The organism is Burkholderia metallica (assembly GCF_902832845.1).
Taxonomy (GTDB): Bacteria; Pseudomonadota; Gammaproteobacteria; order Burkholderiales; family Burkholderiaceae; genus Burkholderia; species Burkholderia metallica.
This window is the reverse complement of record NZ_CADFDB010000004.1, coordinates 1-56,754: the sequence shown is the minus strand read 5'-3', so window position 1 is coordinate 56,754 and position 56,754 is coordinate 1. Positions and strand designations below refer to the sequence as shown.

Genomic DNA, 56,754 nt, shown 5'->3' with positions numbered 1-56,754 from the left:
CTCCTTGTTTTGATTGAATTTTATCAAACCTCGAGCGGGCGGCCAAACGGGCCGGAAGGCCGTCCGGCGAGGCTCGGCGGGAAATCCGTGCTACTTGTCAACAAAGTTATCCACATGCGCTGTGGATAGTCAAAAAAACCTCGCAAAATCCGGCGACTAGCGTCGAAAGCTGCGAATGAACTTTCAGTTGTCACAGTGTGTCGGCGGCCGATGTCGGCCGCCGTCAGTCGAGTTTGAACGACCCGAAAAACTGGTCGAGCTGCTCCTGCGCGAGCGGCCCGTCGGCGATCACGACGGCCTGGTACGCATGCCGGCCGCGCGCGGCGAGGCGAGCGACGATCGTCTTGTGCGCGTGGTCGCCGCCGGCGGCCGCGCCCGCGATGCGCAGTTCGAGCCCGTTCACCGCGCCGCCGGCGGCGAGCGGCACGGGCACCGAAGCCGTCTGCGGCGCGCCTTCGAGGTTGCGGGACAGCCCCGCGCGCAGGAATTCGAGCGCCGCGCGGCGCGTGTCGTCGCGGTCGTCGGGCAGCGTCAGCGTGCCGACCGCGAACACCGCGCCGTCGACGTGCGCGGCCTGCATCCGCATCGGCATCGGCGCGCCGCCGATCGCCACCGGCTGCTCCTCGACGGTCGGCTTCGCCGGCAGGTCGATGGTGTAGCCGGCGTCGTTGTGCAGCGTGCGCCAGTCGTACGACGGCGAGCACGCGGCCAGCGCGACGCTCGCGCACGCAAGCGCGGCGAAGTGTCGCAGTGGACGAAAAAGGGGGCGCAACGAAACGGTGACTTCCTTCGGCATGGCGTGGATCGGGCAGGCAAAACGCGCATTATCCGCCGAACGTGAAACCGGGGATGGGTGACCGCCGTCGGTGCGTAACCCGCATTCGCGCTAAAATGAGCGCCGAATTTCGATGTCCTTCGCTTTGATCCGCGTCATCGACCGACTCCGAGAGCACCAGATGAACACCACGCCTCCCGCCCGCCGCAGCGCCGGCCCCGTCCGCTACATCGTCGCCGCCGTCGTCGTCGCGGCGATCGCCGTCGCCGGCCTCTTCGCGTTCAACGGCAAGTCCAGCGTGCCGGACGCGACGTTCACGCTGCTGTCGGGCCAGAAAGTCTCGACCGCCGGCGACCTGAAAGGCAAAGTCTATCTCGTCAACTTCTGGGCGACGAGCTGCGCGACCTGCATGCAGGAAATGCCGCAGATGGTCGAGACCTACAACCGCTTCAAGGGCCAGGGGCTGGAATTCGTCGCGGTCGCGATGAACTACGATCCGCCGATGTACGTCGCGAACTACGCGCAAACGCGCCAGCTGCCGTTCAAGGTCGCGCTCGACGACGGCAGCGCCGCGAAGCAGTTCGGCAACGTGCAGCTCACGCCGACGACCTTCGTCGTCGACAAGGACGGCAAGATCCTGAAGCGCTACGTCGGCGCGCCGCAGTTCGCGGAACTCGACGCGCTGCTCAAGAAGGCGCTCGGCAACGCGGCCTGAGCGCCGCGGCATCCGGATCGAAGGGCCGCATCCGGCGCCCTTCCCGCCACGACGGACCGCACGACCGGGCAACCCGGTTCCGCGGTCCGTCTGCTTTTCAGCGCTCGGATTCGCCTTTCGCCGACAGCCCGTAGCGCTTCATCTTCTCGTACAGCGTCGCCTTGCCGACATGCAGCCGGTCGGCCGTCGCGGCGACCGCACCGCCCGTCTGGTTCAGCGCCTCGGCGATCACCGCGCGCTCGAACTGCTCGATGCGCTCCTTCAGCGTCTGCTCGTTGTCGGCCGCGTCGCCGCTTGCGCCCGTCTCCTGCGGCATGTCGGCCACGCCGAGCACGAAGCGGTCGGCCGCGTTGCGCAGCTCGCGCACGTTGCCGGGCCAGTCGCGCTGCATCAGGCTCGCGCGCTGCCGGTCGGTCAGCACCGGCGCGGGCCGCGCGTAACGCACGGCCGCATCGAGCATGAAGTGCTCGAACAGCGGCACGATGTCCTCGCGGCGCTCGGCGAGCGGCGGCAGCGCGATCGTCACGACGTTGAGCCGGTACAGCAGGTCGCGCCGGAACGTGCCGGCGGCGACGAGCTCGCTCATGTCGCCCTTCGCGGCCGCGACCACGCGACAGTTCACGCGGATCGGCTGGTTCGAGCCGAGCCGCTCCAGCACGCCGTCCTGCAGCACGCGCAGCAGCTTCACCTGCAACGCAAGCGGCATACTTTCGATTTCGTCGAGAAACAGCGTGCCGCCGGACGCGTATTCGAGCTTGCCGACGCGGCGCTTCGCGGCGCCGGTGAATGCGCCTGGCTCGTAGCCGAACATCTCGGATTCGAACATCGGCTCGGGCAGCGCGCCGCAATTCACCGCGATGAACGGCTTGTCGCGGCGCGGCGACAGCTCGTGCAGGCTGCGCGCGATCAGTTCCTTGCCGGCGCCGGTGTCGCCGTTGATCAGCACCGACGCGTCGGTCGGCGCGACGTTCGCGATCAGCTTGCGCACCTGCTCGATCGCCGGGCTGCGGCCGATGATGCGCGGCGCGACGACGTTCTGCCCGGCCAGCTCGCGCCGCAGCGCGTGATTCTCGAGCACGAGCTCGCGGCGCTCGAGCGCGCGGCGCACCGTCTCGATCAGGCGCTCGGCCGCGAACGGTTTTTCGATGAAGTCGTACGCGCCGTCGCGCATCGCCTGCACGGCCATCGAGATGTCGCCGTGCCCGGTGACGAGGATCACCGGGACGTCGGGCACACGCTCGCGGCACTGCGCGAGCACGTCGAGCCCGCTCGCGCCGGGCAGCCGGATGTCGCTGACGATCACGCCGGCGGTATCGGCGACGATCGCCTTCTCGGCCGCTTCGGCCGACTCGAAGCCGGCGACGTCGAAGCCCGCCAGCTGAAGGCTCTGCACGCTCGCCCGGCGAACGAGCGCGTCGTCTTCGATATAGATCACTTGCAGCCGGTTGGCCATCGTACTCACTTGCTCCTGACGGGCCGCGCGGCGGCAGCGCGCGCGGCGTCGTTGATACCGATCGTGCGCCGATCGGGCGGGCGGCGTGGCGCGCCTAGCGCGAGCCCGCCGGCTCGGACACGGAGTCCGGATGATGCGTGCGGGCGCGGCGCAGCGTCAAGACGAACAGCGCGCCGCCCGACGGCGCGTTGCGCGCGGTCAGTGCGCCGCCCGCGTCGCTCGCGATCGACGACGAGATCGCGAGGCCGAGCCCGAGCCCGCGCCCCATTTCCTTGGTCGTGAAGAACGGCTCGAACAGGCGCGGCAGCAGGTCGGGCGCGATGCCGCAGCCGTTGTCGCGCACCTCGACCGCGAGCGTCGCGGCCGACACCGCGATCGTCACCTCGATCGCGGGCGCCGCCACGCCGGCGACCGCGTCGAGCGCGTTGCCGAGCAGGTTGATCAGCACCTGTTCGAGGCGCAGATCCTCGCAGCGCGCGACGAGTTCCGGATAGTCGCGCGCCAGGTCGAGCGGCGCGTCGTGCGCGGGCGACACGGTCGCGTCCTGCAGCGTCAGCGTGAGCGCGACGCCGCGCAGCCGCTCGGCGAGCAGCGACAGCACGCTGCGCAGCGCGCGCACGACGAGCGCCTGCTCGTTGCGCGGCTTCGCGCGGCCGACGAACAGTTTCAGCTGGTTCGTGATCTTGCCCATTCGCTCGGTGAGCGCGGCGATCGCCTCGAGGTTCTCGCGCGCGGCCGCCTGCTCGCCGCGGTCGAGCAGCACGCGCGTGTTGTCCGAGAAGCTGCGCAGCGCCGCGAGCGGCTGGTTCAGTTCGTGCGTGATGCCGGCCGCCATCTGGCCGAGCGCGGCAAGCTTGCTCGCCTGGATCAGCTCGTCGTGCGCGGCGCGCAGCTCCTGCTCCGCGCGGATCCGGTCGCCGACTTCCTTCTGCAGTTGCACGTTCGCTTCCGACAGGTCGGCCGTGCGCTCCTCGACGCGCCGGTTCAGCTCCGCGTACGCCTGCTGCAGCAGCGCGCGGCCGCGGATCATTTCACGCACGCGCGCGCGACGCATGCGCCAGTAGAACGCGAGCAACGCGACCGACACGAAGCCGAAACCCGTGACGATCGTCGCGTTGCGCGCATCGGCGTCGACGGGCGCGATCGGCGCGAGCGTGACGAGCAGCCAGTCGGGCTCGCCGATCCGGCGCTTGCTGGCGAGAAAGCGCGGCGCGCGCAGGCCCGGGCCCAGGCGCACGATTTCCGCATCGGCGCCGAGCACCTGCTCGATGCGCAGCGGCAGCGGCGTGACGGGCTGCTGCGCGTACTGGCGCGTCTCATAGATCGACGCGGCGACGGGGCCCGTGAGCGGGCGCAGCGTGTGGTACTTCCACACGGGCACCGACGACAGGAACACGACACCGTGGTCGTCGACGACGACGAGCGGCTCGGACGCATCGGCCCCCTGGAACCATTCGAGGTTGAGCTTGACGACGACGACGCCCGCGATTTTGCCGTCGCGCCACACCGGTTGCGAAATGTAGTAGCCGGGATCGCGCGAAATCGTACCGATCCCGAAGAAGCGGCCGACCCGGCCGTTCATCGCGTCGAGGAAATACGGGCGGAAACGGTATTCGATCCCGACGAAGCTGTCGGGCGCGCGCCAGTTGCTGGCGGCGACGCACAGGCCGTCCGCACCGATCACGTAGGTGACGGTCGCGTGCGCATGTTCGTTGAGATCTTCGAGATAGCGGTTGACGCGCGCGGTGTAGTCGGCGCGTTTCGGCTCGGCGAGCAGGTCCTGCACGTACGGGTGGCTGCCGAGCAGATAGGGCAGCGATTCGTAGCGGTCGAGCGTGCTCTTGAGCGCGTTGGTGGTGCGATCGACCCGCACCGCCGCGTTGCGCTGCAGCTCGGCGATGCCGCGCCGCCAGGTGATCGTCCACGTCAGCGTGCACGCCGCGGCGAGCGCGGCGGCAAGCACGACGAGAATGAGCAGACGGCGCGTCACGGTCGAGGCTTCCTGGCGATGCGGATCGCCTATTGTGTCATAGGCCTCAACCGCCCTGCCCCGAACCCCGCGGCCCGCGCCGCCGGCGGGCGGTACCGCCGCCTGCTCCTTCATCGCGTCAGACGCCGGCCGTCTCGGTCGGCGTGACTGCGTCGCGGCCGCTCAGCGCCTGGCGCAGCTTGTTGCGGTCGAGCTCCTTCTCCCACGCCGACACGACGACGGTCGCGACGCCGTTGCCGACGATGTTGGTCAGCGCGCGGCATTCGCTCATGAAGCGGTCGATGCCGAGGATCAGCACCATGCCCGACAGCGGGATCGTCGGCACGACGGCCAGCGTCGCCGCGAGCGTGATGAAGCCCGCGCCGGTCACGCCGCTCGCGCCCTTCGACGTCAGCATCGCGACGGCCAGCAGCGTGAGCTGCTGCATCCACGTCAGTTCGATGTTGGTCGCCTGCGCGATGAACAGCACGGCCATCGTCATGTAGATGTTGGTGCCGTCGAGGTTGAACGAGTAGCCGGTCGGCACGACGAGGCCGACGACCGAACGCGAGCAGCCGGCCTTCTCGAGCTTTTCCATCAGTTGCGGCAGCGCGGCTTCCGACGAGCTCGTGCCGAGCACGATCAGCAGTTCTTCCTTGATGTAGGACACGAAGCGGATGATCGAGAAGCCCGTGAAGCGCGCGATCGTCCCGAGCACAACCAGCACGAACACGACCGACGTCAGGTAGAACGTGCCGATCAGCTTGAGCAGCGGCACCAGCGAGCCGACGCCGTACTTGCCGATCGTGAACGCCATCGCGCCGAACGCGCCGATCGGCGCCAGCTTCGTGACGATGTGCACGATGCCGAACAGCACGCGTGTGAGGCCGTCGATGAAGTCGGTGACGACCTTGCCGCGCTCGCCGAGGTGCGCGAGCACGCTGCCGAACAGCAGCGCGATCAGCAGGATCTGCAGGATCTCGCCCTGCGCGAACGCGTCGACCATCGTGTTCGGGATGATGTGCAGCAGGAAATCGACCGTCGACTGCCCGTGCGCCTTCGCCGCGTACGACGCGACGGCCTTGCCGTCGAGCGTCGCCGGATCGATGTTGAAGCCGACGCCCGGACGCAGGATGTGCGTGGCCGCGAGGCCGAGCACCAGCGCGAAGGTCGACACGATCTCGAAGTACAGCAGCGCCTTGCCGCCGACGCGGCCCACCTTCTTCATGTCCTCCATGCCGGCGATGCCGGTGACGACCGTACAGAAGATGATCGGCCCGATCACCATCTTGATCAGCTTGATGAACCCGTCGCCGAGCGGCTTCATGTCGGTGGCGAGCGCCGGGTAGTAGTGGCCGAGGATCACGCCGACGATGATGGCGAAGATCACCTGCACATAGAGCACTTTGTAGAAGGGTTTCTTCTTCACGATGGTTCCTGCTGAAGTAGATGAGCCGGTGGAAACGGCGTCACGCGCGCAGGCGAATGCCAGGGGAGTCATTCGCCCGCGCGGCTGCCGTGCCGCAACAAGCGATGCCTCACGACATCCGGAGGGGGAGGAAGGCAGTGGTCATCGATTGTCTCCTGTGGACTCCGGTCGGCGCTTCGGCGCTTGTCGGGTCTCATGCAACGCTTGGTTTAATAGTCCGGCCGGGGGATGGCCGTGCGATTTATAACGCAAGGTCGATGCCAGGTTGCCGAAACCATTCAAGCCATTGTTTTCATTGTATTTCCCATAATGCGGCAGGCAAGGAAATCCGGAATTCCGGATTTCCGGACGCCATCCGTCCGGCGATCCGGACGGATAGGCGCGTTGATCGGACGAATCAGTGTCGCACGGCCTCGCCGGCCAGCAGGCCCGTCTGCGCGTAGAACTCCTGCCGCGCGAACGCGTCCCGCTCGCGCCGAGCCCGCTCGCCGCGATCCGCGAGCGAGCCTGCAACGATCCCGACGAACGCGAGCGGCACCGACACGAGCGCCGGGTTGTCGAGGAACACCGGCGCGTGCGCGTGGTGCAGCACGTCGACCCACACCGACTTCGACAGCACCGTGAGCGCGACCGCCGACCCGAGACCGAGGCCGCCGCCGAGCACCGCGCCGCGCGTCGTCATCCCGCGCCAGAAGATCGACATCGCGAGCACCGGGAAATTGGCGCTCGCGGCCACCGCCGCGACGAGCCCGACCATGAACGCGACGTTCACGTGCTCGAACAGGATCGACAGTCCGATCGCGACGGCCGACAGCGCGATCGTCGCCGCGCGCGAGATGCGCATCTCGACGCGCTCGTCGGGCTTGCCGCGCGCCCACATCTGCGCATACAGGTCGTGCGAGATCGTCGTCGCGCCGGCGAGCGTCAGGCCGGCGACCACCGCGAGGATCGTCGCGAACGTGACGGCCGCGATGAACCCGTAGAACCAGTTCCCGCCGACCGCCTGCGCGAGCTTCACCGCGACCATGTTCGAGCCGCCCAGCAGGTCGTGCGTGAGGTTGAACGTGCCGTTCGCGCCGAGCCTGAAGAACTCGGGATGCTGCGCGAGCAGCACGATCGCCGAGAAGCCGATCACGAAGGTCAGCAGGTAGAAGTAGCCGATGAAGCCGGTCGCGTAGAGCACCGACTTGCGCGCCTCCTTCGCGTTCGGCACCGTGAAGAAGCGCATCAGGATGTGCGGGAAGCCGGCCGTGCCGAACATCAGCGCGATGCCGAGCGACAGCGCGTTGGCCGGATCGCGGATCAGCTTGCCGGGCCCCATGATCGACAGCGCGCCCGGATGCACGGCCACCGCGCGGCGGAACATCTCGTCGACGCTGAAGCCGAATTCGGCGAGCGCGAGCACGACGAGCAGCGTCGCGCCGCACAGCAGCAGCACGGCCTTGATCACCTGCACCCAGGTGGTCGCGGTCATCCCGCCGAAGAACACGTACACCACCATCAGCACGCCGACGATCAGCTCGGCGGTGCCGTACGACAGGCCGAACAGCAGCTGGATCAGCTTGCCCGCGCCGACCATCTGCACGACGAGATACAGCACGACGATAGTCAGCGAATTCGCGGACGTCAGCAGCCGGATCGGCCGCTGCGCGAAGCGGTACGCGACGACGTCGACGAACGTGAACTTGCCGAGGTTGCGCAGCGGCTCGGCGATCAGGAACATCACGAACGGCCAGCCGACCAGGAAGCCGATCGAGTAGATGAGCCCGTCGAAGCCGAACATGAACACCATGCCGGACAGCCCGAGGAACGACGCGGCCGACATGTAGTCGCCGGCGATCGCGAGCCCGTTCTGCAGCCCGGTGATGCCGCCGCCGGCCGTGTAGAAGTCGCGTGTCGAGCGCGTGCGGCGCGCGGCCCAGCGCGTGAGCGCGAGCGTCGCCAGCACGAACGCGAAGAACATCCCGATCGCGACCGGGTTCAGTTCGACCTTGTCGGGCATCGGCCCCGCGACGGATACCGCACGGGCGGCGGAGGAAGCGAGCATGACGGGAACGGCCAGCGCGCGGGGCGCAATTGGGATACGTCGCATGTCGGTCTCCGTCACGGACGCTGCAGGAGCGCGTCGACGCGGCGGTCGAACGCACGGTTCGCGCGCAGCACGTAGCACGCGGTCAGGGCGATCGCGACCAGGATGATCGCGACGCCCGCGGCGATCCCGACCGTCGTCGTCGCGCCTCGGTACAGCGGTGCCGCGAGCACGTGCGGCGCGAGCGCAACGAGCAGGATGAAGCCGTAGTACGTGGCGATCATCAGCGCCGTCAGCGTGAAGCTGAAGCGGCGCCGTGCGCGCACGAGCTGCTGGTAGTCACGGCGCGCCGTGACCGATTCGATGACGGAAAGCTCCATGGTGTCTCCTATATCGTCTCGTCGTCGCGAGAGTCGTGTCGTGGATGGCCGGCGCGTCTACCGATCCGCCCGCGCCGCGGCGGTGCAATGCGATTTGCTGCCCGTGCGTGGGCGTACGCTCAGACCACGCGATCCGCACGCAGCCGCGCGAGCTCGCCGGCCGACAACCCGAGCCAACCGCCGAGCACCGCATCCGTATCGGCGCCGAGCACCGGCGGCGCACCGCGCACCGGCAGCCGCGCACCGTCGAAGCGATAAGGCGGCGCGAGCACGTCGACGCCGCCCGCGACCGGATGCGGCTGGCGCGTGACGAGCCCGGCTTGTGTCGCACGTTCCGACGTCAACGCTTCGTGCAGGCCGAGCACTTCGCCGCACGGAATCCCCGCGTCGGCGAGCGCGGCAAGCAACGTCGCGCGCGACCGGCGCGCGAGTTCGCCGCGAATCTCGGGCAACAGGTCGGCGCGGTTTTCCGAGCGGCCGAGGTTGGTCTTGTAACGCGCATCGGCCGCGAGGTCCGGCCGCTCGATCGCGTCGCAAAAGCGCGCGAACTGCGTGTTGTTGCCGACCGTGATCACGAGCGGGCCGTCGGCCGCGTCGAACACGCCGTACGGCACGATCGACGGATGCGCGTTGCCGTAGCGCGGCGGGTCTTCGCCCATCAGCAGCGCGTCGAGCCCGTAGTACGCGGTGATCATCAGCCCGCAGTCGAACAGCGCCATCTCGATGCGCCGCCCGCGCCCGGTCGCATGGCGTTCGTACAGCGCGGCGAGGATCGCCTGCGCCGAATACATGCCGGTGAACAGGTCGACCGCCGCGACGCCGAACTTCAGCGGCGGCTGGCCGGCCTCGCCGTTCAGCGCCATCAGCCCGGCCTCGCCCTGCACGACGAGGTCGTAGCCGGGCCGCGCGGCCTCGGCACCCGAACGGTCGTAGCCGGAGATCGCGCAATGCACGATGCGCGGATTCAGCTCGGCCAGTTCGTCGTAGCCGAGCCCGAGCTTTTCGGCGCCGCCGAACTTGAAGTTGTGCAGCACCACGTCGGCCTGCGCGGCCAGCTCGCGTGCGATCCGCCGCCCTTCGCCGGTCTGCAGGTCGACGCAGATCGACCGCTTGCTGCGGTTCACGCTGTTGAAGTAGGTCGTCTCGGTGTCGCCGATCCTCAAACCCCAGTCGCGCGTGTCGTCGCCGCGCGCCGGATGCTCGACCTTGATCACTTCCGCACCGAAATCGGCGAGCACCATCGCGCACCACGGGCCGGCGAGCACGCGCGAGAAATCCAGCACCTTCACGCCGGCCAGCGGCAACGCGCGCGGTTCGTTCGTCATCCTTGTCTCCTCCGTTCGCGCTTTGCGCCTTTACTGTTTCGACAGCGCGATGTAGCGCGCGAGATGGTGATCCTCGTCGCCGAGCTGGTGATCGATCATCACGAGGCGCTTCGCGTAGTGCGACAGCGGCAGCTCCCACGTCATCCCGATTCCGCCGTGCAGCTGGATGCTCTCTTCGGCGACGAGCGTGCCGATCCGGCCGATGCTGTACTTCGCAGCGGCGAGCGCGCGTTCGCGCACCACGCGCGGCGCATCGAGCTGCGCGGCCGCGTTGATCACGGCCGAGCGCGCCTGCTCGATTTCGAGCAGCAGATCGGCCATCCGGTGCTGCAACGCCTGGAAGCTGCCGATCGGCAAGCCGAACTGCTTGCGCGTGCGCAGGTAGTCGAGCGTGTACGCCTTCGCGACGTCCATCGCGCCCAGCGCCTCGGCCGACAACGCGAGCAGCCCGTAGCCGAGCACGCGTTCGAGCAGCTCGGCGCCCGCTTCGCCGTCGTGCGCGCCGAGCGCGGCATCGGCCGGCAGCGCGACGCGCTCGAAGCGCACTTCGGCCGCACGGCCGCCGTCGATCTTCCGGTAGTCGCGCAGCGTTACGCCCGGCGCGTCGGCCGGCACGACGAACAGGCCGATGCCGGCCGCATCGTCGTCGTTCCCCGACACGCGCGCGCTGACGACGAAGAACGCCGCTTGCGCGGCCTGGTCGACGACGCCCTTCGCGCCCGTCAGCACCCAGCCGTCGCCCGAGCGTTCGGCGCGCGTGCGCACGGTCGTCAGTTCGTAGTGCGAGCCCGGTTCGTCGTGCGCGAACGCGGCGCTCGCGCTGCCGTCGATCAGCGCGGCGAGCCGGTCGCGATGCGCGTCGCCGCCGGCGAGCGCCAGCGCGCGGCCTGCGAGCAGCGCGCCCAGGAACGGCTCGACGACGAGCCCGCGCCCGAGGCATTCGAACACCACTGCGATATCGAAGCCCGCGCCGCCGAAGCCGCCGTCGGCCTCGGCAAACAGCGCGCCGACCGCGCCGAGTTCGGCAAAGCGCTGCCACATCGCGCGATCGAAGCCGTCGGCCGACTGCGCGATGCGGTCGCGCACCGGGAACGGGTACTGTTCCGCGATGAAGCGGTTCAACGTATCCGCCAGCATCCGGCGGTCTTCTGTGTGCTGGAAATCCATCGTCGCGTTCCTCGTTACAGCCCGAGCATCATCTTCGCGATGATGTTCTTCTGGATCTCGTTCGAGCCGCCGAAGATCGACAGCTTCCGGTTGTTGAAGTACTGCTGCGCGGCGCTTGCGGCGTCGTCCGGGCCGACCGGCTCGCCGTCGTAGTCGGCCTCGAGTGCTGCCTCGACGAACGGCTGCGCATACGGCCCCATCGCACGCCGCATCAGCGCGGTGATCTCCTGGCGGATCTGCGTGCCGCGGATCTTCAGCATCGAGCTTTCCGCACCCGGCGCGCCGCCGCCCGCGACCGCGGCCAGCACGCGCAGGTTGGTCGTGCGCATGTTCTCGAGCTCGATCTCGACCCGCGCGATGCGCGCCGCGAAGAACGGATCGTCCGCGAGCGGCCGGCCGTTCTTCGTGACCTTCGCGGCGACCGCGCGCAACCGGTCGAGCGCGGCCGTCGAGAAGCCGATCCCCGCGATGTTGGTGCGCTCGTACGTGAGCAGGTATTTCGCGTAGGTCCAGCCGCGGTTCTCTTCACCGACGAGGTTGGCCGCCGGCACGCGCACGTCGGTGAAGAACACCTCGTTCACTTCGTGCTCGCCGTCGAGCGTGACGATCGGGCGAACCTCGACGCCCGGCGTGTTCATGTCGATCAGCAGGAAGCTGATGCCTTCCTGCTTGCGCACGTCGGTCGCGGTGCGCACGAGGCAGAAGATCATGTTCGCGTAGTGGCCGAGCGTGGTCCACGTCTTCTGGCCGTTCACGATGTAGTGCTCGCCCTGCGCGTCGATGCCGCGCACCGCGCTCGTCTTCACCGCCGCGAGATCGGAGCCGGCACCCGGCTCCGAGTAGCCCTGGCACCACCAGTCGGTGCCGTCGAGGATGCGCGGCAGCCAGTGGCGCTGCTGCGCTTCGCTGCCGTACTTGATCAGCACGGGGCCGAGCATGTTCACGCCGAACGGCACGATGCGCGGCGCACCCGCGAGCGCGCATTCGTTGTCGAACAGGAACTTCTGCGCGACGCTCCAGCCGGGGCCACCGAACTCGCGCGGCCAGTGGCTCGCGAGCCAGCCGCGTGCGTTGAGGATCGCGTGCCATTCGCGCATGTCGTCGCGCGTGAGATGCAGGCCGCCCTTCACCTTGCGCGCGATGCGTTCGGGCAGTTCGGCTTGCAGGAAGCGCTGCACTTGCGTGCGGAAGGCTTCCTCTTCGGGAGTGAAATTGAGGTCCATCTTCGGTCCGTGGCGAATGCGGTGGGCAGTCAGTCGATGCGGTTCAGGCTCGCGAAATCCGCGCCGCGCGCGACGAGGTCGACGAGCAGCGGCGACGGCTTCCAGAACAGCGGGTCTTCCTTCGCGAAGGCGCGGATGTCGGCGAGTACGTTCGCGAGGCCGACCGTATCCGCGTAATGCATCGGGCCGCCGCGATAGCGCGGGAAGCCGTAGCCGTACAGGAACACCGCATCGACGTCGAGCGGGCGCAGCGCGATCTTCTCGTGCACGACGTTCGCGCCTTCGTTGATCATCGCGGCGAGGTAGCGGCGCAGGATCTCGTCGTCGCTGAAGGTGCGCGGCGTGATGCCCTTCTTCGCGCGCTCTTCCGCGACGATCGCTTCGACTTCCGGGTCCGGCGTGCCGACGCGCGCGCCGTCCGGATACAAGTAGTAGCCGCGCGCCGTCTTCTGGCCAAACCAGCCGCGCTCGCACAGCCGGTCGGAAATCTCCACGTAGCGCGCACGCGGGTCGCGCGTCGCCGCGCGGCGCTTGCGGGTCGCCCAGCCGATGTCGCCGCCCGCGAGGTCGACGACCTGGAACGGCCCCATCGGGAAGCCGAATTCGCGCACCGCGCGATCGATCTGGTACGGCGACGCGCCGTCTTCCATCAGGTAGTCGGCCGCGGTGCGGTAGACCGCGAGGATCCGGTTGCCGATGAAGCCGTCGCACACGCCGGCGCGCACCGGCGTCTTCTTCAACTGCTTCGCGAGCGCGAACGCGGTTGCGACGACGTCGGCGTCGACGCGCGCCGGCACGACGATCTCGAGCAGCTTCATCACGTTGGCCGGCGAGAAGAAATGCAGGCCGATCACGTCGGCCGGCCGGTCGATGCTCGCGGCGAGTGCGTCGATGTCGAGATACGACGTATTGGTCGCGAGCACCGCGCCCGGTTTGCACACGCGTGCCAGTTCGGCGAACACGGCCTGCTTCACCGCCATGTCCTCGAACACCGCCTCGATCACGACGTCGGCCTGCGCGAGCGCATCGTACGACGTGCTGCCCTTGAAGCGCGCGAGCCGCGCCGCGTGCGCGGCCGGCGTCATCCGCCCTTTCGCGACGAGGCCGTCGTACACCTTTTCGACATGTGCGCGGCCGCGCGCGAGCGATGCTTCGTCGCGTTCGATCATCGTCACCGGCAGCCCGGCATCGAGCGCCGCGACCGCGATGCCGGCGCCCATCGTGCCGCCGCCGACCACGCCGATCCGCTCGACCGGACGTGCGCTCGCGCGCCGCGCCTCGGGCGCCTTCGCCGCTTCGCGCTCGGCGAAGAACGCATGCACGAGGCCCGCGCGCTGCGGGCTGTCGATGCACTGCAGGAACAGGCTGCGTTCGAGCTTCATTCCCGCGTCGAACGACTGCGTGAGCGCGGCCTCGACCGCGTCGACGATCTTCGCGGGCGAGAACAGCCCGCGCGATTTCTTCGGCAGCTCCACGCGCGCCGCATCGATCGCGGCCTGCGCGGCCGCGCGGTCGGCGAGCCCCTGCGCATCGCGCGTGCGGCGCACCGGCGCGCCGAGCGACACCAGTTCCTGCGCGTAGGCGAGGCCTTCGGCGAGCGTATCGTCGCTGTGCGCGATGCGGTCGACGAGGCCGAGCGCGAGCGCTTCCTCGGCGCTCGCGTGGCGGCCCGTCAGCATCAGGTCGAGCGCGGCCTTCGCACCGATCAGGCGCGGCGCGCGCTGCGTGCCGCCCGCGCCGGGCAGCAGGCCCAGCGTCACTTCGGGCAGCCCGAGCTTCGCGCCGGGCACCGCGAGCCGATAATGCGCGGCCAGTGCGACTTCGAGGCCGCCGCCGAGCGTCGCGCCGTGCAGCGCGACCACGACCGGCTTCGCGCTCGACTCGATGTGCTCGCACACGTCGGGCAGCGACGGCGGCACGATCGGCTTGCCGAATTCGCGAATGTCCGCGCCCGCGATGAAGTTGCGGCCGGCGCCGACGATCAGCACCGCGCGGATCGCGTCGTCGGCCCGCGCGGCGTCGAGCGCGTCGGCGAGGCCGCGCCGGACGTCGGCGGACAGCGCGTTGACGGGCGGATGGTCGATCGTGACGACGAGCACCTTGTCGCGCCGCTCGCGCGTGACGGTGCCGGTGGAGCTGGCGGGGGAAGCGGGTGAGTTCATCGTGTCTCCTTGACGCGGCGGCCGGTGCGTCGACGCCGCTGCGTGGCTCGCTGCCACGGGCGCGGCGCCGGGGCACCGGCCCCGGTCCCGCGGATGCGGGACAAGATCCGGCCGTACGCCGGGCATGTGCTGATTCTCGATTGATCGAGATTCATTGACAATTCCCTCCCGCTTTTACAAGCTGTCAAGTCCGACTTGACACTGAAGGTGTCCGACCGCCATCGAGATTCATGAGCGGGACGGATCAGGAGACGCAACGCATGGACCTGAACGCGCTGACGCTGCTCGTCGAAATCCTCGATGCCGGCAATCTCAGCAAGGCCGCACAGCGGCTCAAGATGAGCCGCGCGAACGTGAGTTACAGGCTGAACCAGCTCGAGCGCTCGATCGGCCAGCAGCTCGTGCGCCGCACGACGCGGCGCATCGAGCCGACCGAGATTGGGCTGAAGCTGTACGAGCACGGCCGGCGCATCCGCAACGAACTGCTCGCCGCGCAGGAATCGGTGACGACGCTCGGCCAGGACCTGCAGGGCCGCGTGCGGCTGTCGGTGCCGAGCGGCTACGGGCAGATGGTGATGTCCGACTGGCTGCTCGCGTTCAAGCGGCTGCATCCGGGCATCGTGCTCGACGTCGTGTTCGAGAACCGCGTGGAAGACCTGATGCGCGACGAGATCGACATCGCCGTGCGCGTGATGCCGGAGCCCCCGCAGAACCTCGTCGCGCGCGACATGGGCGCGGTGCGCTACGTCGCGTGCGCGTCGGCCGCGTTCGCGGCCGAGCACGGGATGCCGGCGAGCCTCGACGCGTTGTCGGCGTCCCCGGTCGTCACCGCGACGGTGGTGGGCCGGCAGCTCAGGATCGCCGCGTATCTCGGCGACGAGCGCCACGAGGTGCTGCTCGAGCCCACGCTGATTTCGGAGAACTTCCTGTTCCTGCGGCAAGCGATCCTCGGCGGGATCGGCGTCGGCATCGTGCCCGACTACGTGATGCAGGACGACATCCGGCGCGGCACGGTCGTCACGTCGCTCGACGCATACCGGCTCAGCATCTTCGGCACGCACATGTACATGCTCTACATGCCGAACCGGCACCACACGCGCGCGACGTCCACGTTCATAGAGTTCATCCTCGAACAAGCCGGAAAGACCGGCCGGGGCGGGCCCGGCGCGCTGCGTCAGGGTTTCCTGTCGGGTGACAAGCCGCCGGCTGCGCGGTGACAATAGCGCGCCGGGGCGGGCAGCCGCGTTGCACCGGCACCGTCGCCTCCTTCGAATTCACTGCTGCCGAGGGTTCAATGTTCGACCGGATTCGTCCGCATTCGCGCTCCTGGACGCTGCTCGCCGCCGTCGCGCTCGTCGCGTTCAACGCCGGCTGCACGTCCCCGTCCACGCCGCCGTCGGGCGCGGTGGTGCCCGTCGCCGCCGCATCGGGCGCCGCCGTGCCGCTGCCCGGCTTCCACGCGCCCGAGCTGTCGTCCGGCTGGACCGACAAGCCGGGCTGGACCGCGCAGCACTTCATGATCGCGGCCGCGAACCCGCTTGCGACGCAGGCCGGCTACGAGATGCTGAAGGCCGGCGGCACCGCGATCGACGCGGCGATCGCCACGCAGATGGTGCTCGCGCTCGTCGAGCCGCAATCGTCGGGAATCGGCGGCGGCGCATTCATGCTGTATTTCGACGGCAAGACCACGCAGGCGTACGACGGCCGCGAAACCGCGCCGGCCGCCGCGACCGACCGGCTGTTCTACGGCCCGACCGGCCAGCCGATGAGCTTCTACGAAGGTGTCGTCGGCGGGCGCTCGGTCGGCACGCCGGGCGTGCTGCGCATGCTCGACGCCGCGCACCGCGCGCACGGCAAGCTGCCGTGGCGGCGGCTGTTCCAGCCGGCGATCCGGCTCGCCGAGCACGGCTTCACGATCAGCCCGCGGCTCGCGACGCTGATCGCGAACGACCGATACCTGAAGAACGACCCGGCCGCGCGTGCGTACTTCTACAACGCGGACGGCACGCCGAAAGCGGCCGGCACCGTGCTGAAGAACCCCGCGCTCGCGACCGTGCTGCGCCAGGTCGCCGACCGCGGCGCGAACGCGTTCTACAGCGGCGCGATCGCGCGCGACATCGTCACGAAGGTGCGCAAGCACCCGACCAACCCGGGCCTGCTGTCGCTGCAGGATCTCGCGCGCTACAAGGCGAAGGTGCGTGCGCCGCTGTGCGCCGATTACCGGCGCTCGGTCGTGTGTGGGATGCCGCCGCCGTCGTCGGGCGGCCTCGCGATCGCGCAGATGCTCGGCATCCTCGAGGCGATGCCCGACTGGCAGCAGATCGGCGCGCAGAAGCCGGTGCGCAACGGCGTCGGCTACGAGCCGACGCCGTTCGCCGCGCATCTGTTCAGCGAAGCCGGACGCCTCGCGTATGCGGACCGCGCGCGCTACGTTGCCGATCCCGATTTCGTGCCGCTGCCGGGTGGGAACTGGGCGAGCCTCACCGACAAGACCTATCTCGCGCAGCGCGCGCACCTGATCGGCGACAACAGCATGGGCGTCGCGCAGGCCGGCACGCCGCAGGGCGCGACGCTCGCACTGGCCGACGACCGCAGCCCCGGGTTGCCGTCGACGTCCGACATCGCGATCGTCGACCGCTACGGGCAGGCGCTGTCGATGACGACCAGCATCGAGGACGCGTTCGGCTCGCGGCTGATGGTGCGCGGCTTCATGCTGAACAACCAGCTCACCGATTTCTCGTTCGTGTCGAACGACAACGGCCGGCCGGTCGCGAACCGCGTGCAGCCGGGCAAGCGGCCGCGCTCGGCGATGTCGCCGGAACTCGTGTTCGACAAGAAGACGAAGCAGGTGACGATGATCGTCGGCTCGGCCGGCGGCCCCGCGATCATCAATCACGTCGCGAAGACGCTGGTCGGCGTGCTCGACTGGGGGATGACGATGCAGCAGGCGATCGCGCTGCCGAACTTCGGGTCGATGAACGGGCCGACGCAGCTGGAGCGCGGCCGCGTGTCGGACGCGCTCGCCGACGGGCTGAAGGGCCGCGGGCATGACGTGCAGGTCGTCGAGATGAACTCGGGGCTGCAGGGCATCCAGCGGCTGAACGTGCAGGGCCAGACGGTGTGGTTCGGCGGGGCGGACCCGCGGCGGGAAGGAGTGGCGATGGGGGAATGACGGTGGCAGGCCGGGGCGGCGCGTAGACGTCGCCCCGGCCTGCGTTCCGTCACCCCCGCCCCTTCCACGGCACCACCCGCCGTTCGACCCACCGCATCGCGAGATCGAACAGCCACGCGATCGCGCCGATGATCAGGATTCCCATCACGACGATGTCGGTGCGCAGGAAGCTCGATGCGTTGAGCACCATCTGCCCGAGCCCGGCCGTCGCGGCGACCATCTCGGCCGCCACCAGCGTCGTCCAGCCGAAGCCGATCGCGATCCGCAGCCCGGTGAGGATCTCCGGCAGCGCGGCCGGCAGCACGACGTGCCGCACGATCTGCGCGAAGCTGCCGCCGAGCGAATACGCGGCGTTGATCTGCTCGACCGTCGCCGCGCGCACCCCGGCGCGGGCGGCCATCGCGATCGGCGCGAAGCACGCGAGAAAGATCACGACGAGCTTCGCCGTTTCGTCGATGCCGAACCAGATCACGACGAGCGGCAGATACGCGAGCGGCGGCAACGGCCGGTAGAACTCCAGCAGCGGATCGAGCACGCCGCGCGCGACGCGGCTCACGCCCATCAGGATGCCGGCCGGCACGCCGATCGCCGTCGCGAGCGCGAACGCGCCGAACACGCGCGCCGCACTCCACAGCAGGTGCTCGGACAGCGGCAGCCCGCCCTGGATGCGGCCGTGCCACGCATCGACGAATGCCGTCCACACCGCTTCCGGTGCGGGCAGGAACAGCGGCGGCAGCCACTGGCGATGGGTGGCGACCCACCACAGCACGGCCAGCGCCGCGACCGTCGCCGTGCTCAAGGCCGCCGTCTTCCCCTCCCCCGGCAACCGGTAGCGATGCGACGGGCGCGCCGCATGCGCCGCGTGGCGCCGCTGCGTCGCGCGATCGTCCTGCCCGAACCCCGCAGCCGCGCGATCGGCTGCCCACGAATCCTGCGTGCTCATGTCGTCCTGCCTGTGCAAAGAACTGATCCGGCCATGCCCGACGGACACGCCCTGCCGCACCCATTCGCGCGTCACGCGGGCACCTCGGCCGCCTCGTCGCGATGCAGGTACGCAATCAACCGCTCGCGCCACGCGATGAAATCCGGCGACGACTTCACCGCGCGCGCATCGCGCGATTCGACGTAGCGGCGCGCGAACGGCAGTTCGAAGGTTTCCGCGATCCGGCCGGGGCCGGGCGTCATCACGACCAGACGCGTCGCGAGGAACAGCGCCTCCTCGACATCGTGCGTGATGAAGAACACCGTCTTGCCGGTGCGCGCCCACACGTCGAGCACGAGCGCCTGCATCGTGCCGCGCGTCAGCGCGTCGAGCGCGCCCATCGGCTCGTCCATCAGCAGCACGCGCGGATCGCTCGCGAGCGCGCGCGCGATGCCGACACGCTGCTGCATCCCGCCCGACAGGGCGTACACGCGCGCATGCGCATGACCTTCGAGCCCGACCAGCGCGAGCATCTCCCGCGCCCGTGCTTCGCGCTCGGCCTTCGACACGCGCGCGAAGCGCAGCCCGAGCGCGACGTTGTCGAGCACGTCGAGCCACGGCAGCAGCGCGTACTTCTGGAACACGACGCCGCGGTCGGCGCCCGGGCCCGTGACCGGCACGCCGTCGACGCGCACGTCGCCGGTGGTCGGCGCGACGAAGCCGGCCATGCAGTTCAGCAGCGTCGTCTTCCCGCACCCGGACGCGCCGAGCGCGACGACGAATTCGCCGGCATCGATGCGCAGGTCGACGCGCGCGAGCGCCTGCGTGGTCGGCCTGCCGCGCTCGCCCGGATAGGCAACCGAAACCTGACGGACTTCCAGCGTACTCATGCTCAGGACTCCGCGATGCTCGCCGCGCTCAGCGCGCGGCCTTCTGCACGAACTGCGGATCGACGCCGGCCGAGTAGTCGGCGAGCACCGTCTGGATCGTGCCTTGCGATTTGAGGAACGTGGCGGTCGCCGCGAGCGATTTCGCGGCGCCCGATTGCGCACCGCCACCGAGCCACGTCGGCGACGCCTGCTCGGCCGCCGTCGGGAACGCGTAGAGCGCGAGGCTCGCGGGCACGTCCTGCGCGTTCGCGCCCGACACCTTCGCGACCGCCGCGACCTGCGGCGAGCCGACCTTCCACGCCGCCGCATGCGCGCGGTAGTCGGCATCGGCGGCTGCGAGCACCCTCACGAAACGCGTGACGAACTCGGGGTTCTCGCGCGCGAACTTGCGGCTCACGACGAAACCGTCGAAGGTCGCCTTGCCGCTCGCTTTCGCGACCTGGCCGGACGTCGTCAGCACGGTGCCCGACTGCTTGACCTTCGCGAGCACCGGGTCCCAGATATAGGTCGCATCGATGTCGCCGCGCGCCCAGGCGGCCGCGACTTCGGGCGGGCGCAGGTTGACGATCTTCACGTCGTTCGGATTGACGCCCGCCGCCTGCAGCGCGACCAGCGTATGGAAATGCGACGTCGACACGAACGGCACGCCGATCTTCCTGCCCTTCAGCGCCGCGACGCTCGTGACGCCCGAGCCGTTGCGCGCGACGAGCGCCTCGGCGTCGTTGATGTTGTCGAGCACCCAGAACAGCGAGATGTCGAGCCCCTGCGACAGCCCGGCCGCGATCGGGCTCGAACCGGCTTCGCCGAGCTGGACGGAACCCGACGCGAGCGCGCGGATCACGTCGGCGCCGCTGTCGAGCTTGCGGAACGTGACCTTGTAGCCGGTCGCCTTTTCGACTTCACCGCTCGCCTGCGCGTAGCGCCACGGCACGACCATGTCCTGGTACGCGATCACGACTTCGCGCGATTCGGCGTGTGCCGCGCCGAGCGCGGCCAAGGCGGTCAGCGCGACGACGGCGCGGCGGACGAAGCTGAAACGGGACATGCGGCTCTCCTTCGGAATGCGGGCATTGCTGCGGGAGAGCCGACTATAGGAGCTTTGCGCGCGGCGGGAGCGAACTTATCGTGCGAAGCTATCGATGCCGTTTCAGCTTTGCTTTTCACGTTCGACCGGATCGCGCGTCCGGTCGGATGGCGATTGTCGTGCGGCGGCGTGGATGGCCGCCGCACCAACGAAAAAGCCCGCATCGCCGCGGGCTTTTTCGGGTTCGTCCGACGACGAACGAAGCAACGGCGCTCAGACCACGCCGGCCCCGTGCGCCTGCAGATCGGCGTGATAGCTCGAACGCACCATCGCGCCGACGGCCGCGTGCGTGAAGCCCATCTTGTACGCCTCTTCCTCGTACATCTTGAACGTATCCGGATGCACGTACGCACGCACCGGCAGGTGGTGCTCGGATGGCTGCAGGTACTGGCCGATCGTCAGCATGTCGACGTCGTGCGCGCGCAGGTCGCGCATCACCTGCAGGATTTCCTCTTCGGTCTCGCCGAGGCCGACCATCAGGCCCGACTTCGTCGCGACGTCCGGATGCAGCGCCTTGAAGTCCTTCAGGAGCTTCAGCGAGTGCGCGTAGTCCGAACCCGGGCGCGCTTCCTTGTACAGACGCGGCACCGTTTCGAGGTTGTGGTTCATCACGTCCGGCGGCGCGGCGTTCAGGATCGAGATCGCGCGGTCGAGACGGCCGCGGAAGTCCGGCGTCAGGATCTCGATGCGCGTGTCCGGCGACTGCTCGCGCACTTCGCGGATGCACTCGACGAAATGGGCGGCACCGCCGTCGCGCAGGTCGTCGCGGTCGACGCTCGTGATCACCACGTACTTGAGCTTCAGCGCGGCGATCGTGCGTGCGAGGTTCTTCGGTTCATCCGCATCGAGCGGATCGGGACGGCCGTGGCCGACGTCGCAGAACGGGCAGCGGCGCGTGCACTTGTCGCCCATGATCATGAACGTCGCGGTGCCCTTGCCGAAGCATTCGCCGATGTTCGGGCAACTCGCTTCCTCGCACACCGTATGCAGGTTGTGCTCGCGCAGGATCGTCTTGATCTCGTTGAAGCGCGAGCTGCCGGTGGCCGCCTTCACGCGGATCCACTCGGGCTTCTTCAGCTTCTCGATCGGAATGACCTTGATCGGGATGCGCGCCGTCTTCGCCTGCGCCTTCTGCTTGGCGGTCGGATCGTAGGCAGCGGTGGCGGCCGAATCGGCCGGTGCGGGGGAAGCGGTAACGTCAGTCATTCGAATGTTGTTCCAGTGCGTGCGGCTTGTCGGCGGCTGCGGACGCGCCGTCGAGGTTGGCGATCAGACGGCGCACCAGCGTGCGGGCGACGTCGTTCCAGTCGGCGGCAACCTCGAGGCTCGCCATGTCGACGGTTTCCAGTCCGGCATAGCCGCACGGGTTGATCGCAAGAAACGGGCGCAGATCCATCTTCACGTTCAGGCTCAGCCCGTGATAGCTGCAGCCGTTGCGGATCTTCAGGCCGAGGGCCGCGATTTTCGCGCCCTCGTGCACGCCGGATGCCACGTAGATGCCGGGCGCGCCCGCCTTGCGGACCGAAGCGAGATTATACGCCGCGAGGGTTTCGATCACGGCCTCCTCGATCTTCGTCACGAGCGTGCGCACCATCAGCTTGCGCCGGCGCAGGTCCAGCAGCAGGTACGCGACGATCTGGCCGGGGCCGTGGTAAGTGATTTGCCCGCCGCGGTCGACCTTCACGAGCGGCACGCCGCTGTCGGCCACCAGCAGGTGGGCCGGGTCGCCGGCCTGGCCGAGCGTGTAGACGGGCGGGTGCTCGACCAGCCAGATCTCGTCGCCGGTGTCGGCCGTGCGCGTGTCGGTGAACGCGCGCATTGCGTCGAAACTCGCCTCGTAGGTCTCGACGCCCCGCCACCGCACGGTGACCGGCGGGGCCGGCTGATCCGGAGACCCGGCGGGCGATGCGGAGACGGCGACAGGCGTGGACACGATGGAAACCGGCGAAACGGACATGGGCGGTAGTTTACCGAAAACCCGTGGGTCTCGCCGGCCTGGGGACGGGGACGGATCGCCGGTATCCGTCGGACGAAATGACGGTCAGACGGTGCGCCATCCGTCATGGAGCAGCGCGGACAGCCGTTCGCGCAGCCGTGCCAGCCCGCCGAGCGCGACTTCCCGCGGCGGCCGCGACACCGAGAATGCCACGCACGTGCCCTCACGGCCTTCCGCGCTGAGCCACAGCCGCTCGCCGCGGCGCAGCTTCAGCGTTTCACCGTCGACCAGGAAGTAATCGTTGACGTCGTTGCTGCGCGTCGCCCACACCGGCCCGCGCTGCACCACCAGCCGCGTGCTGCGTTGCACCTTCATCGGCACGGTTTCGCCCGCGGGGATTTCGAACGTGATGCTTGAAGAAATTTCTTGCATGATCGACTCCGCCAATAAATGCTTCGATGGCTACAATCGTAGTCATTTCAAGGCGTCCGACAAAACGACCAATTTTCACGTCGATGTGAGGAAAATTAGCAAATGGACCTCCGCCAGCTCCCTGCGCTGAACGCGATTCGCGCGTTCGAAGCCGCCGCCCGTCACGAGAATTTCTCGCGCGCCGCCGACGAGCTGTACGTCACGCACGGCGCGGTCAGCCACCAGGTGCGCGCGCTCGAGGAGGAGCTCGGCGTGCAGCTGTTCACGCGCAACGGCAAGCGGCTGTGCCTGACCGATGCCGGCATGCGCTACGCGCAGCAGATCCGCACCGCGCTGATGGTGATCGCCGACGCGACCCGCGACGTGCGCGCGAGCGATCGCGACCGGCGGCTGGTGGTGTCGATGCTGTCGTCGTTCGCCGCGCGCTTCATCACGCCGCGCATCGGCACGTTCATCGAGCGGCATCCGGAAATCGACGTCGAGCTGCAGTCGACCAACACGCTCACCGATTTCGCGCGCGACGACGTCGATCTCGCGATCCGCTTCGGCCAGGGCAACTATCCGGGGCTGCATGTCGAGCCGCTGTTCGACGAGGTGTTCTTTCCGGCGTGCGCACCGACGCTGAACGGCGGCAAGCTGCCGCAAACGCCCGCCGATCTCGTGCACTACACCCTACTGCGCTCGGACGACGAGCTGTGGCGCCCGTGGTTCGACGCGGCCGGGCTCAAGACGCTGACCGAGCCGAAGCGGGGGATTCTGTACCAGGATTCGTCGAACCTGCTGCTGGCCGCGATCGACGGCCAGGGCATCGCGCTGGTCCGCCGCTCGCTCGCGGTGCACGACCTGCTCGACGGACGCATCGTGCGCCTGTTCGACATCGACGGGCCGAGCCCGTGGCACTATTTTTTCGTGTGTCCGCCGCCGCTCCTGAACGCTCCGCGCGTGCAGGCGTTCAGGGCCTGGCTGCTTCAGGAAGTGGCCGAATACAAACGGCTGTGCGACGAGCTGGACGCGCGGCGCGCGGCGGGGAAGACCCCCGCCGAGTGCGCGCAGGAAGGAGGATGGCGGGCGCTCAGAGCACGACCTTGACCATCGGATGGCCGGTCAGTGCGCGGTAGATGTCGTCGAGCTGTTGCTGGCTCGTCGCCCGCACGGTGATCGTGAGGCCCGTGTAATTGCCGCCGCTCGATGCACGTTCCTCGATCTTCTCGACGTCGATCTCGTTGTCGTGAACGGCGACGACCTTGAAGATCGTGTCCTTGAACTCGGGGTGCGCCTTGCCCATGATCTTGATCGGGAAATCGCACGGAAACTCCAGCAGCGACTCCTTCCGGGTATCGATCGCGCCGGTCACCTCGATGGTTTTGGTCGGTTCGCTCATCATTTTCTCCGGGTTAGGTCAAACTGTTCAAACTCGCGCGCCTTCGCGCGCTGGTACGCGTCGTACAACGCCGCGAATACGGGGCCCGGCTTGCCGCCCTGCACGGGCAGGTCGTCGAGCGACGTGACGGGCAGAATTTCCTTCGTGGCCGACGTGATCATGATTTCGTCCGCCGAACGCAACTCGACTTCGCTGATCTCGCGCGCGACGAACCGGATGCCGCACGCCTCGGCCAGCTCCTCGACGAGGGCGTAGCGGATCCCCTCGAGGATCTTGTTGCTGCGCGGCGGCGCGAGCAGCTCGCCGTTCTTCGCGATCCACACGTTCGACGACGAGCCTTCCGTCAGGTTGCCGTCGCGCAACTGCAGCGTCTCGAACGCATCGCGTTCGGCCGCATGCTGCGCCATCAGCACGTTGCCGAGCAGCGAAATCGACTTGATGTCGCAATGCAGCCAGCGGCGATCTTCCGCCGTCACGCAACGCACGCCCTTCGCGCGCTCGTCGGCGGACGGCAGGCGCAACGGGCTCGTCATCGCGAACACCGTCGGCACCGCGTGCGCCGGGAACGCGTGGCCGCGCTTCGCGACGCCGCGCGTCACCTGCAGGTAGACGAGCGCATTGCCGTCGCCGAGCCCTTCGGCGTTCGCCGCGACGACGCGCTCGATCAGCGCGCGCCAGCCGGCCGCGTCGTGCGGGTTGTCGATGCCGATCTTCTTCAGGCTGCGCGCGAGCCGCTCCAGGTGCTGCTCGATCCGGAACGGCACGTGCGCGCCGTCGTGCGCATAAACGGGCACGACTTCATACACGCCGTCGCCGAAGATGAACCCACGGTCGAGCACCGGCACCCGGGCTTCCGACAGCGGCACCAGTTCCTCCTGCGACGACACGCTGAGGTAGACGATCGGTTCGAATTCGGCTTGGCTCATGGTTATGACAGATGGGGATGAAGTCGTGAAAAGAAAGGCCCGTCGTGCTTACTTCTTCTTGCTGAACATCAGCAGGATCGAGTCCCAGATACGCCCGAAGATACCCGCTTCCGGCACAGCCTGCAGCGCGACGACCGGGAATTCGGACAGCGTCTTGCCGTCGGCGACGATCTTCACGGTACCGACCTGCTGGCCTTCCGCGAGCGGCGCGATCAGCGGCGCGTTGACGTCGACCTCGGTCTTGACCTTGTCGCCGAGGCCGCGCGGCACGGTCGCCCACTGGTCGCTCTTCACGCCGACCTGCACGGTGTTGTCCTTGCCCTTGTAGATGCGCGGCGTCGAGATCGCCTGGCCGCCCTTGAACAGGCGCACCGAATCGAACGCGCTGTAGCCGTAGTTCAGCATCTTCATGCTGTCCTGCGTACGCTCGCTTTCCTTCTGCTCGCCCATCATCACCGACACGAGGCGGCGCTGGCCGTCCACGCCCGGAATCGCGCGCTTCGCCGATGCGATCAGGCAGTAGCCGGCAGCCTGCGTATGGCCGGTCTTCAGGCCGTCGACCGTCGGGTCGAGCCACAGCAGACGGTTGCGGTTGCCCTGGCGGATGTTGTTGTACTTGAATTCCTTCTCCGAGAAGATGCTGTAGTACTGCGGAAAATCGCGGATCAGGTGCGCGGACAGCTTCGCGAGGTCGCCGGCCGTCGTGTAGTGGTTCGGGTCGGGCATGCCGTTCACGTCGGCGAAGTGCGTGCCCTTCATGCCGAGGCGCTGCGCCTCGTCGTTCATCATCGTGACGAACTGCCCTTCGCTGCCGCCGACGAGTTCGGCCAGCGCGATCGCGGCGTCGTTGCCCGACTGGATGATCATCCCGTACACGAGGTCGTGCACCGACACCGGCTTGTTCGCCTCGATGAACATGCGCGACTCGTCGCGGCCGACGCGGCGCACCGCGTCGCTCGGCGTGACGATCTGCTCCATCGAGATCTTCTTCTTGTCGAGCGCCTCGAACACGAGGTACGCGGTCATCAGCTTCGTCAGCGATGCGGGCTCGACGCGTTCATCGGCATTGCCCGACGCGAGCACCGTGTTGCTGGTCGCATCGACGAGCACCCACGAGCGCGCATTCACGCCCGGCGGCGGCACCGCGCCCGGCATGTAGGTCGCGGGCGCGCCGGTGAACTGTTCGGCGGCGGCCGGCGCTGCATGCGCGGCCTTTGCCTTGGCGGCCGGCTTCGCCTCGGCGACGACGATCGTCGATGCGAGCGCGACGGGCAGCATCACGCCGAGCGCGACGTTGCGCGCGGCGGTGCCGAAGGCGATGGAGGAAGCGAGGGACTTGAGGCCTTGGGAAGACAGACGCATGATCGATTCAGGCTGATGGCAGAAAGTGCGGTGCGAAACGCGCAGGGTTGAACGGCAAGGCGGCGGGCGTTTCGGGCACTCGCCCGACTTCGTCGGGCGACGCGAAACGCGCCGGTTGGACTCGTGCGGGCGCGTTCGGTTCGCGGCCGTCGCGAGCGGGCGGACAGGCGGCGAACCGAGCGCCGCATGGGCCCAGCCGGGCCGCGGGCGACGCGGATTGCGGCCATTATACGTGGCTGCGCCGGGCGTTTTCGCGAACCTCGCGCCGGAGAGCCGCACATCGGCATCGCGCGCAGGGAACCGGCAAGCCGCACGTCATCGCACGCGAAGGTGCGCGAAAGGCGTGTGCAGCCGAGGTGGAAGTCGCGGTGCGCCGCACGCTGCGGCGCGATGTCGCGCGGGCGACGTGTGCTTTCGGCGCATGCCGGAGGGGCGGCGTGCCGGCGACGCAACGCGCGGGCCGCGGGCGCCCTGCCGGCACCCGCGCGCCGGCTAGCGCCACGCGTCGACGATGATGCGCTTGAGCACGTGCAGCTTGCGATGCAGGAAATGCTCGGCGCCGGGGATCACGACAACCGGCAGCTCCTGCGGCCGCGCCCAGTCGTACACGGAAGCGATCGGCACCGTGTCGTCGGTTTCGCCATGGATCACGAGCGTGTTCTCGGGCACGTCGGCCACTTGCCAGCGGCTCGCGGCCGTGCCGACGAACACCATACGCTCGATCGTCTCGCCCGCGTCGCGCAACCGCTTCGCGACGTGCGACAGCACGAACGTGCCGAACGAGAAGCCCGCGAGCACGAGCGGCAGGTCCGCATACGCGGGCTGCGCGCGCATGTGCGCGAGCACCGCGAGCAGGTCGTCGGCCTCGCCGGTGCCGTTGTCGTGCACGCCCTCGGTCGCGCCGACACCGCGGAAGTTCGACCGGAACACGACGTAGTTCAGTTGCACGAGCGTGCGCGCCAGCGTCTGCGCGACCTTGTTGTCCATCGTGCCGCCGAACAGCGGATGCGGATGCGCGACGAGCGCGATGCCGCGCGGCGCCGCGCCGCCTTCGCGCACGGCGTCGGGCAGGTCGACCGCGATTTCGATCTGCCCGACCGGGCCCGCGATCAGCGATTTCTGCGTGTGAACGTTCATTCGGCCGGCCCGCTCAGATCTTCAGGCGGTCGACGACCTTGCCGTCGCGCAGATGCGATTCGACGATCTCGTCGATGTCGGCCTGGTCGACGTACGTGTACCACGTGCCTTCCGGATACACGACCATTACCGGCCCTTCCTCGCAGCGATCGAGGCAGCCGGCCTTGTTGATGCGAACCTTGCCCGGCCCCGCGAGGCCGAGCTCCTTCACGCGCTTTTTCGCGTATTCCTGCATGGTCTGCGCGTCGCATTGCGCGCAGCTTGGGCGTTCGGCGCCCGGGTCGCGCTGGTTCAGGCAGAAGAAGACGTGGTGCTGGTAGTAGGAATCCATGATGACGAGCGGCCCGGCGCGAGACCGTGCGGAAAGAGGGGCGATGGATTGCCGTTGCGCTGGGCGGCAACGGAGGATGCGGACGATTATAGCGAGCGGCGCACGCGGCTGCCCGCGATACGGCCGCCGCCGCGGCGCCCAAGCTGCCGTGTCAGCGCCGCCGAGCGACCGGCAGCCACGCGTGCTCGACGCGCTGGCCGAGCCAGATCAGCGCCGCGTAGGGCCAGATCCACGCGAGCCAGCGCGCGAGGCTGTTGAAATGCACGTAGCGGCCCTGCCGCCAGCCCGACAGCGTGAAGTCGAAGAACGGATTGACGGGCAGCAGGTTCACGAGCGCCACGCCGGCCAGCAGCGCGAGCGCCGCGAGCATCGCGCGCCAGGTCGCCGGCACGCGCAGCGCGACGAGCGCGGCCGCGAAGCCGAGCTCGATGCCGAGCCGCGCGCCGGGCGTCGCCCACACGACCACGAGGCCGGTGGCCGACTGCATGAACGTCGCCCCCGCCTTCAGCACGAGCGTCGCGACGACGAGCGCGATCAGGAGCCGGACCCGCGGCGCGCGCGGCCGCATCGCGAGCGACGCGATCGTCAGCGCGGCGAACAGCATCAGCCCGCCGAGGGCGGCCTCCCACCCGGAATCGGACAGCCAGCCGTCGACGCGCTCGGGCCATTCGCCCGCCTGCCACGCAGCCGGCAGCCACGCGAGCAGCGCTTCCTGCATCGACGCGTCGGCGCGCTCCCACAACGCGGCCGGCCAGTCGCCGATGCCGAACAGGAACGGCGACGGAAACAGGATCGCGAACGGCCACAGCCCGGCGAGCAGCAGCGCGGTGGCGCCGTCGTCCTCGAACCACGCGAAGCGCAGCCGGCGCAGCGCCCCGCGATCGAGCAGCGCACCGGTGGCCGGCGCGGCGAGCGCCGCGCCCAGCAGTGCGCCGAGCGCATTGGCGCCGAGATCGAGATTCGACGCGACACGCGTCGGCAGGTACGTCTGCAGCGCTTCCATCGTGCCCGACAGCAGCACGCCGAGCCCGGCCGCGATCAGCGTCGCGGCCACGCCGCGCCGGCGCGGGTGCAGCGCGAGCACGGCGAGCGCGCCGAACGGCAGATAGCCGAGCACGTTCGTGACCACGTCGAACGCGGTCACGTAGCGCTGCATCGGCGCGAACAGGTAGTCGAACGGCCCGATGCCGAGCGACATCCAGCCGTGGAACGGATACAGCGACGCGTAGACGATGAGCGCCGCGTAAGCGGCACAGGCCTGCCGCGCGAGCGGCGATGCGCGAGGCGTGCCGGTCGCGCTCATCGCGGCTGCGCGGCACGCGTCACGGCGTGCCCGCGTATGCCTGCATGCCGGCCCACGCGGCGATCTGCGACACCAGCTCGTCGCTCGCCGCCGCGAGGGCACGGGCGCCGCCCGCCGCGTCGGGCGTGCTCGACGGCGCCCGCGCGACGAACGTGCGCTGGCCGAGCACCTTGCCGTCCTGCGTCAGCGTCGCGCGCGCGGTGACGGCGCCGTGGCTCTGCGACTCGCCGTCGAACACCTGTTCGAATTCGCTCAGGTCGACCTTGAGCGTCGGCGCGCGCACGCCGTCGGAGCCGTCGAGCACCGCGCCGCGCGACGACAGCGCGCCGCGCAGCCGCTGCGTGAGCAGTTGCGCGGGCGGCGCGGTCCAGCGGCTGTCGCGATAGACGGCCACGTGCTGCGCATCCGCGTACGCGAGGCGGTACGCGAACTTGTCGGAATCGAGCGCGTCGGGCGCAGCGACGTCGAGCACCTTCAGCGCGGGGCCCGAACCGGCCGTCACCACCGACGACGTGGGCCCGAGGTCGTAGCGGACGTTCGACAGCACCGCGCTGTTGCCGGCGCAGCCGGCCGCCAGCGCAAGCGTCAGCACGGCAACTGCGGACGCCGCCGGACGCAGCGCGCGGTCAAGGATTCGTGGCATGGCGTGTTCCTGCATGATGTTTGCGGTTTCGATTGACGTCATGGCCGGCCGCTTCCGGCCGGACGATCGATGGCTGCTGCCGTGTGTCACTTCCCGGCCGTCGCACCCGGCCAGACGAAGCCCGCTTCGCCGGGCCCCGGCGCCGCGCCGGGCGAACCGAACAACAGACTGCGCGGATTGCGGCCGAGTTCACCGGCCACGTCCTTCAATTGCCGCGACGCGTCGCCGACGCTGTCGGCCAGCGCGTTGAAGCGCGGCAGCGTGTCGTACTGCACGCGCGCGTTGAGCGCGTTCAGCGTGACGCCGACCTGCTCGGCGGCCGTGCCGGCCTTGTTCAGATTCGACACGAGCGGCCCGTTCGGCTGCATCAGCGTGTTCGCCGACGCCATCGCGCGATTCACCTCGTGCATCGTTTCCGGCAGCGCGGTGACCGCCGGCCCGAGTTGCTTCGTCAGCGTCGCGGCGCCGTCGGCCGCGTGCTGCAGGCTTTCGGCGGTCGCGCGCAACTGCTCGCGCATCTCGGGCGACATCAGCGCGTTCGCGCTCTTCGCCGCCAGTTCGAGCTGCCGCAGCAGCACGTCGCCGCGCTCCTGGATCTGGTCGAACAGGCTCGGGCGCATCGGAATCTGCGCGATCGCCTTCGCCGACGACGGCAGCGGCGCCAGGTCGCGGCCCGTGTCCTCGAGCTGCACGAACGCGATGCCCGTCACGCCCTGGAAGCCGAGACTGCCGTAGGTCGACTGCGTGATCGGCGCGTCGTGGTCGACGAGAATGCGGATCCGGATCTGGCCCGGATGCGCGCGGTCGAAGCCGATCGACTGCACCTTGCCGACGTCGAGGCCGCGAAAGCGCACGGCCGCATCGGGAAACAGCCCCGTCACGTTGGTGCGCGCGAGCAGGTCGTACGGCACGCGCACGGTGCGGTCGACGTTGAACCAGAACACGGTGCCCGCGATCGCGAGCGTCAGCGCGATCGTGAACAGGCCGGCCCAGAACGCATGTGATTTGTTTTCCATCAGAGGGTTCCTTGTCCTTGCCTGTTACAGCTCGACGCTCGACAGCGCCGGTTCGAGGGCCGCCTTCGGCAGCTTCGCGCGCCGCTCGGGCGGCAGCGCCTGCAATGCGCGACGCCCGCGCAGCCCCAGGAAATATTCGTGGATGAACGGATGGTCGACGTTCGCGGCTTCCTCGACGGGCGCCGCGACCAGCACCTTGCGGTCGGCCAGCACCGCGACGCGCGTCGACAGCGCGACCATCGTGTCGAGGTCGTGCGTCACCATCACGACGGTCAGCCCGAGCGTGCGGTGCAGCGTCGCGATCAGCTCGACGAATTCGTCCGACGCCTGCGGATCGAGGCCGGCCGTCGGCTCGTCGAGGAACAGCAGCTCGGGCTCGAGCGCGATCGCGCGCGCGATGCCGACCCGCTTCACCATCCCGCCCGACAGCGCGGCCGGCATCTTCGACGCGTGCTTGCACGGCAGCCCGACCATCTCGAGCTTCAGCATCACGATGTCGTGCAGCAGATCCGGCGGCACGCGGCCGAGCTCGCGCAGCGGCTGCGCGACGTTGTCGAACACCGTCATCGACGAGAACAGCGCGCCCTGCTGGAACAGCATCCCCGAGCGCGTGCGCATCAGCCGCGCGGTGGCGTCGTCGATCGTCGAGGTATCGTCGCCGAACACCTTGATCGTGCCCGAGGTCGGCCGTTCCAGCCCGAGGATCTGCCGCACGAGCGTGGTCTTGCCGGAGCCCGAGCCGCCGACGATCGACACGATCTCGCCGCGTCGCACGTCGAAGTCGAGCTTCTGGTGAATGATGTTGCGCCCGTAGCGCTTGGTCAGGTTGCGCACCTCGATCACGAGGTCGTCGGCATCGGCCGGCCGGGTGCCGACGGCCGCGGCATGCGCGGTCGTTTCGTTCGAAGCGTTCATCCGAGCCCCACGTTCTGGAACAGGATCGCGAACACCGCGTCGGCGAGGATCACGACCGTGATCGACGTGACGACCGACGTGGTCGTGCCTTCGCCGAGGCTTTGCGAGTTCGCCTTGATCCGGAAGCCGAAATGGCAGGCGACCAGCGCGATCAGCATGCCGAACACGACGCCCTTGCCGACGCCGATGTACAGGTTCGCGATCGGCACGACGCCAGGCAGCGAGCGCACGAAATAGTTGACGTCGATCCCGAGCACCAGCTTCGCGGCGAGCGCGCCGCCCGTCAGCGCGATGATGTTGGTCCACATCACGAGCAGCGGCATCGCGACGCCGAGTGCGAGCACGCGCGGCAGGATCAGCCGCAGCCCGTGCGGAATGCCCATCACGCGCATCGCGTCGAGCTCCTCGGTCACGCGCATCACGCCGATCTGCGCGGTGATCGCCGAGCCCGAGCGGCCCGCGACGAGAATCGCCGACAGCACCGGGCCGAGCTCGCGGATCACCGACAGCCCGAGGATGTTCACGATGTAGCGGTTCGCGCCGAACATCTGCAGCTGCTGCGCGGACAGGTAGCTGAGCACGATGCCGATCAGGAACGCGACGAGCGCGGTGATCGGCAGCGCCTGCGCGCCGGCGCTGTAGATGTTCGCCGAGGTTTCCTTCCACGGCATCGTCCGCGGGCGGCGCAGTACCGACAGCGCATCGAGGATCACGAGACCGAACAGCGCGATGCCGCCCTGCAGGTGTTCGCCGAACCGGAAGATCGCCTGGCCGAGCCGCGTGACGGGATCGACGCGCACCACGCGCTCGGGCGCCTCGCGCTGGCTGTCGAGCCGCTCGATACGCTCGAAGATCGTGCGCTGCGTGGCGCTCAGCGCGACGCCCGCCGGCAGCTTGCGGCCCCACACGCGCCACAGCGCCTGGCCGCCGACGTGGTCGAGCCGCTCGATGCCGGACAGATCCCATTCGCTCACGCGGGCGGACGCGACGCTCGCGACACGGCGCGCGACCGCGCCGCGATTGCGCGCGAGCGCGATGGCGGTCCACTGGCCGTACAGGCGCACCGTCTGGCCCTGGCCGCCGGCGTCGACCGACAGGCCGGGAGGAGTCTCGAAGTCCACGGGCAGGTTGTTTGCAAAAAGGTGACAGCGGCCATTGTAGCGAACCGCCCGCCCACGCGACGTGAGGATTTCCGCGGGGCGCCGGGCCGGGGTCGCACGGCCGTGACGCCGGGCCGGCGCGCCCGCCCCGGCTTCGCCCGAAACCCGCCGCCCCGTTGCCCGTTGCCGGTTTCGCCGCCTTTCATTCTTCCGTCACGTTTCCTTTCGATACTCTCACGCGCCGCACATCAGGCCGTCGGCGCCCCGCGCCGCCATTCGTCGCGACCTCGCATTTCAATAAACAGAACACCGAACAGGACAACCGATGCGTTTCCCGCTGCTTTCCCGCCGTCGCGTGCCGGCCCTCGCCGCGCTCGCCAGCCTCGCCTTCATCCTCGCCGCGTGCGGCGGCGACGACGTCACGTCGCCGCCGGTGACGCCGCCGGCGGCCCAGGCCCCGGTCGGCACGACGGCCACGCTCGCGCTGCTCGAGACGACCGACCTGCACACCAACGTGCTGTCGTACGACTACTTCAAGCTCGCCGCCGACAATTCGCTCGGCTTCGAGCGCGTGTCGACGCTGATCGCGCAGGCGCGCGCGCAGTACCCGAACACGCTGCTGCTCGACAACGGCGACACGATCCAGGGCACCGCGCTGTCGGACTACCAGGCGCTCGTGAAGCCGGTCGGCTGCGACCAGACGCTCGCGATCTACAAGGTGATGAACGCCGCGAAATTCGACGGCGGCGGGATCGGCAACCATGAATTCAACTACGGGCTGCCGTACCTGTCGCAGGTGACCGGCAACACGTTCGAGGTCGACGGCCTGCCGGCGCCGGCCCAGCAGAAGAAGTGCGCGGGCCCGAACTTCCCGCAGGTGCTCGCGAACGTGATCAGCGCGAAGACCAACGCGCCGCTGTTCACGCCGTACACGATCCTCACGCGCACCGTGACGGCGACGACGCCGGACGGCAAGACGGTCAGCGCGCCCGTGAAGATCGGCATCATCGGCTTCACGCCGCCCGCGATCATGAACTGGGACAAGCGCTGGCTCGACGGCAAGGTCTACACGACCGGCCTGAAGGAAGCCGCGGAGAAATACATTCCCGAAATGCGCGCGAAGGGCGCCGATCTCGTCGTCGCGATCTCGCACGGCGGCCTCGACAATTCCGCGTATTCGCCGACGATGGAGAACGGCAGCTGGTGGCTGTCGAAGGTGCCCGGCATCGACGCGTTGCTGATCGGCCACTCGCACCAGGTGTTCCCGGACGCGAACAGCACCGTGTCGCAGTTCAACCTGCCGGGCGTCGACAAGGTCAAGGGCACCGTCAACGGCGTGCCGACCGTGATGGCCAACTACTGGGGCAAGCACCTCGGCGTGATCAAGCTCGGCCTGAAGTTCGACGGCAAGACGTGGAGCGTCGACAAGTCGCAGACGACCGTCGAGGCGCGACCGATCCAGAACGCCGACAAGAGCTACGTCGCCGCCGATCCTTCCGTGTCCGCCGCGATCGCCGCCGAACACCAGGCGACGATCGACTACGTGAAGACGCCGATCGGCTCGACCGACTACCGGATGAACTCGTACTTCGCGGATGTCGGCGATCCGGGCGCGATCCAGATCGTCAACGAGGCGCAGGCCGACTACGTGAAGACCTACGTGCAGGCGAACCTGCCGCAATACGCGTCGCTGCCGGTGCTGTCGGTCAGCGCGCCGTTCAAGAGCGGCTTCGGCGGCGGCACCGACTACACCGACGTCGCGCCGGGCGCGCTCGCGATCAACAACGCGGCCGACCTGTACCTGTACCCGAACACCGTGTACGCGGTGAAGGTGAGCGGCGCCGACGTGAAGAACTGGCTCGAGACGGCCGCGAAGCGCTTCAACCGGATCGACCCGACCAAGGCGACCGTGCAGCCGCTCGTCAGCACGTTCCCCGGCTACAACTTCGACATGTTCACGTCGGCCGATCTCGCGTATGAAATCGACGTCACGCAGCCGGTGGGCAGCCGCATCAGGAACCTGACGTACAAGGGCGCGGCGATCGATCCGAACGCGCAGTTCATCGTCGCGACCAACAATTACCGGGCGAGCGGCGGCGGCAACTTCCCGGGGCTCGACGGCAGCAAGACGATCTTCGCGTCGCCCGATGCGAACCGCGACGTGCTGATCGCATTCATCAAGAAGCGCGGGGCGATCACGCGCGCGGCCGACGGCGCGCAGCGCAGCTGGCGCTTCACGAAGCTCGCGAGCTCGGTCGCGCACGTGCAGTTCGCGTCCGCGCCGAACCGCCTCGGCGACGCGGCGGCGGCCGGCCTGACCGGCATCACGCAGGTCGCGGCCGACGACGGCTCGGGCAAGAACCTCGCCACCTACGAAATCGACCTCACGCAATGAAACACGCGATGCAACCGATCCGGACGATGCGGCCGGCCGAAAGCGGCGCCGCCGCTGCCGCGCGGCGCCTGCTGCGCGCAAAACTCCCGCCGGCCGCGCTGCTTGCGGCGGCGGCCGTGACGGTCGCGGCCGTCGTCGCGGCGGCAGGCCTGCGCGGCGCCGGCCCCGCGCCGAGCGCCGCGCAGCTCGACGAGTGGCAGGCGATGGTCACGCAGGCGACCGAGCCGCACGCGCTCGCGCAATTGCGCACGCTGGCGCGCCGCGGGTCGGGCGACGCGCAGGCGGCGCTCGGCATCGCGCTCGTCGATGCGCGCGAACCGGGGCTGCGCGACGAGGGGCGCGGCTGGCTGGAAACGGCCGCGACGGCACGCGGCAAAGCGGACGCGCCGGCCGCCCGGCGCGCGCAGCTCGCGCTCGGCAAGGCACTGCTGCTCGGCAGTAGCGACATCCCGAAGGACTACGCTCGCGCTCGCGCGCTGCTCGGCGAAGCGGCCGCGCAGGGCGACCCGGCCGCCGCGTACTACCTCGGGCTGATCTATCGCAGCGGCTACGGCGTCGCCGCCGATCCCGTGCAGGCCGCGCACTGGTTCGACGTCGCGTCGCGCGCGGACATCCCGGCTGCTGACTTCATGCTCGCGAACGCGTACCGCGACGGCAGCGGCGTGCCGCGCGACGACGCACGCGCGCTGGCGCTGTATCGCCGCGCCGCGGAGCACGAGCTGCCGGAAGCGGTGCAGACGCTCGCGATGGCCTATCGCAACGGCGAGCTTGGGCTCAAGCCCGACGAGGACGAGTTCCACGCGCAGTGGATCGAGACTGCGCATGCGCTGAAGCATCCGGTTGTCGCGCCGTGATGTGATGGTTCTTCGGCTCGCGCGGGTGCTGGCGCGAGCCGTCGGGACCATGGCGGCCTGACGCGCGTGACCTGACGCCCCGTTCATCGATCGCCGTCAAGCGGAATCGGTTGCGGGGCATGGGCGGGCGCACCTCAATCTCCTTTCCGCTTTTTTCTTTCCCGGTTTCGCCCCCATACGCACCCACGCCAGCCGCCGATTACCGAGACCACAGCCACTGACACAAACCAACCGGTAAAAAACAGGTTGGCCACTTGAGGTTGCGTATCGAACAGACTGCCTCTCCCGTGAAGAATCAAAACGCCGAACAGATACAACCCGCCCCAACAAACGAGCGTGGCCATAACCGAGCCAGTAATTGCACCGATGGTGGGTTCCAACAATTTCATTTGATCGGAAAGCGCCCACGACGCCAGATAAGAAATAAAACATAGGCTCAAGGTGAAGCAAGCCCATCAGCATCCCCTCCGCACCGGACACAATGCGTCATCAGCAGCAGATCACCGTATATTCGCCATGCCATTGCCGCGACTGAAGAACAGCGCAAAATAACCGCGCTCCCACTCCACGCATTCCTGAGCTACCACAGTCGCCAAAAAAGCATAACGGACCAATGCACCGCGACAAGCAAACACGGCAATACGGTCCATCGTGTCCAATGACGTTGCTTGCGTGAGAACAAGATGGCTGCAGCATAAAAAATGATCGGTGGCCCAAGGATCGTCGCCACGAGCACCAAACCATCCACGAAATTGACTTGGCAGGCGTCGATCTCCTTGCAGCCCGTCACCACGCAGGATCGCGGAAAATGTCTGCAGATTTCGACATCGATTGCCGACCACCACCAAAAGCTTGCAACGCCTAGAACAGCGAAGATTGTGGCAATTCCGTGCCGCCCCATTGAACTTCCCGGACATGCAACCTCTCAACAAAAACTGAGAGGTCTGCATTCGAGTCCGATCGCCGGTCCCAGCTTCGAGCCGCCGTCGGCACCTCCGCCATTTCCGCCGCCCTCTTCGCAAAGAAGCAGGCGCTCCGCGAGCGGCGCCTCACATGCGTATGTTTTGCCGTCATTGTTCCTGTACCGGAAACGCGATACCACACGGATTCTCGCAGCTGCCCGGCGAACATGCAGGAATAAATTCGACCTCTATCTGATTGCGCTTACCGGCCGGAACAACGGAATCCCGTCGCCAGATTTTCGATTCGATATTAATTCGGTCCTTTGAAACACCGAGATCGAGCAGATAAGACCTAACTGCATTTGCTCGACTGAGCGCGACTACAACCGGGTTGCGTTCGCGCTCGTCCGCATAGCCGTAGATCACGACAGGACCGTCGTTTGCGACGCTACTTCGAACGGTAATCAACAAACTGGCGAGCGCGATCCGGTCTGAATTTGAAATGGACACAACATCGCGCTCAAGCTTGCCCTGATATTGCAAAGCAAAACTACAAGCAAACGTCGCACTCGAAGCACACAACGCCGAAAGGCTAATCAACGCACAAGATATACCAAGCAAGATTGTCCGCGTTCCTGATCGCCATTGCCGGTTCTTCTTTTGCGAGGCGTCTGCTGAGAAATTGTCCATAGGTGTTCTTGTAATCGAGCGCGCCGAACGTGTCCATAAAATGCACACACTCGTGAACAATGGTGAGCTGCATCGAGTCAAACGTACCAGCACTTGTGTCCGGCAGTTCACATAACTTGGGCGTGATGGATATCGTATGCGTTGCAGTATCCGGGCCACAAACGTGCGCGACTTCACCAGCTAAATTTTTGGTGTTCGGTGTAAGGGCAGGACGCTGTGTCGACGTCCGAGGAAAACCTCAACGCGCTGGAGCGGCTGGAAGAGCATTGAGTCGTTTGGCGGGGCACCGGCACACGATCGCTCCGTCATTGCGAGCAGCGCTAAAGCAAGCGGGACAGGTAGGGTTCAAGATAAAGCAGACCCGTGAGCAGGGTCCCGATTCCGATCGCTGCACTCCATCTTTTGCGTGACCAACGCCTAAACGCTATTGCATTGATGGCGCCGAAGAACACCGCCGGCGCAAACAAGTACGTAAAAAAAAGCAGCCCTTGCCACCACGACATCGGGCATTTGTCGATCTCGTAGCATCCCCGCGCCGGCGCGCCTGAAGTCTCCGGCCATCTTATAAGGCTGTATGCATCAAGGTAGAGCCAGGTCAATAGCAAGCCCCCGAAGATTCCAGAAAGCGTAATCGCGAATCGCTTCACTCGATCTCCCAAAACCAGATTGAATTCGATCTCCCGAAGTCGGAATAGCTGAGGCTTGGCAGGACAGCTGCCCCTTGCCGAAATGATGCTATCCCTAGATAACGCCCTATCGTGGTGGTCGCGCCCCAGACGCCATTCATCGTTATTCGAGTGCCGTTCCAGAGATCAATATGCCCTCCGCTAGCATTCGATTCTGACTCGCCGGCGCGCGTCCAGTAACCGTCAAACATGACAATGCCTGTACGTCCCGTTATTTTCTCCTCCCAGTTCGCCCCGGTAATTGCCTCCGCCTTTCCGAGACCGGCAAATGGCTGCAACTTGAGCCACGACCCAAGTTCATTAGCACGTGTCGCCGTCGCCTTCCCGTCGATCAGTATTCTCCCAATACTCGGCTGCCCACCGAGCGGCCTGACCAGCTTCGACGAAAACGACTTCATGTCGACCCCGACGCGATGCAGGGCAACACTCACGCGTATTGCACATTGGTTGGTTTAAGCAGCGTCGTCATACGGGTTATCCGATGGGTAGGCATCCCATAGCTCGCTGAACCTCACCGCCCGAAGCTGCACGACCTTGATTGAAAGCGGGGTCGTGTTTCCCCTCACCGTTATCGATCTGTTGGGCATGGCGTCCAGTCCTGGTGGGCAAGCGCATCCTCACCCCAATATATTTGATAACTCCCGGATATCTCGGTATGAATGCGCGGCAACCGGCCGTTGATATCGACGCGCCCGGCGATCGTGCGCCCATCGGCCATTTCGATCAAATACGGGTAATTCTGCGGCAGCGTGGTGCCAATGCAGACGCGTACCTGTTCGTCATAGGTAGGAGCGGCGTCAGATCGTGTCGCGGCGGTATGCCTTTTTTCATCGATCTCTGCAATTCGTTGTTTTTTCTCAGCGACTGCCGCAGCTTCTGACGTCAGAATCATCTTCATGCCGCGCTCGGCATAAAACACGGGGGGCGGACTACATCCACATGCATTGACATCTCCACTCAATGCCCACTGCTGCCCATTGGGCGCCGTACCAGGCAGTCGCGGCCCTGCCTGCGCAATGAACCCTTCCTGCTTGCAAGCCGTGCAGTAGGTTTTCATGTAGAGCGTGGCGATCTGTACGCTCGGCGGTGGATTCGAACACGTGACGAACCCCAGCCCTTCCGTGATCACCGCGTTACCGCCCCGGTCGCCTTTGGCGAGGAAATAACGAATCATGTCGACTCGCCTCGAACCGCTCCCGAATCGACGACTGCCTTGCCGCCAGCCCGGATACGCCGGACGCTTTCCGCAGCAAACCGGCAGATAACCGTAAAAGAAGAGGCTGGCGACTCTTGCCCGGTGCGCATCTGGATTCCCCGTCGTCGATGGTTGGCATCCAAAATGCCCAATCAGCACCAGGGAATCAATCAGACGAATTCGAAATCCTAACCAATTCATATGAGTCGACCATGCTTTTCCTTTCAATCGACAGGAATGGGGCCGGGCCTCATTTGGGTTGACGATGCGCTTCCGCTTGAATACGCGACACCTTCGCTCAGCGGCAACGAAATGCGAGCCAATGCACCGCGACGACCCAAGCAAGCGCCCCGGCAAACGCGTCCCCGCTTCCCGACGCGCCCCCGCCCCCTGTCGCTACAATAGCCCCCATGAACGCCCCCACCTCCTCCGACACACCCGATTCCGGCGACGCGCACATCGCGCGCAGCCGGCTCGACGCGCACCTGGACGCCACGCCGCGTACTTGGCCGCTCGACATCGTCGCCGCCACCGGCTCGACCAACGCCGACGTCGCCGCCCGGCTCAAGGCGCTGCCGCGCAACGCGAACGCGCTGCCCGCGCCGCTCGTGCGCGTCGCGTTCGAACAGACGGCCGGCCGCGGCCGGCAAGGCCGCCCGTGGTTCGCGCAGCCCGGCAACGCGCTGCTCTGCTCGGTCGGCTGCATCGTGCCGCGCCCCGTCGACGCGCTCGGCGGCCTGAGCATCGCGATCGGCGTCGCGCTCGCCGAAGGGCTGGCCACGCTGCCGCTCGATGCCCGCTCGCGCGTCGCGCTCAAATGGCCGAACGACCTGCTGCTGACGGCCATCGACGACGGCTCGCCGCGCATCGTCGGCAAGCTCGCCGGGATCCTGATCGAAACCGTCTGGACCACCGCCGACACGACCGCCGTCGTGATCGGCTTCGGCATCAACGTGCGCGGCGCGGAAGCCGTCGCCGCGCAGGTCGACGCGCTGCGCGCGCGCGACACGACGCTCGCGACCGGACTGCCGCCCGCCGCGCTGTCGATCGCATGCGCATCGGCCAACCTCACCGACACGCTCGCCGCATCGCTGAACGCGCTCACACCCGCGCTCGCGCAGTTCGGCGCCGCAGGGCTCGCGCCGTTCGTGCCGCGCTGGCATGCGCTGCATGCGTTCGCAGGCCGTGAAGTCGTGCTGCTCGAACAGGGCGTCGAACGCGTGCGCGGCATCGCAACGGGCATCGACGCGACCGGCCAGTTGCTGCTCGACACGCCCGCCGGCGTGCAGGCGATCGCGGCCGGCGACGTATCGCTGCGCGAAGCGCAATGAACGAGCCGTACCTGCTAATCGACGCCGGCAACAGCCGGATCAAGTGGGCGCTCGCCGATGCGCGGCGCACGCTCGTCGAGACGGGCGCGTTCGGCCACACGCGCGACGGCGGCGCCGATCCCGACTGGTCGAGCCTGCCGCGTCCGCGCGGCGCATGGATCTCGAACGTCGCGGGCGCCGACGTGGCCGCCCGGCTCGACGCGCTGCTCGACGCGCGCTGGCCGGGCCTGCCGCGCACGACGATACGCTCGCGTCAGACCCAATGCGGTGTAACGAACGGCTATACGACGCCCGACCAGCTCGGCAGCGACCGCTGGGCCGGCCTGATCGGCGCGCACGCGGCGTTTCCGGGCGAGCATCTGCTGATCGCGACGTTCGGCACCGCGACGACGCTCGAGGCGCTGCGCGCGGACGGCCGCTTCACGGGCGGGCTGATCGCGCCGGGCTGGGCGCTGATGATGCGCGCGCTCGGCACGCACACCGCGCAGTTGCCGACGCTGACCACCGACATCGCGAGCCGCCTGCTCGCGGGCGCGCAGGCCGAACCGTTCCAGGTCGATACGCCGCGCTCGCTGTCGGCCGGCTGCCTGTATGCGCAGGCCGGGCTGATCGAGCGCGCGTGGCGCGATCTCGGCGATGCGTGGCAGGCGCCCGTGCGGCTCGTGCTGGCCGGCGGCGCGGCGGACGACGTCGCGCGTGCGCTTACGGTCCCGCACACGCGGCACGATGCGCTGATCCTGTCCGGGCTCGCGCTGATCGCCGCGCAAGCGGCGGCGGCCACGGCGGCGCAGGATTGACTGGAAGAAGGCGCCGGCGCGTCCGTGACGCGGGCCGGCCCGCGTCACGCTGACGGTGAAAGACGGGCGGCGCCACGACGGCAGCCCGCACGGTCGACGGAAGCAATGAAACAGCCGGCGATGCGGCCGGCCCGATTAAATGACGTAAATCACGTCAATGACGACGAGGAGTGTCGACGATGCTGCGCTGGCTGATCGCTGTTCTCTTTCTCGCCAACCTGCTTGCGTTCGTGGTCGCACGCGGCGTGTTCGGGCCGCTGCCGGCGGCCGGCCCGCGCGAACCCGGCGTGCTGGCACGACAGGTGCGGCCCGATGCGCTGCGCGTGACGCCGCTCGCGCAGGCCACCGACCAGCCCGTCATCGGCGGCCCGATCGCGCCGCCGGCCGTCGCGGCCGAACCGCTCGCAGCATCGGCGCCCTGACGGCGCCGGGTCGCGCTCAGGACTGCTGCGCGCGCACCTTCTTCAGTAACGCGGTGGTCGAGCGATCGTGCTCGAACGGAATCGCCTGCGCGCGGCCGCCCCAGCCGCGCACCAGCGCCGATTCCGGCAACGCATCCATGTCGTAGTCGCCGCCCTTCACGAGAATGTCCGGCCGCACGGCCTCGATCAGCGACACGGGCGTCTTTTCCCCGAACGTCACGACCCAGTCGACGCTTTCCAGCGCCGCGAGCAGCGCCGCGCGGTCTTCCTCGCGATTGATCGGCCGGTCGTCGCCCTTGCCGAGCATGCGTACCGACGCGTCGCTGTTCACGCCGACGATCAGGCATGCGCCGAGCGCTTTCGCGTCGGCGAGATACGTGACGTGGCCGCGGTGCAGGATGTCGAATACGCCGTTGGTGAACACGACGGGCGACGGCAGCGACGCGCGCAGCGCGACGAGGGCATCACGGGTGATCAGCTTGCGTTCGAAGGTAGCGGACATGATGGCGATCGGACGGAATGGGCAACGGCACACGCGGCGCACGGGACGTACAGCGTGCGGCGGCGCCAGATAAAAAGCCCGCCGGACCGGCCGGCGGGCTTCATGCATCGGATGCGAAGCGGACCGGGCCGGCGCTGCGGCCGGCGCGATGCGCAGGCTGCGGCGCCAGCCGAGACCGGCTTCAGGCCGGCTGGGCGGCCGACGACGGGCCGCTTTCGGCCTGCAGGCGGCTGGTCACTTCCTTGCGGTAGCGGTTCAGTTCCTGCGCGGTCGCGAACGTACGCTCGAACAGGATCGACAGGTTGTGCAGGATACGTTCGACGACCTTCTTTTCCCACTCGCCGTCGAAGCGGATCTGCTCGTCGAGCCAGCGCTCGAGCCACTCCGGATCGGGCAGGCGCGACTGCACGGTGTCGCGCGGGAACAGCGCCTGGTTCACGTGCAGGTTGGTCGGGTGCAGCGGCTTCTCGGTGCGGCGCGCCGACGCCATCAGCACGCCGATCTTCGCGAACGCCGCACGCGCGACGTCGCCGCAGTTGTTCAGCGCCTTCTTCATGTAGCGCAGGTAAGCGCCGCCGTGGCGCGCTTCATCGCGCGAGATCGTTTCGTAGATCTGCTTGATGACCGGCTCGGTGTGCCAGTCGGCCGCGCAGCGGTACCAGTGGTTCAGGCGGATTTCGCCGCAGAAGTGCAGCATCAGCGTTTCGAGCGGCGGCGCCGGGTCGAACTGAAAGCGCACCGCGTGCAGTTCCTCTTCGGTCGGCACCATTTCCGGCTTGAAGCGGCGCAGGTATTCCATCAGCACGAGCGAATGCTTCTGCTCTTCAAAGAACCACACGCTCATGAACGCGGAAAAGTCGCTGTCGTGCTGGTTATCGCGCAGGAACATTTCCGTCGCGGGCAACGCCGACCACTCGGTGATCGCGTTCATCTTGATCGTCTTCGCCTGCTCGTCGGTGAGCAGCGAAGCATCGAACTTGTCCCACGGAATGTCCTTCTCCATGTCCCAACGGACAGCTTCGAGCGATCTGTAAAGTTCCGGATAAAGCATCGTGTTCATGATGGTCCCACCCCTGTTCTGCGCAATGCGACTTCTCTAAAACGTGACTGTTGCCGCGCAAGCACGCCGAGCGCACTTTTTGCAGCCAAGACTCTAATTTTACGCGGGAAACCGGCCCACCGGACGGGGATTCCTCGTCCGGCAGCCGGGCGGCCGCGTCGCCGCCGTTGGGCATGGCGCAACCCCGCTCCGTTCCGACGGAGCCGGCCGCGCTTGCCTGAGTGGGGGGCCGGCGCTGGCCGGCTCGTTGGCGCGCCCGTCCCCTGCCCCAGGCGGGTTCCCCGAAAGGTCCCGTGCGGATGCCGGATCGGCGGGCTGCTCGATATGGTGTATACGGCGGCGGCCATGATAGCACGCGTCCATGACGGTTCCGAGACGCCGGCCCGGTCACGCTCCGCCAACCGCGGTGCGGCGATCGGTCGCGGGCCACCGTCGCGAAAACGCAACCTTACAATGCCCCGAACGCATCAGACCCGTATTTCGCCGGTCGCGAGGCCGTCTTCCGGCGGCATGCCGGCGGCCGGCACGCTGCCGCCGTCCGCCCGCGCGATCCAGCCCGCCAGCGTGTCGCGCTGCGCGCGCCCGTCGCGGTAGCCAAGCTCGATCAGCTCGCGCGTGAACGCCTCCTCGAACAGCAGGTAGCTCGCGAACGACGCGCCGGCCGGCTGGCTGCCGCCGATCGCGCCGAGCAGCCCGCGCATCGTCGCCGGCATCTGCTTCAGGTGCTTCGCGGCGATCAGCTCGATGCGCTCGGACGGCGCGATCGCGAGCACGTCGACGTGCCGCCAGCCGCTGTCCACCTCGACCTGGTGCGGCAGGTGTTCGATCATCCGGTTGATGTGCTCGATGCGCTCGATGTCCGAGCCGATCGAGTCGAGGAACACGCTCGCGAGCACCTGCTGGCCGATCTGCGCGAGCGTCGGGTAGCCGCGCACCCGCCCGGCGCCGTTCGCGGCCGGAACCTCGGGCCGCGGGTCCGCCGCGCCGACCACGACGATCCGGTGCGCACCGAAGTGGATGGCCGGCGACAACGGCGCGATCTGCCGGATCGACCCGTCGCCGAAATATTCGATCTGGCCGTCGAGCACGAGCGGCACGGCCGGGAACACGAACGGAATCGCCGACGACGCGAGCAGGTGCGACGCCGACAGGTCGACGAGCCGCGCGGTGCGTTGCGCGCGCCGCCAGGCCTGAATCGGTTCGGCGGCCTGATAGAACGTGAGGTGCCGCCCGCTCGAATAGCTGAGCGCCGTCACCGCGAGCGCGTGCAGCAGCCGCGCCTCGAGCATCTGTTCGATCCGGTGGAAACTCAGCTCGCGCTGCAGCAGGTGCGCGAGCGGCGTGTTGTCGAGCAGCCCGCGCGGCGAGCGGCGCGACGCCCAGCCGAAGGTCATCGTCGCGAGCCAGCGCGCGCCGGCGGCCGCGACGCCGAGCCAGTCGGTGCGATATACGTAGTCGGCGCGCAGCGGCTCCCAGAATTCGAGCAGGCGCCGCACGCCGTGGGAAAAGTCGTCTGCGTGGCTCGCGATCGACGTCGCGTTGATCGCGCCGGCCGACGAGCCGCACACGACCGCGAACGGCAGCGTGTGTCGCTGCGGATCGGCTTCGCGCGCGATCTCGGCCAGCGCCTTCAGCACGCCGACCTGGTAGGCGGCACGGGCGCCGCCCCCCATCAGAACGAGCGCGAGCCGCATGATCGACCTGCTACCCGCGCCGCGTCACGTCGAGCGCTTCGGCGGACGCGTTTCGGGCGACGAAGCGGCCGCCGCGCGCGCCGCGGCCGAACCGGCCGAACCGGCCGCGCCTGCCGCACCGGCCGCGCCGGTCGACTTCGCACGCTTCGCGGCCGGCTTGCGCGGCGCGGCGGCGGCCGTCGCCGGCTTCGCGGCCGGCTCCGGCGCAGCGGCCGCGTCCGGCGGCGCATCGCCCGGCGCGGCGGGCTGCATGCCCGGCTGCGCCATCGCGAGGCTCGCCAGCTGGTTGAACTGCGTCTGCAGCAGGTTCCACCAGCCGGCGGGATCAAACGCCTGCTGCGCGGCGTCGCCCGCCCCCTGCTCGGCGGACGCCGACGCGTCGGCATCCGGCTGCGGCGCGGCGTCCGGCGACGCCGACGCGTGTTTCGCCGCCTGCGCGGCCGCGACGGCCGCTTCCTCGGCCGCCGACATCGAGCTCTGCGCGAACGCGCCGAACGCACGCAGCGTCGCGAGCGTCGCGCGCTGCACTTCGAGCGCCTGGATCGCGGACTGCAGCATCCCGAGATTGAGCTTCAGCCACTGCTCGACCGCGCGCAGATCGGTGATCCGCTTGTCGAGTTCCTCGACGCTCGTGAGCGGCGCCATCATGTCGGACATGCTCGACAGCGACGGCGGCAGCCCCTGCGTGGCGCCCGGAAACGACGTCATCCCGCCGAACGGCGACATCCGCATCATGTCCCACATGCGGTCCATCATGTCGGCGGGCTTGAAACCGGCAAAGCCGGCGAAAGGGTTGGAGCCGGGGGCATCGATCGTCATAAGGACATCCTGGTTGACTGGGCGAGAACGAGGCGGCCGCGCTGCGTCGCGCACGCCGCCCGTGGTTCGATCATAGCGCCGGCGCGCGTCAGAACGGCGCGTCGCCGGGAAACTCGGGCGGCCGCCGCTCGCGCAGCGAACGGATGCCTTCGTGCACGTCGGGCCCGGCAAAGCCCATGAATTCGAGCGCAAGCGACGTATCGAAAGTCGGGCCTGCCGTGCGCAGCCAGTTGTTCAACGCGTACTTGGTCCAGCGAATCGCCGACTGCGAGCCATGCGCGAGCCGCTCGGCCACGTCGTATGCCTTCGGCAGCAAGTCGGCCGGCTCGACCGCGAGCGAGACGAGGCCGATCCGCTCGGCCTCCTCGCCGCTCACGGGCTCGCACAGCATCAGGTAGTACTTCGCCTTCGCCATCCCGCACAGCAGCGGCCACACGATCGCCGCGTGGTCGCCGGCCGCGACGCCGAGCCGCGTATGGCCGTCGATGATGCGCGCATCCTTCGCGGCGATCGAGATGTCGGCGAGCAGCCCGGCGACGAGCCCCGCGCCGACGGCCGGCCCGTGCATCGCCGACACGATCGGCTTGCCGCAGTTAATCACGTTGTAGACGAGGTCGCGCGCCTCGCGCCACACGCGGGCGCGCACGTCGAAATCGTTCGCCATGTCCTCGACGAGCGCGAGATCGCCGCCCGCCGAAAAGCCCTTGCCTTCGCCGCGGATCACCGCGACGCGCGTGTCGGGATCGCGGTCGACGTCGCGCCAGATGTCGGCGAGTTCGCGATGCATGCGCGCGTTCGCGGTCGCGAGGCCGCTGCGGTTCGCGCCCTCGCCGCTCATCACGATGTCGAGCACGCCATGGTCGCGGCGCGTCACCTTCAGTGCTTCGTAACCGCCGTACGCGGCGAGATTGGCCATGTGCTGCTCCTTGCTCGAGGCTTTCGAACCCTTGAATCGAGTGTAGCCAAGCCCGCGCGGGCAAACATCAGGCGAAACCCGGCGCGCGGGCCGGGCCCGGGTTTCGCGCAGGCGGAGCTAGGTGCTCCGCGCGCCTTACGCCGCGCCGTCGGGCGGCGCGACCGACTGCTCGATCGCACCGAAGATCGACTTGCCCGCCGCATCGAACATCTCGATGCGCACGGTGTCGCCATAGCGCATGAATTCGGTCTGCGGCGCGCCGTGCTCGATCGTCTCGAGGCAGCGCTTCTCGGCGATGCAGCAGTAGCCGCGCTTCGCGTCCTTGTTCGACACCGTGCCGGAGCCGACGATCGAGCCGGCACGCAGGTTGCGCGTCTTCGCCGCGTGCGCGATCAACTGGCCGAAGTGGAACACCATGTCGGTGCCCGCATCGGGCTGGCCGACCTTCCTGCCGTTCCAGTGAACGATCATCGGCCGGTGCACGCGGCCTTCGCGCCATTCGTCGCCGAGCTCGTCGGGCGTCACCGCAACCGGCGCAAAGGCGGTGGCCGGCTTGCTCTGGAAGAAGCCGAAGCCCTTCGCGAGTTCCGCCGGAATCAGGTTGCGCAGCGACACGTCGTTCACGAGCGTGACGAGCCGCACGGCCTTCAGCGCTTCGTCGGGCGACGCGCTCATCCGCACGTCGCCGGTGATCACCGCGACTTCCGCCTCGAAATCGATGCCCCATTCCTCGGACGGGCACACGACGTCGTCGCGGGCTCCGAGGAAATCGTCGCTGCCGCCCTGGTACATCAGCGGATCGGTCCAGAATTCGGGCGGCATCTCCGCGCCGCGCGCGCGGCGCACGAGCTCGACGTGGTTCACGTAGGCGGAGCCGTCGGCCCACTGGAATGCGCGCGGCAGCGGCGCCATGCAGTTGGCCGGATCGAACGCGAATGCGTTGCGCGCGCGGCCGTGGTTCAGCGCGTCGTACAGGTCGCGCAGCTGCGGCGCGTAGAACGCCCAGTCGTCGAGGACGCGCTGCAGCGTCGGCGCGATCGCGTCGGCGATCGCCGCGGTGTGCAGGTCGCGCGACACGACGATCAGCTGGCCGTCGCGCGTGCCGTCCTTCAGCGAAGCAAGTTTCATAGGGGGAATCTGCCGTTGTAGTGACGATGGAGGGAATCTATTTTACGATGGTGAATCCATGCGGCGCGCGACGATCGCGCCTGCCGTTTTCTCGCCGATTCCCGTCATTTTCGCCCATTCGTTGCCCATGCCCGCCAGCCCGCTTCCCGACGACGATCTCGCCGACTCCGACACCGACGACGCCGCTTCCGGCGAGCACGGCGAGAAGGTCCGTTCCGGCATCCAGTCGATCGAGGTCGGCTTCCGCCTGCTCGACGTGCTGACGAGCGAGCCGCGCGCGATGATGCTGCGCGACCTCGCGCAGCGCGCGGGCATGAGTCCTGCGAAGGCGCACCGTTACCTGGTCAGCTTCTCGCGGCTCGGCGTGGTGTCGCAGGATCCGGTGTCGGGCCGCTACGAACTCGGCGGCTTCGCGCTGCAGATGGGGCTCGCGCGGCTTGCACGCGTCGACGGCGTGAAGCTCGCGCGGATCGCGCTGACCGAATTCCGCGACCGGCTCGACCAGACGGTCGGCATCGCCGTATGGGGCAACCAGGGGCCGACGATCGTGCACTGGATGGAATCGAGCCACCCGGCGAAAGCGTCGCTGAAGCTCGGCGACGTGATGCCGCTGCTCGGCTCCGCGACGGGGCTGCTGTTCGCCGCGTACCTGCCGCGCAGCAAGACGGCCGCGATGATCGAGCGCGAACTCGCCGATACGCGCCGCTCGCCGCACCACGGCGGCCCGCGCACGCTCGACGAAGTCGATGCGGTGCTCGCCGACGTGCGCCGGCACGAAGCCGCGCGGGTCGAAGGGATGCTGCTGCCGACGATCCATGCGTTCTGCATGCCCGTGTTCGATGCGGTCGGCGAACTCGCGCTCGCGATCGTCGCGCTCGGCCAGGAAGGCTCGTTCGACATCGCGTGGGGCGGCGAGATCGACACCGCGCTGCGCGCATGCGCGCAAAAACTGTCCTACGAACTCGGCTATAGTCCCGACGCACGCGACGCCTGACGCGTCCGGCACCCGCGTCGTCACGCAGCGCGAACGCGCGGCGCATCCGACGGTCCGATTCCTGTGGCGCGCGTCCAAGCTCGCGCGAGCGCCCCGATCCTGTTCCGATGCCCATGCAGCCTGCCCGCTTCCGTCCGACTCACGCTTTGCCCCGCCGCTGGCTGCGCGTGGGCATTGCGCTCGTCGTCGTGCTGGTGCTGCATGCGCTTGCCGGGTTCTGGCTGATGCGCAACCGCGACGCGTTCACGCCGCCCGCGCCCGCCGAAGTCCCCGTGCAGATCGAGCTGCTGAAACCGCAACCGATCGAGCGCCAGCCCGCACCGCCCGCGCCGAAGCCGGCCGAGCCGCCGGCCGCGCCCGCACCGGCCGCCCCGAAACCCGCCGCACCGAAGCCGGCGCCCGAGCCGGTCCTCACGTCGACGCAGACGGCCGAACACGGCGAGCCGCCCGCTGCCGCATCGGCGGCAAGCGGCGTGCCGGGTGCGTCGGGCGCGCAGGCCGCATCGGCCGCCGGCGCCGCCAGCGCTGCGACGCCGGGCCCCGCGACGCATGGCGTGAAGTTCGCCGCGCCGCCGTCCGGCGACCTGCAGTACGACACGTTCTACAACGGCATGCAGAACATGATCGGCACGATCCACTGGCGCACCGACGGGCGCACCTACGACCTGTCGGTGTCGATGCCCGTGCCGTTCGTCGGCCCGTTCACCTATCGCAGCGAGGGCCGTATCGACGCATTCGGCGTCGCCCCCGACCGCTACGTCGAGAAGCGCGGCAAGCGGCCGGAAGACATCGCGATCTTCAACCGCGAGATCCGGCAGGTCGTGTTCACGCGCACGCCGAACAACGCGCCGCTGCCCGACGGCGTGCAGGACCGCTTCAGCATGCTGATGCAGTTGTCTGGGCTCGTGCGCGGCAATCCGTCCGCGTACAAGCCGGGTGTCACGCAGCAGTTCTTCGTGATCGACAACAACAGCGGCGAGACCTGGCCGATCGCCGTGATCGGCGACGAGCAGGTGCAGACGCAGGCCGGCATCATCGGCGCGCGGCACTTCATGCGCTTGCCGCGACGCGACGGCGACACGCGCCGCATCGACATGTGGCTTGCGCCGTCGCTCGGCTGGCTGCCCGCGCGGCTCGTGCAGACCGAACCGAACGGCGCGCAGATCGAGCTGCTGTGGCACGGCCGGCTCGCGGCGCCGGGCGCGCCGTCCGACACGGAATCCGCCGGCGCCGCGCATGCACCCGCCGGCGCACCGGCGCCCGCCGCATCGGCCGTTCCCGCCGCGGAGCCCGCACAACCCGCGCCGCCGGCTGCCGTGCAGCCGCCGGCAACCCCGGCCGCACCGCCCGCGTCGTCGCCTGTCACATCGCCTGTCACACAGTGAACGCGCAGCCGGACGCACGCGATTCGGCAATTTCGACCGATTACAGATTTTCGTGAAATGGCCGATGACACTCTTTAACAACTATTTCCGTCCACCGAACGACAATAGGAAACGTTTCATAGATATCGGCTTCTAACCGATACACCCCATGCGAACGGGAACGGGGTGTGCAGCGCAAGCCCCTTGAAACCGGCAAGGCTTGCCCCACCTAGGGGACAATAAGGCCAGATGCCACTGCGAAGAGGAGTGCCGCCATGCAAATGATCTACAACAGCCCCAACTACTGCGTCGTCGAATTCGCGCCGCAGGTCGGCCACCACCTGATGAACGCCGGCGGATACGAAATCGTCGACAAGAACGCGCAGCGCGAAATCTTCATCGACGGCGAACTTGCCGAACGATTCCGCGCGCACGTGAAGCAGTTGATCGAGGATGAACCGTCGCTCGATGAAGTCGACGAATTCCTCGGACAATTCGACAGCCTGATGATGATGCCCGTCGTGCTGCACTGACGACCCGCGGCCCGGCGCCTCGTGCGGCCGGGCCATTCGCCGCGCATCGACGCGGCGCCGCGAGCACTCCGATCATGCCCCCGCCCGGTTCGCCGGCGGGGGTTTTCATTTGGCGGCCGGCCCGCGCGCCGCCAGGCCGGGCGACGCCCAGGCGCACCGGCTACAATGACGGTTTTCCCGTCTTCGCCGGTCCATCGCCCATGTCTGCGACTCCTCTCGCCGCTTCCGTCCCGCTCGCCGCGCCGTACACGCGCGGCGCCGCTCTGCCTGCGCTGCTGAAATCGCGCATCCTGATCCTCGACGGCGCGATGGGCACGATGATCCAGCGCTACAAGCTCGACGAAGCCGCGTATCGCGGCGAGCGCTTCAAGGATTTCCCGCGCGACATCAAGGGCAACAACGAACTGCTGTCGATCACGCAGCCGCAGATCATCCGCGAGATCCACGACCAATATTTCGCGGCCGGCGCCGACATCGTCGAAACCAACACGTTCGGCGCGACGACCGTCGCGCAGGCCGATTACGAGATGGAAGATCTCGTCGTCGAGATGAACGTCGAATCGGCGAAGCTCGCGCGCGAATCGGCCGAGAAATACGCGACGCCGGACAAGCCGCGCTTCGTCGCGGGCGCGATCGGGCCGACGCCGAAGACGGCGAGCATCTCGCCGGACGTCAACGATCCGGGCGCACGCAACATCACGTTCGACGAACTGCGCGCGTCGTACTACCAGCAGGCGAAGGCGCTGCTCGACGGCGGCGTCGACCTGTTCCTCGTCGAGACGATCTTCGACACGCTGAACGCGAAGGCCGCCCTGTTCGCGCTCGACGAGCTGTTCGAGGACACCGGCGAGCGCCTGCCGATCATGATTTCGGGCACCGTCACCGATGCGTCGGGCCGGATCCTGTCGGGCCAGACCGTCGAGGCGTTCTGGAATTCGCTGCGCCACGCGAAGCCGCTCACGTTCGGCCTGAACTGCGCGCTCGGCGCGGCGCTGATGCGCCCGTACATCGCCGAGCTCGCGAAGCTGTGCGATACCTACGTGTCGTGCTACCCGAACGCGGGCCTGCCTAACCCGATGGCCGAGACGGGCTTCGACGAGACGCCGGACGTCACGTCGGGTCTGCTGAAGGAATTCGCGCAAGCCGGGCTCGTGAATCTCGCGGGCGGCTGCTGCGGCACGACGCCGGAGCACATCGCCGAGATCGCGAAAGCGCTCGCCGACGTGAAGCCGCGCCGCTGGCCGAACCAGTACAGCGACAACGCCTGACCCGACCGTCCCACGCCCCTCATCACTCGAATTCGCACCGCCATGACCGATCACATGATGCGCCTCGCCGGCCTCGAGCCGTTCAACGTCACGTCCGGGACGCTCTTCATCAACGTCGGCGAGCGCACCAACGTCACCGGCTCGAAGGCGTTCGCTCGCATGATTCTCAACGGCCAGTTCGACGAGGCGCTCGCCGTCGCGCGCCAGCAGGTCGAGAACGGCGCGCAGGTGATCGACATCAACATGGACGAGGCGATGCTCGATTCGAAGGCGGCGATGGTGCGCTTCCTGAACCTGATCGCATCGGAACCGGACATCGCGCGCGTGCCGATCATGATCGACTCGTCGAAGTGGGAAGTGATCGAGGCGGGCCTGAAGTGCGTGCAGGGCAAGGCGATCGTGAACTCCATCTCGCTGAAGGAAGGCGAGGACGCGTTCCGCCACCACGCGCACCTGATCCGCCGCTACGGCGCGGCGGCGGTCGTGATGGCGTTCGACGAAACCGGCCAGGCCGACACCTACGAACGCAAGATCGAGATCTGCACGCGCTCGTACAACTTCCTCGTGAACGAAGTCGGCTTCCCGCCGGAAGACATCATCTTCGACCCGAACATCTTCGCGGTCGCGACCGGCATCGAGGAACACAACAACTATGCGGTCGACTTCATCGAGGCGACCCGCTGGATCAAGCAGAACCTGCCGTACGCGAAGGTGAGCGGCGGCGTGTCGAACGTGTCGTTCTCGTTCCGCGGCAACGACCCGGTGCGCGAGGCGATCCACACCGTGTTCCTGTACCACGCGATCCAGGCGGGGATGGACATGGGCATCGTCAACGCGGGCCAGCTCGGCGTGTACGCCGACCTCGACCCGGAGCTGCGCGAGCGCGTCGAGGACGTGATCCTGAACCGCCGCGACGATTCCACCGACCGCCTGCTCGAGATCGCCGACAAGTTCAAGACCGGCGCCGCGAAGAAGGAAGAGAATCTCGAATGGCGCAACCAGCCGGTCGAGAAGCGGCTCGCGCATGCGCTCGTGCACGGCATCACGACCTTCATCGTCGAAGATACGGAAGAAGCGCGCGCGAAGATCGCCGCGGACGGCGGTCGGCCGATCAACGTGATCGAAGGGCCGCTGATGGACGGGATGAACGTCGTCGGCGACCTGTTCGGCCAGGGCAAGATGTTCCTGCCGCAGGTCGTGAAATCGGCGCGCGTGATGAAGCAGGCGGTCGCGCACCTGATCCCGTTCATCGAGGAAGAAAAGCGGCTGCTCGCGGAAGCGGGCGGCGACGTGCGCGCGAAGGGCAAGATCGTCATCGCGACCGTGAAGGGCGACGTGCACGATATCGGCAAGAACATCGTGTCGGTCGTGCTCCAGTGCAACAACTTCGAAGTGGTCAACATGGGCGTGATGGTCCCGTGCAACGAGATCCTCGCGAAGGCGAAGGTCGAGGGCGCGGACATCATCGGGCTGTCGGGCCTCATCACGCCGAGCCTCGAGGAAATGGCGTACGTCGCGTCCGAAATGCAGCGCGACGACTACTTCCGCGTGAAGAAGATCCCGCTGCTGATCGGCGGTGCGACCACGTCGCGCGTGCACACGGCCGTGAAGATCGCGCCGCACTACGAAGGCCCGGTGGTCTACGTGCCGGACGCGTCGCGCTCGGTGTCGGTCGCGTCGAGCCTGCTGTCCGACGAAGGCGCGGCGAAGTACCTCGACGAACTGAAGTCCGACTACGAACGCATCCGCGACCAGCACGCGAACCGCAAGCAGCAGCCGATGGTCACGCTCGCCGAAGCGCGCGCGAACAAGACCAAGGTCGACTGGGCGGGCTATCGGCCGGTGAAGCCGAAGTTCATCGGCCGCCGCGTGTTCAAGAACTACGACCTGAACGAGCTCGCGCAATACATCGACTGGGGCCCGTTCTTCCAGACCTGGGATCTCGCGGGCCCGTACCCGGCGATCCTGAACGACGAGATCGTCGGCGAATCGGCGCGGCGCGTGTTCTCCGATGCGAAATCGATGCTCGCGCGCCTGATCCAGGGCCGCTGGCTGACCGCGAGCGGCGTAATCTCGCTGCTGCCGGCGAATACCGTCAACGACGACGACATCGAGATCTACAGCGACGAATCGCGCTCGGAAGTGCTGCTCACGTGGCGCAACCTGCGCCAGCAGAGCGTGCGTCCGGTGGTCGACGGCGTGATGCGGCCGAACCGCTCGCTCGCCGACTTCATCGCGCCGAAAGAATCGGGCGTCGCCGACTACATCGGGATGTTCGCGGTGACGGCCGGCCTCGGCGTCGACGTGAAGGAAAAGCAGTTCGAAGCCGACCACGACGACTACAGCGCGATCATGCTGAAGGCGCTCGCGGACCGCTTCGCGGAAGCGTTCGCGGAAGCGATGCACGCGCGCGTGCGGCGCGAGCTGTGGGGCTACGCGAGCGGCGAGACACTCGACAACGACGCGCTGATCGCCGAGAAGTACTCGGGCATCCGCCCTGCGCCCGGCTATCCGGCCTGCCCCGACCACCTCGTGAAGCGCGACATGTTCGACGTGCTGCGCGCGGACGAAATCGGCATGAGCGTGACCGACTCGCTGGCGATGCTGCCGGCCGCGAGCGTGTCGGGCTTCTATCTCGCGCATCCGGACAGCACGTATTTCTCGGTCGGCAAGATCGGCCAGGATCAACTCGAAGACTACGCGCAGCGCATGGCGCTGTCGCTCGACGACGCGCGCCGCGCGCTCGCGCCGCAGTTGTAATCGCTCGGGGCGCGGCGAACCAGTCGCACCTTTCCGTCGCGCGCCCCTGGCAGGGCGCGCGTTCTACAACGCATCCATCAATCAGAATGACGAGTTAAATATTTCGGCATCCTCTCCGTAGAGGTACCGGGCGTCCGGCGAGCGGGCATCGGTACCTCCCCCCAAGCCGGAAATCCAACCCCGCCCCGCTGCCCGCGGCAACCGGATCGGCAACACGTCGATCGACAAAGCCGCTTCGCTTCTGTAAACGATCTATCGCGGCAAAGCCGGGAGCCGAGCAAGTTGCGTCCGTCGACCTTCGCTTGCGACCAGGAAACCGGATTCGACGCGACGGTTCCAGCCCCGTTCTTCTGCCACTGCCCACACGCAGTTTCGAGTAGGGCCCGCTTAATTCACTTCCTCCAAAAGCCTTCCGACCGGGGCAAGCTGCCTGCTGCCTTCCCGGTTTCAAATTTCAAGATTAAATTGGCGACCTCAAGATTAAAGTACAACACCTCGCGGGTGTGATATAAACATCAATTAGATATACAAATTGTTATCTCGCAATTAACGAAAATCAACGCCCCTCAAATTGTCTCAATAATAAAACCGGGAATCAACACCCTCTTTGATCGATATTCCAGGGGCACGCCCCGAGAAATGCGCGCAACAACCGAAGATGGATCGCCGTTCATCAATCAACATTAAGACATGTCAAAGTACGAAAACAATCTCTTTGATTCGACGAAAATGCGCATGAGACACTCCGCCCCATGTCCGAGCGGGGTCAGCAAGACTCTGAGCAAAACAACCAACGTCTCACCTGCGACCGCTGCCGCATGTCTGCGCGCTCCGATACTTTGCCGATCTCGTCAGTGGTCGAATGCCTTCCGCTTGCGCATGCCGGGTTCACCAACTCGGGGTTGATGCCGCCGCCGTGCGCAGTTGCCTCAACGCGGGACGGCTCTACATTTCCCTGATCTCCCGTATCGCACATCACCTGAAACCGACGTGATTCGAAAACGTCGACAGCATGAGGGGACGATGCTTGCATGAGCTTGAATAAAACATCAGGGTCAAGGCGCGTTGAAGGAAAAACCTTGGCCTCATTTCGATTGTTTTCCGTCAATTCTTTCACACTGCAGGACATAGCTTAATGGCCGCTGCGACAGAACCGAAATGCGATCTTTGTGACAAGCACGGCTTGCTGCTGATGCCGGTGCGCTATGCGGTTGCGCCCGTCAGCAGCGGGCTGCCGGCGGTGAGCGCGCCATTGAAGGTCGAGGAT

The 56,754-nt window shown here is 67.8% G+C and carries 50 protein-coding genes and 1 pseudogene; 14 read left to right on the top strand and 37 right to left on the bottom strand.

Annotated elements, in window-relative coordinates; translation table 11 throughout:
* Nucleotides 1-223: 223 nt before the first annotated feature.
* Nucleotides 224-796: a hypothetical protein gene (locus HWX08_RS13060; protein WP_174921500.1), complete on the bottom strand. Its 573-nt coding sequence runs from the start codon at nt 794-796 to the stop codon at nt 224-226.
* A gap of 160 nt (nt 797-956) precedes the next feature.
* On the opposite strand from HWX08_RS13060, the gene HWX08_RS13055 reads away from it, so the two are divergent.
* Nucleotides 957-1,490, top strand: a complete 534-nt coding sequence (locus HWX08_RS13055; RefSeq protein ID WP_174921501.1) for a TlpA disulfide reductase family protein — start codon at nt 957-959, stop codon at nt 1,488-1,490.
* 97 nt (nt 1,491-1,587) lie between these two features.
* Here the strand turns inward: HWX08_RS13055 and HWX08_RS13050 are convergent, their stop codons facing one another.
* From HWX08_RS13050 to HWX08_RS13010, 9 genes are all read right to left on the bottom strand, one after another.
* Nucleotides 1,588-2,943, bottom strand: coding sequence for a sigma-54-dependent transcriptional regulator (locus tag HWX08_RS13050; RefSeq protein WP_174921517.1), 1,356 nt, complete (start codon nt 2,941-2,943; stop codon nt 1,588-1,590).
* A gap of 94 nt (nt 2,944-3,037) precedes the next feature.
* Complete coding sequence (locus HWX08_RS13045; protein ID WP_174921502.1) at nt 3,038-5,047, bottom strand: sensor histidine kinase; 2,010 nt, start codon at nt 5,045-5,047, stop codon at nt 3,038-3,040.
* 4 nt (nt 5,048-5,051) lie between these two features.
* The gene (locus HWX08_RS13040; protein ID WP_069257664.1) at nt 5,052-6,341 is read right to left on the bottom strand and encodes a dicarboxylate/amino acid:cation symporter; all 1,290 of its coding nucleotides are present in this window, start codon (nt 6,339-6,341) and stop codon (nt 5,052-5,054) included.
* 397 nt (nt 6,342-6,738) lie between these two features.
* Nucleotides 6,739-8,433: a cation acetate symporter gene (locus HWX08_RS13035; protein WP_174921503.1), complete on the bottom strand. Its 1,695-nt coding sequence runs from the start codon at nt 8,431-8,433 to the stop codon at nt 6,739-6,741.
* Between the two features lie 11 nt (nt 8,434-8,444).
* Nucleotides 8,445-8,750: a DUF485 domain-containing protein gene (locus HWX08_RS13030; protein ID WP_174921504.1), complete on the bottom strand. Its 306-nt coding sequence runs from the start codon at nt 8,748-8,750 to the stop codon at nt 8,445-8,447.
* Nucleotides 8,751-8,869: 119 nt separating this feature from the next.
* Entirely contained in the window at nt 8,870-10,075 is a 1,206-nt protein-coding gene (locus HWX08_RS13025) for a CaiB/BaiF CoA transferase family protein (protein WP_069257666.1), read from the bottom strand.
* Nucleotides 10,076-10,105: 30 nt separating this feature from the next.
* Nucleotides 10,106-11,242, bottom strand: coding sequence for an acyl-CoA dehydrogenase family protein (locus tag HWX08_RS13020; RefSeq protein ID WP_174921505.1), 1,137 nt, complete (start codon nt 11,240-11,242; stop codon nt 10,106-10,108).
* 14 nt (nt 11,243-11,256) lie between these two features.
* Nucleotides 11,257-12,465 carry an acyl-CoA dehydrogenase family protein gene (locus tag HWX08_RS13015; RefSeq protein ID WP_069257668.1) on the bottom strand — a complete coding sequence of 403 codons (1,209 nt, stop codon included), beginning with the start codon at nt 12,463-12,465 and terminating at the stop codon, nt 11,257-11,259.
* Between the two features lie 29 nt (nt 12,466-12,494).
* Nucleotides 12,495-14,627, bottom strand: a complete 2,133-nt coding sequence (locus HWX08_RS13010) for a 3-hydroxyacyl-CoA dehydrogenase NAD-binding domain-containing protein (RefSeq protein WP_174921506.1) — start codon at nt 14,625-14,627, stop codon at nt 12,495-12,497.
* A 260-nt stretch (nt 14,628-14,887) separates the two neighbouring features.
* Here HWX08_RS13010 and HWX08_RS13005 point away from each other — a divergent pair, with 260 nt between their 5' ends.
* Complete coding sequence (locus HWX08_RS13005; RefSeq protein WP_069257670.1) at nt 14,888-15,844, top strand: LysR family transcriptional regulator; 957 nt, start codon at nt 14,888-14,890, stop codon at nt 15,842-15,844.
* Nucleotides 15,845-15,921: 77 nt separating this feature from the next.
* Entirely contained in the window at nt 15,922-17,799 is a 1,878-nt protein-coding gene (gene ggt, locus HWX08_RS13000) for a gamma-glutamyltransferase (RefSeq protein ID WP_174921507.1), read from the top strand.
* A 49-nt stretch (nt 17,800-17,848) separates the two neighbouring features.
* On the opposite strand, the gene HWX08_RS12995 is transcribed toward ggt, so the two are convergent.
* The 6 genes from HWX08_RS12995 to HWX08_RS12970 form a co-directional block, all read right to left on the bottom strand.
* The gene (locus tag HWX08_RS12995) at nt 17,849-18,742 is read right to left on the bottom strand and encodes an ABC transporter permease subunit (RefSeq protein ID WP_244122796.1); all 894 of its coding nucleotides are present in this window, start codon (nt 18,740-18,742) and stop codon (nt 17,849-17,851) included.
* A 71-nt stretch (nt 18,743-18,813) separates the two neighbouring features.
* The gene (locus HWX08_RS12990; protein ID WP_069257673.1) at nt 18,814-19,611 is read right to left on the bottom strand and encodes a taurine ABC transporter ATP-binding protein; all 798 of its coding nucleotides are present in this window, start codon (nt 19,609-19,611) and stop codon (nt 18,814-18,816) included.
* Nucleotides 19,612-19,639: 28 nt separating this feature from the next.
* Nucleotides 19,640-20,656, bottom strand: a complete 1,017-nt coding sequence (gene tauA, locus HWX08_RS12985; protein ID WP_069257674.1) for a taurine ABC transporter substrate-binding protein — start codon at nt 20,654-20,656, stop codon at nt 19,640-19,642.
* Between the two features lie 252 nt (nt 20,657-20,908).
* Nucleotides 20,909-21,901 (bottom strand): lipoyl synthase, encoded by a 993-nt coding sequence (gene lipA / locus HWX08_RS12980; protein WP_107311207.1) that lies wholly within the window; start codon nt 21,899-21,901, stop codon nt 20,909-20,911.
* Entirely contained in the window at nt 21,894-22,652 is a 759-nt protein-coding gene (gene lipB / locus HWX08_RS12975; RefSeq protein WP_174921509.1) for a lipoyl(octanoyl) transferase LipB, read from the bottom strand. Before lipB ends, lipA begins: the two co-directional genes overlap by 8 nt.
* Nucleotides 22,653-22,736: 84 nt before the next feature.
* Complete coding sequence (locus tag HWX08_RS12970; RefSeq protein WP_069258080.1) at nt 22,737-23,063, bottom strand: DUF2917 domain-containing protein; 327 nt, start codon at nt 23,061-23,063, stop codon at nt 22,737-22,739.
* A 102-nt stretch (nt 23,064-23,165) separates the two neighbouring features.
* On the opposite strand from HWX08_RS12970, the gene HWX08_RS12965 reads away from it, so the two are divergent.
* Complete coding sequence (locus tag HWX08_RS12965; protein WP_174921510.1) at nt 23,166-24,152, top strand: transcriptional regulator GcvA; 987 nt, start codon at nt 23,166-23,168, stop codon at nt 24,150-24,152.
* Here the strand turns inward: HWX08_RS12965 and HWX08_RS12960 are convergent.
* The 10 genes from HWX08_RS12960 to HWX08_RS12915 all read right to left on the bottom strand — a co-directional run bounded on the left by HWX08_RS12960 (nt 24,136) and on the right by HWX08_RS12915 (nt 33,198).
* On the bottom strand, nt 24,136-24,444 hold the full coding sequence (locus HWX08_RS12960; protein WP_057928637.1) for an HP0495 family protein: 309 nt from the start codon (nt 24,442-24,444) through the stop codon (nt 24,136-24,138). The two genes, HWX08_RS12965 and HWX08_RS12960, sit on opposite strands and share 17 nt — an antisense overlap.
* Entirely contained in the window at nt 24,444-25,370 is a 927-nt protein-coding gene (locus tag HWX08_RS12955; RefSeq protein WP_069257678.1) for a D-amino acid aminotransferase, read from the bottom strand. The genes HWX08_RS12960 and HWX08_RS12955 overlap by 1 nt, the downstream gene beginning before the upstream one ends.
* 48 nt (nt 25,371-25,418) lie before the next feature.
* Nucleotides 25,419-26,732: a D-alanyl-D-alanine carboxypeptidase family protein gene (locus HWX08_RS12950; RefSeq protein ID WP_069257679.1), complete on the bottom strand. Its 1,314-nt coding sequence runs from the start codon at nt 26,730-26,732 to the stop codon at nt 25,419-25,421.
* Nucleotides 26,733-27,224: 492 nt separating this feature from the next.
* Nucleotides 27,225-27,869 carry an alpha/beta hydrolase gene (locus HWX08_RS12945; protein WP_021157030.1) on the bottom strand — a complete coding sequence of 215 codons (645 nt, stop codon included), beginning with the start codon at nt 27,867-27,869 and terminating at the stop codon, nt 27,225-27,227.
* 13 nt (nt 27,870-27,882) lie between these two features.
* Nucleotides 27,883-28,200 carry a (2Fe-2S) ferredoxin domain-containing protein gene (locus tag HWX08_RS12940; RefSeq protein WP_006485233.1) on the bottom strand — a complete coding sequence of 106 codons (318 nt, stop codon included), beginning with the start codon at nt 28,198-28,200 and terminating at the stop codon, nt 27,883-27,885.
* Between the two features lie 151 nt (nt 28,201-28,351).
* A complete protein-coding gene (locus HWX08_RS12935) occupies nt 28,352-29,503 on the bottom strand; it encodes a VanZ family protein (protein WP_069257680.1) in 1,152 nt (383 codons plus the stop codon).
* A 19-nt stretch (nt 29,504-29,522) separates the two neighbouring features.
* Nucleotides 29,523-30,161: an ABC-type transport auxiliary lipoprotein family protein gene (locus HWX08_RS12930; protein ID WP_425128480.1), complete on the bottom strand. Its 639-nt coding sequence runs from the start codon at nt 30,159-30,161 to the stop codon at nt 29,523-29,525.
* A gap of 71 nt (nt 30,162-30,232) precedes the next feature.
* Nucleotides 30,233-31,162, bottom strand: a complete 930-nt coding sequence (locus tag HWX08_RS12925) for an MlaD family protein (protein WP_069257681.1) — start codon at nt 31,160-31,162, stop codon at nt 30,233-30,235.
* A gap of 24 nt (nt 31,163-31,186) precedes the next feature.
* Nucleotides 31,187-32,077, bottom strand: a complete 891-nt coding sequence (locus HWX08_RS12920; RefSeq protein ID WP_107311203.1) for an ABC transporter ATP-binding protein — start codon at nt 32,075-32,077, stop codon at nt 31,187-31,189.
* Nucleotides 32,074-33,198, bottom strand: coding sequence for an MlaE family ABC transporter permease (locus HWX08_RS12915; protein WP_069257683.1), 1,125 nt, complete (start codon nt 33,196-33,198; stop codon nt 32,074-32,076). The genes HWX08_RS12920 and HWX08_RS12915 overlap by 4 nt, the downstream gene beginning before the upstream one ends.
* 304 nt (nt 33,199-33,502) lie before the next feature.
* Here HWX08_RS12915 and HWX08_RS12910 point away from each other — a divergent pair, with 304 nt between their 5' ends.
* A complete protein-coding gene (locus HWX08_RS12910; protein ID WP_174921512.1) occupies nt 33,503-35,572 on the top strand; it encodes a bifunctional 2',3'-cyclic-nucleotide 2'-phosphodiesterase/3'-nucleotidase in 2,070 nt (689 codons plus the stop codon).
* 8 nt (nt 35,573-35,580) lie between these two features.
* Nucleotides 35,581-36,426 (top strand): tetratricopeptide repeat protein, encoded by an 846-nt coding sequence (locus tag HWX08_RS12905; protein WP_175807122.1) that lies wholly within the window; start codon nt 35,581-35,583, stop codon nt 36,424-36,426.
* A 500-nt stretch (nt 36,427-36,926) separates the two neighbouring features.
* On the opposite strand, the gene HWX08_RS12900 is transcribed toward HWX08_RS12905, so the two are convergent.
* From HWX08_RS12900 to HWX08_RS34375, 5 genes and pseudogenes are all read right to left on the bottom strand, one after another.
* Nucleotides 36,927-37,343 carry a hypothetical protein gene (locus HWX08_RS12900; RefSeq protein ID WP_174923208.1) on the bottom strand — a complete coding sequence of 139 codons (417 nt, stop codon included), beginning with the start codon at nt 37,341-37,343 and terminating at the stop codon, nt 36,927-36,929.
* Between the two features lie 153 nt (nt 37,344-37,496).
* The gene (locus HWX08_RS12895; protein ID WP_174923206.1) at nt 37,497-38,018 is read right to left on the bottom strand and encodes an OmpA family protein; all 522 of its coding nucleotides are present in this window, start codon (nt 38,016-38,018) and stop codon (nt 37,497-37,499) included.
* The gene (locus tag HWX08_RS12890) at nt 37,921-38,145 is read right to left on the bottom strand and encodes a M35 family metallo-endopeptidase (RefSeq protein WP_244122798.1); all 225 of its coding nucleotides are present in this window, start codon (nt 38,143-38,145) and stop codon (nt 37,921-37,923) included. Before HWX08_RS12890 ends, HWX08_RS12895 begins: the two co-directional genes overlap by 98 nt.
* Nucleotides 38,146-38,661: 516 nt before the next feature.
* Nucleotides 38,662-39,291, bottom strand: a pseudogene (locus HWX08_RS12885) (type VI secretion system amidase effector protein Tae4).
* Nucleotides 39,273-39,878, bottom strand: a complete 606-nt coding sequence (locus HWX08_RS34375) for a PAAR domain-containing protein (RefSeq protein ID WP_244122797.1) — start codon at nt 39,876-39,878, stop codon at nt 39,273-39,275. The pseudogene HWX08_RS12885 and the gene HWX08_RS34375 overlap by 19 nt, the downstream one beginning before the upstream one ends.
* Before the next feature lie 431 nt (nt 39,879-40,309).
* Here HWX08_RS34375 and HWX08_RS12875 point away from each other — a divergent pair, with 431 nt between their 5' ends.
* From HWX08_RS12875 to HWX08_RS12865, 3 genes are all read left to right on the top strand, one after another.
* Complete coding sequence (locus HWX08_RS12875; RefSeq protein WP_174923204.1) at nt 40,310-41,230, top strand: biotin--[acetyl-CoA-carboxylase] ligase; 921 nt, start codon at nt 40,310-40,312, stop codon at nt 41,228-41,230.
* Entirely contained in the window at nt 41,227-42,027 is an 801-nt protein-coding gene (locus HWX08_RS12870) for a type III pantothenate kinase (RefSeq protein ID WP_174923203.1), read from the top strand. The genes HWX08_RS12875 and HWX08_RS12870 overlap by 4 nt, the downstream gene beginning before the upstream one ends.
* Nucleotides 42,028-42,206: 179 nt before the next feature.
* Nucleotides 42,207-42,449, top strand: a complete 243-nt coding sequence (locus tag HWX08_RS12865) for a hypothetical protein (RefSeq protein ID WP_069258083.1) — start codon at nt 42,207-42,209, stop codon at nt 42,447-42,449.
* A 16-nt stretch (nt 42,450-42,465) separates the two neighbouring features.
* On the opposite strand, the gene rfaE2 is transcribed toward HWX08_RS12865, so the two are convergent.
* The 6 genes from rfaE2 to HWX08_RS12835 all read right to left on the bottom strand — a co-directional run bounded on the left by rfaE2 (nt 42,466) and on the right by HWX08_RS12835 (nt 48,568).
* Nucleotides 42,466-42,951 carry a D-glycero-beta-D-manno-heptose 1-phosphate adenylyltransferase gene (gene rfaE2, locus HWX08_RS12860; protein WP_174923201.1) on the bottom strand — a complete coding sequence of 162 codons (486 nt, stop codon included), beginning with the start codon at nt 42,949-42,951 and terminating at the stop codon, nt 42,466-42,468.
* Between the two features lie 181 nt (nt 42,952-43,132).
* Nucleotides 43,133-44,011, bottom strand: coding sequence for a ferritin family protein (locus HWX08_RS12855; RefSeq protein ID WP_034208501.1), 879 nt, complete (start codon nt 44,009-44,011; stop codon nt 43,133-43,135).
* A gap of 467 nt (nt 44,012-44,478) precedes the next feature.
* Complete coding sequence (locus HWX08_RS12850; RefSeq protein WP_069257688.1) at nt 44,479-45,705, bottom strand: patatin-like phospholipase family protein; 1,227 nt, start codon at nt 45,703-45,705, stop codon at nt 44,479-44,481.
* Nucleotides 45,706-45,729: 24 nt separating this feature from the next.
* Nucleotides 45,730-46,524, bottom strand: coding sequence for a PhaM family polyhydroxyalkanoate granule multifunctional regulatory protein (locus tag HWX08_RS12845; protein WP_175807124.1), 795 nt, complete (start codon nt 46,522-46,524; stop codon nt 45,730-45,732).
* Nucleotides 46,525-46,612: 88 nt separating this feature from the next.
* Nucleotides 46,613-47,440 carry an enoyl-CoA hydratase/isomerase family protein gene (locus tag HWX08_RS12840; RefSeq protein WP_069257690.1) on the bottom strand — a complete coding sequence of 276 codons (828 nt, stop codon included), beginning with the start codon at nt 47,438-47,440 and terminating at the stop codon, nt 46,613-46,615.
* Between the two features lie 135 nt (nt 47,441-47,575).
* On the bottom strand, nt 47,576-48,568 hold the full coding sequence (locus HWX08_RS12835; RefSeq protein ID WP_059619630.1) for a fumarylacetoacetate hydrolase family protein: 993 nt from the start codon (nt 48,566-48,568) through the stop codon (nt 47,576-47,578).
* Between the two features lie 127 nt (nt 48,569-48,695).
* Here HWX08_RS12835 and HWX08_RS12830 point away from each other — a divergent pair, with 127 nt between their 5' ends.
* The 5 genes from HWX08_RS12830 to metH all read left to right on the top strand — a co-directional run bounded on the left by HWX08_RS12830 (nt 48,696) and on the right by metH (nt 55,487).
* Entirely contained in the window at nt 48,696-49,562 is an 867-nt protein-coding gene (locus HWX08_RS12830; protein WP_069258084.1) for an IclR family transcriptional regulator, read from the top strand.
* 107 nt (nt 49,563-49,669) lie between these two features.
* Nucleotides 49,670-50,947, top strand: a complete 1,278-nt coding sequence (locus tag HWX08_RS12825) for a DUF3108 domain-containing protein (RefSeq protein ID WP_174923198.1) — start codon at nt 49,670-49,672, stop codon at nt 50,945-50,947.
* Between the two features lie 254 nt (nt 50,948-51,201).
* A complete protein-coding gene (locus HWX08_RS12820; protein ID WP_069257692.1) occupies nt 51,202-51,459 on the top strand; it encodes a BTH_I0359 family protein in 258 nt (85 codons plus the stop codon).
* Nucleotides 51,460-51,659: 200 nt separating this feature from the next.
* Nucleotides 51,660-52,727, top strand: coding sequence for a homocysteine S-methyltransferase family protein (locus HWX08_RS12815; protein ID WP_069257693.1), 1,068 nt, complete (start codon nt 51,660-51,662; stop codon nt 52,725-52,727).
* A 42-nt stretch (nt 52,728-52,769) separates the two neighbouring features.
* Nucleotides 52,770-55,487 carry a methionine synthase gene (metH, locus tag HWX08_RS12810; RefSeq protein WP_069257694.1) on the top strand — a complete coding sequence of 906 codons (2,718 nt, stop codon included), beginning with the start codon at nt 52,770-52,772 and terminating at the stop codon, nt 55,485-55,487.
* The last annotated feature ends 1,267 nt before the right edge of the window (nt 55,488-56,754 follow it).

Excerpts from the sequence above, each read along its gene's own strand:
- HWX08_RS13060 (WP_174921500.1), bottom strand. The coding sequence starts at position 796 with ATGCCGAAGGAAGTCACCGTTTCGTTGCGCCCCCTTTTTCGTCCACTG.
- HWX08_RS13055 (WP_174921501.1), top strand. The coding sequence starts at position 957 with ATGAACACCACGCCTCCCGCCCGCCGCAGCGCCGGCCCCGTCCGCTAC.
- HWX08_RS13050 (WP_174921517.1), bottom strand. The coding sequence starts at position 2,943 with ATGGCCAACCGGCTGCAAGTGATCTATATCGAAGACGACGCGCTCGTT.
- HWX08_RS13045 (WP_174921502.1), bottom strand. The coding sequence starts at position 5,047 with ATGAAGGAGCAGGCGGCGGTACCGCCCGCCGGCGGCGCGGGCCGCGGG.
- HWX08_RS13035 (WP_174921503.1), bottom strand. The coding sequence starts at position 8,433 with ATGCGACGTATCCCAATTGCGCCCCGCGCGCTGGCCGTTCCCGTCATG.
- HWX08_RS13030 (WP_174921504.1), bottom strand. The coding sequence starts at position 8,750 with ATGGAGCTTTCCGTCATCGAATCGGTCACGGCGCGCCGTGACTACCAG.
- HWX08_RS13025 (WP_069257666.1), bottom strand. The coding sequence starts at position 10,075 with ATGACGAACGAACCGCGCGCGTTGCCGCTGGCCGGCGTGAAGGTGCTG.
- HWX08_RS13020 (WP_174921505.1), bottom strand. The coding sequence starts at position 11,242 with ATGGATTTCCAGCACACAGAAGACCGCCGGATGCTGGCGGATACGTTG.
- HWX08_RS13015 (WP_069257668.1), bottom strand. The coding sequence starts at position 12,465 with ATGGACCTCAATTTCACTCCCGAAGAGGAAGCCTTCCGCACGCAAGTG.
- HWX08_RS13010 (WP_174921506.1), bottom strand. The coding sequence starts at position 14,627 with ATGAACTCACCCGCTTCCCCCGCCAGCTCCACCGGCACCGTCACGCGC.
- HWX08_RS13005 (WP_069257670.1), top strand. The coding sequence starts at position 14,888 with ATGGACCTGAACGCGCTGACGCTGCTCGTCGAAATCCTCGATGCCGGC.
- ggt (WP_174921507.1), top strand. The coding sequence starts at position 15,922 with ATGTTCGACCGGATTCGTCCGCATTCGCGCTCCTGGACGCTGCTCGCC.
- HWX08_RS12995 (WP_244122796.1), bottom strand. The coding sequence starts at position 18,742 with ATGAGCACGCAGGATTCGTGGGCAGCCGATCGCGCGGCTGCGGGGTTC.
- HWX08_RS12990 (WP_069257673.1), bottom strand. The coding sequence starts at position 19,611 with ATGAGTACGCTGGAAGTCCGTCAGGTTTCGGTTGCCTATCCGGGCGAG.
- tauA (WP_069257674.1), bottom strand. The coding sequence starts at position 20,656 with ATGTCCCGTTTCAGCTTCGTCCGCCGCGCCGTCGTCGCGCTGACCGCC.
- lipA (WP_107311207.1), bottom strand. The coding sequence starts at position 21,901 with ATGACTGACGTTACCGCTTCCCCCGCACCGGCCGATTCGGCCGCCACC.
- lipB (WP_174921509.1), bottom strand. The coding sequence starts at position 22,652 with ATGTCCGTTTCGCCGGTTTCCATCGTGTCCACGCCTGTCGCCGTCTCC.
- HWX08_RS12970 (WP_069258080.1), bottom strand. The coding sequence starts at position 23,063 with ATGCAAGAAATTTCTTCAAGCATCACGTTCGAAATCCCCGCGGGCGAA.
- HWX08_RS12965 (WP_174921510.1), top strand. The coding sequence starts at position 23,166 with ATGGACCTCCGCCAGCTCCCTGCGCTGAACGCGATTCGCGCGTTCGAA.
- HWX08_RS12960 (WP_057928637.1), bottom strand. The coding sequence starts at position 24,444 with ATGAGCGAACCGACCAAAACCATCGAGGTGACCGGCGCGATCGATACC.
- HWX08_RS12955 (WP_069257678.1), bottom strand. The coding sequence starts at position 25,370 with ATGAGCCAAGCCGAATTCGAACCGATCGTCTACCTCAGCGTGTCGTCG.
- HWX08_RS12950 (WP_069257679.1), bottom strand. The coding sequence starts at position 26,732 with ATGCGTCTGTCTTCCCAAGGCCTCAAGTCCCTCGCTTCCTCCATCGCC.
- HWX08_RS12945 (WP_021157030.1), bottom strand. The coding sequence starts at position 27,869 with ATGAACGTTCACACGCAGAAATCGCTGATCGCGGGCCCGGTCGGGCAG.
- HWX08_RS12940 (WP_006485233.1), bottom strand. The coding sequence starts at position 28,200 with ATGGATTCCTACTACCAGCACCACGTCTTCTTCTGCCTGAACCAGCGC.
- HWX08_RS12935 (WP_069257680.1), bottom strand. The coding sequence starts at position 29,503 with ATGAGCGCGACCGGCACGCCTCGCGCATCGCCGCTCGCGCGGCAGGCC.
- HWX08_RS12930 (WP_425128480.1), bottom strand. The coding sequence starts at position 30,161 with ATGCAGGAACACGCCATGCCACGAATCCTTGACCGCGCGCTGCGTCCG.
- HWX08_RS12925 (WP_069257681.1), bottom strand. The coding sequence starts at position 31,162 with ATGGAAAACAAATCACATGCGTTCTGGGCCGGCCTGTTCACGATCGCG.
- HWX08_RS12920 (WP_107311203.1), bottom strand. The coding sequence starts at position 32,077 with ATGAACGCTTCGAACGAAACGACCGCGCATGCCGCGGCCGTCGGCACC.
- HWX08_RS12910 (WP_174921512.1), top strand. The coding sequence starts at position 33,503 with ATGCGTTTCCCGCTGCTTTCCCGCCGTCGCGTGCCGGCCCTCGCCGCG.
- HWX08_RS12905 (WP_175807122.1), top strand. The coding sequence starts at position 35,581 with ATGCAACCGATCCGGACGATGCGGCCGGCCGAAAGCGGCGCCGCCGCT.
- HWX08_RS12900 (WP_174923208.1), bottom strand. The coding sequence starts at position 37,343 with ATGTCCGGGAAGTTCAATGGGGCGGCACGGAATTGCCACAATCTTCGC.
- HWX08_RS12895 (WP_174923206.1), bottom strand. The coding sequence starts at position 38,018 with ATGGACAATTTCTCAGCAGACGCCTCGCAAAAGAAGAACCGGCAATGG.
- HWX08_RS34375 (WP_244122797.1), bottom strand. The coding sequence starts at position 39,878 with ATGATTCGTTATTTCCTCGCCAAAGGCGACCGGGGCGGTAACGCGGTG.
- HWX08_RS12875 (WP_174923204.1), top strand. The coding sequence starts at position 40,310 with ATGAACGCCCCCACCTCCTCCGACACACCCGATTCCGGCGACGCGCAC.
- HWX08_RS12870 (WP_174923203.1), top strand. The coding sequence starts at position 41,227 with ATGAACGAGCCGTACCTGCTAATCGACGCCGGCAACAGCCGGATCAAG.
- HWX08_RS12865 (WP_069258083.1), top strand. The coding sequence starts at position 42,207 with ATGCTGCGCTGGCTGATCGCTGTTCTCTTTCTCGCCAACCTGCTTGCG.
- rfaE2 (WP_174923201.1), bottom strand. The coding sequence starts at position 42,951 with ATGTCCGCTACCTTCGAACGCAAGCTGATCACCCGTGATGCCCTCGTC.
- HWX08_RS12855 (WP_034208501.1), bottom strand. The coding sequence starts at position 44,011 with ATGAACACGATGCTTTATCCGGAACTTTACAGATCGCTCGAAGCTGTC.
- HWX08_RS12850 (WP_069257688.1), bottom strand. The coding sequence starts at position 45,705 with ATGCGGCTCGCGCTCGTTCTGATGGGGGGCGGCGCCCGTGCCGCCTAC.
- HWX08_RS12845 (WP_175807124.1), bottom strand. The coding sequence starts at position 46,524 with ATGACGATCGATGCCCCCGGCTCCAACCCTTTCGCCGGCTTTGCCGGT.
- HWX08_RS12840 (WP_069257690.1), bottom strand. The coding sequence starts at position 47,440 with ATGGCCAATCTCGCCGCGTACGGCGGTTACGAAGCACTGAAGGTGACG.
- HWX08_RS12835 (WP_059619630.1), bottom strand. The coding sequence starts at position 48,568 with ATGAAACTTGCTTCGCTGAAGGACGGCACGCGCGACGGCCAGCTGATC.
- HWX08_RS12830 (WP_069258084.1), top strand. The coding sequence starts at position 48,696 with ATGCCCGCCAGCCCGCTTCCCGACGACGATCTCGCCGACTCCGACACC.
- HWX08_RS12825 (WP_174923198.1), top strand. The coding sequence starts at position 49,670 with ATGCCCATGCAGCCTGCCCGCTTCCGTCCGACTCACGCTTTGCCCCGC.
- HWX08_RS12820 (WP_069257692.1), top strand. The coding sequence starts at position 51,202 with ATGCAAATGATCTACAACAGCCCCAACTACTGCGTCGTCGAATTCGCG.
- HWX08_RS12815 (WP_069257693.1), top strand. The coding sequence starts at position 51,660 with ATGTCTGCGACTCCTCTCGCCGCTTCCGTCCCGCTCGCCGCGCCGTAC.
- metH (WP_069257694.1), top strand. The coding sequence starts at position 52,770 with ATGACCGATCACATGATGCGCCTCGCCGGCCTCGAGCCGTTCAACGTC.